The sequence below is a fragment of the Mycobacterium sp. 134 genome (assembly GCF_048282715.1).
GTDB classification, from domain to species: Bacteria; Actinomycetota; Actinomycetes; order Mycobacteriales; family Mycobacteriaceae; genus Mycobacterium; species Mycobacterium septicum.
The window spans coordinates 2,665,057-2,720,430 of the sequence record NZ_JBLVUN010000008.1 but is presented as its reverse complement, the minus strand read 5'-3'; the positions used below and the strand labels follow the sequence as shown (position 1 = coordinate 2,720,430).

General features: G+C 67.0%; 55 protein-coding genes, 1 tRNA gene and 2 pseudogenes (2 of these 58 cut by a window edge). 24 read left to right on the top strand and 34 right to left on the bottom strand.

Annotated elements, in window-relative coordinates:
• The 8 genes from prcA to ectA all read right to left on the bottom strand — a co-directional run.
• Positions 1-538: the 5' portion of a proteasome subunit alpha gene (gene prcA / locus ACNQVK_RS17770; RefSeq protein WP_211154769.1), read on the bottom strand. Its footprint begins 188 nt before the window's first position; 538 of the gene's 726 nt are visible here — the first part of the coding sequence; the start codon lies at positions 536-538; its stop codon lies off the left edge, out of view.
• Positions 539-1,336 carry a proteasome subunit beta gene (gene prcB, locus ACNQVK_RS17765; protein WP_418030546.1) on the bottom strand — a complete coding sequence of 266 codons (798 nt, stop codon included), beginning with the start codon at positions 1,334-1,336 and terminating at the stop codon, positions 539-541. It lies immediately after the preceding gene.
• A 56-nt stretch (positions 1,337-1,392) separates the two neighbouring features.
• The gene (locus ACNQVK_RS17760; protein ID WP_003880265.1) at positions 1,393-1,587 is read right to left on the bottom strand and encodes a ubiquitin-like protein Pup; all 195 of its coding nucleotides are present in this window, start codon (positions 1,585-1,587) and stop codon (positions 1,393-1,395) included.
• A gap of 106 nt (positions 1,588-1,693) precedes the next feature.
• A complete protein-coding gene (gene dop, locus ACNQVK_RS17755) occupies positions 1,694-3,202 on the bottom strand; it encodes a depupylase/deamidase Dop (RefSeq protein WP_418030545.1) in 1,509 nt (502 codons plus the stop codon).
• Positions 3,203-3,211: 9 nt separating this feature from the next.
• The gene (thpD, locus tag ACNQVK_RS17750) at positions 3,212-4,123 is read right to left on the bottom strand and encodes an ectoine hydroxylase (RefSeq protein ID WP_418030544.1); all 912 of its coding nucleotides are present in this window, start codon (positions 4,121-4,123) and stop codon (positions 3,212-3,214) included.
• Entirely contained in the window at positions 4,120-4,512 is a 393-nt protein-coding gene (locus ACNQVK_RS17745) for an ectoine synthase (RefSeq protein ID WP_211154773.1), read from the bottom strand. The genes thpD and ACNQVK_RS17745 overlap by 4 nt, the downstream gene beginning before the upstream one ends.
• Positions 4,513-4,525: 13 nt before the next feature.
• A complete protein-coding gene (gene ectB / locus ACNQVK_RS17740) occupies positions 4,526-5,812 on the bottom strand; it encodes a diaminobutyrate--2-oxoglutarate transaminase (RefSeq protein WP_418030543.1) in 1,287 nt (428 codons plus the stop codon).
• Positions 5,813-5,859: 47 nt separating this feature from the next.
• On the bottom strand, positions 5,860-6,405 hold the full coding sequence (gene ectA, locus ACNQVK_RS17735; protein ID WP_418030542.1) for a diaminobutyrate acetyltransferase: 546 nt from the start codon (positions 6,403-6,405) through the stop codon (positions 5,860-5,862).
• A 515-nt stretch (positions 6,406-6,920) separates the two neighbouring features.
• On the opposite strand from ectA, the gene ACNQVK_RS17730 reads away from it, so the two are divergent.
• Positions 6,921-8,078 carry a hypothetical protein gene (locus tag ACNQVK_RS17730; protein WP_418034200.1) on the top strand — a complete coding sequence of 386 codons (1,158 nt, stop codon included), beginning with the start codon at positions 6,921-6,923 and terminating at the stop codon, positions 8,076-8,078.
• Between the two features lie 93 nt (positions 8,079-8,171).
• On the opposite strand, the pseudogene ACNQVK_RS17725 reads toward ACNQVK_RS17730, so the two are convergent.
• A pseudogene (locus ACNQVK_RS17725) lies at positions 8,172-8,942 on the bottom strand (DMT family transporter); the annotation flags it as partial.
• A gap of 73 nt (positions 8,943-9,015) precedes the next feature.
• Between ACNQVK_RS17725 and ACNQVK_RS17720 the strand changes: the two are divergent.
• Both ACNQVK_RS17720 and ACNQVK_RS17715 read left to right on the top strand, forming a co-directional pair.
• Positions 9,016-9,918, top strand: coding sequence for a LysR family transcriptional regulator (locus ACNQVK_RS17720; RefSeq protein WP_418030541.1), 903 nt, complete (start codon positions 9,016-9,018; stop codon positions 9,916-9,918).
• Between the two features lie 151 nt (positions 9,919-10,069).
• The gene (locus ACNQVK_RS17715; protein ID WP_418030540.1) at positions 10,070-11,218 is read left to right on the top strand and encodes a hypothetical protein; all 1,149 of its coding nucleotides are present in this window, start codon (positions 10,070-10,072) and stop codon (positions 11,216-11,218) included.
• A 4-nt stretch (positions 11,219-11,222) separates the two neighbouring features.
• On the opposite strand, the gene ACNQVK_RS17710 is transcribed toward ACNQVK_RS17715, so the two are convergent.
• Positions 11,223-11,720, bottom strand: coding sequence for an adenosine-specific kinase (locus ACNQVK_RS17710; RefSeq protein WP_418030539.1), 498 nt, complete (start codon positions 11,718-11,720; stop codon positions 11,223-11,225).
• 59 nt (positions 11,721-11,779) lie between these two features.
• Entirely contained in the window at positions 11,780-13,621 is a 1,842-nt protein-coding gene (gene arc / locus ACNQVK_RS17705) for a proteasome ATPase (protein ID WP_418030538.1), read from the bottom strand.
• A gap of 145 nt (positions 13,622-13,766) precedes the next feature.
• On the opposite strand from arc, the gene ACNQVK_RS17700 reads away from it, so the two are divergent.
• Genes ACNQVK_RS17700 through ACNQVK_RS17690 form a run of 3 tightly spaced genes read left to right on the top strand, consistent with a single transcriptional unit; the run spans position 13,767 to position 15,124 of the window.
• Positions 13,767-14,270: a hypothetical protein gene (locus ACNQVK_RS17700; protein ID WP_418030537.1), complete on the top strand. Its 504-nt coding sequence runs from the start codon at positions 13,767-13,769 to the stop codon at positions 14,268-14,270.
• An 8-nt stretch (positions 14,271-14,278) separates the two neighbouring features.
• Entirely contained in the window at positions 14,279-14,824 is a 546-nt protein-coding gene (locus ACNQVK_RS17695) for a hypothetical protein (protein ID WP_409550542.1), read from the top strand.
• 6 nt (positions 14,825-14,830) lie between these two features.
• Positions 14,831-15,124 carry a DUF503 domain-containing protein gene (locus ACNQVK_RS17690; protein WP_418030536.1) on the top strand — a complete coding sequence of 98 codons (294 nt, stop codon included), beginning with the start codon at positions 14,831-14,833 and terminating at the stop codon, positions 15,122-15,124.
• Between the two features lie 4 nt (positions 15,125-15,128).
• Here the strand turns inward: ACNQVK_RS17690 and ACNQVK_RS17685 are convergent, their stop codons facing one another.
• Positions 15,129-16,001, bottom strand: coding sequence for a tRNA (adenine-N1)-methyltransferase (locus ACNQVK_RS17685; protein WP_418030535.1), 873 nt, complete (start codon positions 15,999-16,001; stop codon positions 15,129-15,131).
• A gap of 85 nt (positions 16,002-16,086) precedes the next feature.
• On the opposite strand from ACNQVK_RS17685, the gene ACNQVK_RS17680 reads away from it, so the two are divergent.
• Genes ACNQVK_RS17680 through ACNQVK_RS17670 form a run of 3 tightly spaced genes read left to right on the top strand, consistent with a single transcriptional unit; the run spans position 16,087 to position 18,223 of the window.
• Complete coding sequence (locus tag ACNQVK_RS17680) at positions 16,087-16,914, top strand: PD-(D/E)XK nuclease family protein (RefSeq protein ID WP_418030534.1); 828 nt, start codon at positions 16,087-16,089, stop codon at positions 16,912-16,914.
• The gene (locus tag ACNQVK_RS17675; RefSeq protein WP_418030533.1) at positions 16,911-17,708 is read left to right on the top strand and encodes a thioesterase family protein; all 798 of its coding nucleotides are present in this window, start codon (positions 16,911-16,913) and stop codon (positions 17,706-17,708) included. Before ACNQVK_RS17680 ends, ACNQVK_RS17675 begins: the two co-directional genes overlap by 4 nt.
• Entirely contained in the window at positions 17,705-18,223 is a 519-nt protein-coding gene (locus ACNQVK_RS17670; RefSeq protein ID WP_418030532.1) for a DinB family protein, read from the top strand. Before ACNQVK_RS17675 ends, ACNQVK_RS17670 begins: the two co-directional genes overlap by 4 nt.
• Before the next feature lie 84 nt (positions 18,224-18,307).
• On the opposite strand, the gene ACNQVK_RS17665 is transcribed toward ACNQVK_RS17670, so the two are convergent.
• Positions 18,308-18,556, bottom strand: coding sequence for a DUF3297 family protein (locus ACNQVK_RS17665; protein WP_044523844.1), 249 nt, complete (start codon positions 18,554-18,556; stop codon positions 18,308-18,310).
• 163 nt (positions 18,557-18,719) lie between these two features.
• Here ACNQVK_RS17665 and ACNQVK_RS17660 point away from each other — a divergent pair, with 163 nt between their 5' ends.
• From ACNQVK_RS17660 to ACNQVK_RS17650, 3 genes are read left to right on the top strand one after another with little or no spacing between them, the layout of a single operon-like run.
• Complete coding sequence (locus ACNQVK_RS17660) at positions 18,720-19,037, top strand: ArsR/SmtB family transcription factor (protein WP_418030531.1); 318 nt, start codon at positions 18,720-18,722, stop codon at positions 19,035-19,037.
• On the top strand, positions 19,034-19,549 hold the full coding sequence (locus ACNQVK_RS17655; RefSeq protein ID WP_418030530.1) for an SRPBCC family protein: 516 nt from the start codon (positions 19,034-19,036) through the stop codon (positions 19,547-19,549). The genes ACNQVK_RS17660 and ACNQVK_RS17655 overlap by 4 nt, the downstream gene beginning before the upstream one ends.
• An 11-nt stretch (positions 19,550-19,560) precedes the next feature.
• Positions 19,561-20,193, top strand: coding sequence for a flavodoxin family protein (locus ACNQVK_RS17650; RefSeq protein WP_418030529.1), 633 nt, complete (start codon positions 19,561-19,563; stop codon positions 20,191-20,193).
• Here the strand turns inward: ACNQVK_RS17650 and ACNQVK_RS17645 are convergent.
• The 4 genes from ACNQVK_RS17645 to ACNQVK_RS17630 form a co-directional block, all read right to left on the bottom strand.
• Positions 20,159-21,535: an FAD-containing oxidoreductase gene (locus tag ACNQVK_RS17645; RefSeq protein ID WP_418030528.1), complete on the bottom strand. Its 1,377-nt coding sequence runs from the start codon at positions 21,533-21,535 to the stop codon at positions 20,159-20,161. The genes ACNQVK_RS17650 and ACNQVK_RS17645 overlap by 35 nt on opposite strands.
• Positions 21,536-21,538: 3 nt before the next feature.
• Positions 21,539-22,021 (bottom strand): DUF4126 family protein, encoded by a 483-nt coding sequence (locus ACNQVK_RS17640; protein ID WP_090431131.1) that lies wholly within the window; start codon positions 22,019-22,021, stop codon positions 21,539-21,541.
• 89 nt (positions 22,022-22,110) lie between these two features.
• Entirely contained in the window at positions 22,111-22,965 is an 855-nt protein-coding gene (gene hisG, locus ACNQVK_RS17635; RefSeq protein ID WP_409550771.1) for an ATP phosphoribosyltransferase, read from the bottom strand.
• Positions 22,966-22,980: 15 nt separating this feature from the next.
• Positions 22,981-23,262 (bottom strand): phosphoribosyl-ATP diphosphatase, encoded by a 282-nt coding sequence (locus ACNQVK_RS17630; protein ID WP_066897932.1) that lies wholly within the window; start codon positions 23,260-23,262, stop codon positions 22,981-22,983.
• 37 nt (positions 23,263-23,299) lie between these two features.
• Between ACNQVK_RS17630 and ACNQVK_RS17625 the strand changes: the two genes are divergently transcribed.
• Complete coding sequence (locus tag ACNQVK_RS17625; RefSeq protein ID WP_418030527.1) at positions 23,300-23,779, top strand: hypothetical protein; 480 nt, start codon at positions 23,300-23,302, stop codon at positions 23,777-23,779.
• On the opposite strand, the gene ACNQVK_RS17620 is transcribed toward ACNQVK_RS17625, so the two are convergent.
• Together ACNQVK_RS17620 and ACNQVK_RS17615 are read right to left on the bottom strand one after the other, a co-directional pair.
• The gene (locus ACNQVK_RS17620; protein WP_418030526.1) at positions 23,749-25,368 is read right to left on the bottom strand and encodes a sugar porter family MFS transporter; all 1,620 of its coding nucleotides are present in this window, start codon (positions 25,366-25,368) and stop codon (positions 23,749-23,751) included. The genes ACNQVK_RS17625 and ACNQVK_RS17620 overlap by 31 nt on opposite strands.
• Before the next feature lie 57 nt (positions 25,369-25,425).
• A complete protein-coding gene (locus tag ACNQVK_RS17615) occupies positions 25,426-26,109 on the bottom strand; it encodes an HAD family hydrolase (RefSeq protein ID WP_418034199.1) in 684 nt (227 codons plus the stop codon).
• 45 nt (positions 26,110-26,154) lie between these two features.
• On the opposite strand from ACNQVK_RS17615, the gene ACNQVK_RS17610 reads away from it, so the two are divergent.
• A complete protein-coding gene (locus tag ACNQVK_RS17610) occupies positions 26,155-26,952 on the top strand; it encodes an SDR family oxidoreductase (RefSeq protein ID WP_418030525.1) in 798 nt (265 codons plus the stop codon).
• Positions 26,953-27,009: 57 nt separating this feature from the next.
• On the opposite strand, the gene metH is transcribed toward ACNQVK_RS17610, so the two are convergent.
• Positions 27,010-30,750: a methionine synthase gene (gene metH / locus ACNQVK_RS17605; protein ID WP_418030524.1), complete on the bottom strand. Its 3,741-nt coding sequence runs from the start codon at positions 30,748-30,750 to the stop codon at positions 27,010-27,012.
• Positions 30,751-30,970: 220 nt separating this feature from the next.
• Positions 30,971-31,231, bottom strand: coding sequence for a hypothetical protein (locus ACNQVK_RS17600; RefSeq protein ID WP_418030523.1), 261 nt, complete (start codon positions 31,229-31,231; stop codon positions 30,971-30,973).
• Between the two features lie 23 nt (positions 31,232-31,254).
• Between ACNQVK_RS17600 and ACNQVK_RS17595 the strand changes: the two genes are divergently transcribed.
• A complete protein-coding gene (locus ACNQVK_RS17595) occupies positions 31,255-32,133 on the top strand; it encodes a PAC2 family protein (RefSeq protein WP_044523805.1) in 879 nt (292 codons plus the stop codon).
• Positions 32,134-32,184: 51 nt separating this feature from the next.
• Here the strand turns inward: ACNQVK_RS17595 and ACNQVK_RS17590 are convergent, their stop codons facing one another.
• From ACNQVK_RS17590 to ACNQVK_RS17580, 3 genes are all read right to left on the bottom strand, one after another.
• A complete protein-coding gene (locus ACNQVK_RS17590; protein WP_418030522.1) occupies positions 32,185-33,069 on the bottom strand; it encodes an SDR family oxidoreductase in 885 nt (294 codons plus the stop codon).
• A 38-nt stretch (positions 33,070-33,107) separates the two neighbouring features.
• Entirely contained in the window at positions 33,108-34,346 is a 1,239-nt protein-coding gene (mshC, locus tag ACNQVK_RS17585) for a cysteine--1-D-myo-inosityl 2-amino-2-deoxy-alpha-D-glucopyranoside ligase (protein ID WP_418030521.1), read from the bottom strand.
• A 126-nt stretch (positions 34,347-34,472) separates the two neighbouring features.
• Positions 34,473-35,234 carry a 3'(2'),5'-bisphosphate nucleotidase CysQ gene (locus tag ACNQVK_RS17580; protein ID WP_418030520.1) on the bottom strand — a complete coding sequence of 254 codons (762 nt, stop codon included), beginning with the start codon at positions 35,232-35,234 and terminating at the stop codon, positions 34,473-34,475.
• Between the two features lie 78 nt (positions 35,235-35,312).
• Between ACNQVK_RS17580 and ACNQVK_RS17575 the strand changes: the two genes are divergently transcribed.
• Together ACNQVK_RS17575 and ACNQVK_RS17570 are read left to right on the top strand one after the other, a co-directional pair.
• Positions 35,313-36,344, top strand: a complete 1,032-nt coding sequence (locus ACNQVK_RS17575; protein ID WP_418030519.1) for an alpha/beta fold hydrolase — start codon at positions 35,313-35,315, stop codon at positions 36,342-36,344.
• Positions 36,345-36,402: 58 nt separating this feature from the next.
• A complete protein-coding gene (locus ACNQVK_RS17570) occupies positions 36,403-37,077 on the top strand; it encodes a DUF6891 domain-containing protein (protein WP_418030518.1) in 675 nt (224 codons plus the stop codon).
• 31 nt (positions 37,078-37,108) lie between these two features.
• Here the strand turns inward: ACNQVK_RS17570 and ACNQVK_RS17565 are convergent, their stop codons facing one another.
• The 5 genes from ACNQVK_RS17565 to ACNQVK_RS17545 are packed head-to-tail and all read right to left on the bottom strand — an operon-like array spanning position 37,109 to position 40,460.
• A complete protein-coding gene (locus ACNQVK_RS17565; RefSeq protein ID WP_418030517.1) occupies positions 37,109-37,945 on the bottom strand; it encodes an SCO1664 family protein in 837 nt (278 codons plus the stop codon).
• Positions 37,929-38,516, bottom strand: a complete 588-nt coding sequence (locus ACNQVK_RS17560; protein ID WP_090431153.1) for a DUF3090 domain-containing protein — start codon at positions 38,514-38,516, stop codon at positions 37,929-37,931. The genes ACNQVK_RS17565 and ACNQVK_RS17560 overlap by 17 nt, the downstream gene beginning before the upstream one ends.
• A gap of 35 nt (positions 38,517-38,551) precedes the next feature.
• On the bottom strand, positions 38,552-39,223 hold the full coding sequence (locus ACNQVK_RS17555; RefSeq protein ID WP_418030516.1) for a histidine phosphatase family protein: 672 nt from the start codon (positions 39,221-39,223) through the stop codon (positions 38,552-38,554).
• A gap of 39 nt (positions 39,224-39,262) precedes the next feature.
• The gene (locus ACNQVK_RS17550; protein ID WP_418034198.1) at positions 39,263-40,093 is read right to left on the bottom strand and encodes an undecaprenyl-diphosphate phosphatase; all 831 of its coding nucleotides are present in this window, start codon (positions 40,091-40,093) and stop codon (positions 39,263-39,265) included.
• A gap of 55 nt (positions 40,094-40,148) precedes the next feature.
• Positions 40,149-40,460: a hypothetical protein gene (locus ACNQVK_RS17545; protein WP_418030515.1), complete on the bottom strand. Its 312-nt coding sequence runs from the start codon at positions 40,458-40,460 to the stop codon at positions 40,149-40,151.
• 123 nt (positions 40,461-40,583) lie between these two features.
• Between ACNQVK_RS17545 and ACNQVK_RS17540 the strand changes: the two genes are divergently transcribed.
• Genes ACNQVK_RS17540 through ACNQVK_RS17530 form a run of 3 tightly spaced genes read left to right on the top strand, consistent with a single transcriptional unit; the run spans position 40,584 to position 42,939 of the window.
• On the top strand, positions 40,584-41,612 hold the full coding sequence (locus tag ACNQVK_RS17540; RefSeq protein WP_418030514.1) for a YncE family protein: 1,029 nt from the start codon (positions 40,584-40,586) through the stop codon (positions 41,610-41,612).
• Positions 41,609-41,878 (top strand): DUF5703 family protein, encoded by a 270-nt coding sequence (locus tag ACNQVK_RS17535; protein WP_044523793.1) that lies wholly within the window; start codon positions 41,609-41,611, stop codon positions 41,876-41,878. The genes ACNQVK_RS17540 and ACNQVK_RS17535 overlap by 4 nt, the downstream gene beginning before the upstream one ends.
• Positions 41,878-42,939, top strand: a complete 1,062-nt coding sequence (locus ACNQVK_RS17530) for a quinone-dependent dihydroorotate dehydrogenase (protein WP_418034197.1) — start codon at positions 41,878-41,880, stop codon at positions 42,937-42,939. The genes ACNQVK_RS17535 and ACNQVK_RS17530 overlap by 1 nt, the downstream gene beginning before the upstream one ends.
• Before the next feature lie 105 nt (positions 42,940-43,044).
• Here the strand turns inward: ACNQVK_RS17530 and ACNQVK_RS17525 are convergent, their stop codons facing one another.
• Positions 43,045-43,569 carry a YbhB/YbcL family Raf kinase inhibitor-like protein gene (locus tag ACNQVK_RS17525; RefSeq protein ID WP_409550565.1) on the bottom strand — a complete coding sequence of 175 codons (525 nt, stop codon included), beginning with the start codon at positions 43,567-43,569 and terminating at the stop codon, positions 43,045-43,047.
• Positions 43,570-43,596: 27 nt separating this feature from the next.
• A pseudogene (locus tag ACNQVK_RS17520) lies at positions 43,597-44,936 on the bottom strand (M20/M25/M40 family metallo-hydrolase).
• An 88-nt stretch (positions 44,937-45,024) separates the two neighbouring features.
• Between ACNQVK_RS17520 and ACNQVK_RS17515 the strand changes: the two are divergent.
• A tRNA-Leu gene (locus ACNQVK_RS17515) sits at positions 45,025-45,110 on the top strand.
• Between the two features lie 83 nt (positions 45,111-45,193).
• Here the strand turns inward: ACNQVK_RS17515 and ACNQVK_RS17510 are convergent.
• Together ACNQVK_RS17510 and ACNQVK_RS17505 are read right to left on the bottom strand one after the other, a co-directional pair.
• Positions 45,194-46,540, bottom strand: coding sequence for a serine-threonine protein kinase (locus ACNQVK_RS17510; protein WP_418030513.1), 1,347 nt, complete (start codon positions 46,538-46,540; stop codon positions 45,194-45,196).
• A 15-nt stretch (positions 46,541-46,555) separates the two neighbouring features.
• Positions 46,556-48,394 (bottom strand): S8 family peptidase, encoded by a 1,839-nt coding sequence (locus ACNQVK_RS17505; RefSeq protein WP_418030512.1) that lies wholly within the window; start codon positions 48,392-48,394, stop codon positions 46,556-46,558.
• A gap of 216 nt (positions 48,395-48,610) precedes the next feature.
• On the opposite strand from ACNQVK_RS17505, the gene ACNQVK_RS17500 reads away from it, so the two are divergent.
• From ACNQVK_RS17500 to ACNQVK_RS17490, 3 genes are all read left to right on the top strand, one after another.
• Complete coding sequence (locus ACNQVK_RS17500) at positions 48,611-50,458, top strand: peroxidase family protein (protein WP_418030511.1); 1,848 nt, start codon at positions 48,611-48,613, stop codon at positions 50,456-50,458.
• A 17-nt stretch (positions 50,459-50,475) separates the two neighbouring features.
• On the top strand, positions 50,476-51,606 hold the full coding sequence (locus tag ACNQVK_RS17495; RefSeq protein ID WP_418030510.1) for a catalase family protein: 1,131 nt from the start codon (positions 50,476-50,478) through the stop codon (positions 51,604-51,606).
• Positions 51,607-51,726: 120 nt separating this feature from the next.
• Complete coding sequence (locus ACNQVK_RS17490) at positions 51,727-54,327, top strand: LuxR C-terminal-related transcriptional regulator (RefSeq protein WP_418030509.1); 2,601 nt, start codon at positions 51,727-51,729, stop codon at positions 54,325-54,327.
• 21 nt (positions 54,328-54,348) lie between these two features.
• Here ACNQVK_RS17490 and ACNQVK_RS17485 read toward each other — a convergent pair whose 3' ends face one another.
• Positions 54,349-55,374, bottom strand: partial view of a molybdopterin dinucleotide binding domain-containing protein gene (locus ACNQVK_RS17485; protein WP_418034196.1) — the 3' portion only. The gene runs 1,146 nt beyond the window's last position; 1,026 of the gene's 2,172 nt are visible here — the last part of the coding sequence; its start codon lies off the right edge, out of view; the stop codon is at positions 54,349-54,351.

Here is a 55,374-nt window from a genome sequence, read left to right as displayed (position 1 = left end):
CAGCGGCCAGATCGGCGTTCTCTGCGTACGACTCGTTCAGCGCGGCGATGATCGGTTCGGTGGTGCCGCCCATCACGACGAAGTGCGGCTCGTCGGCGATCGACCCGTCATAGGTGATGCGGTACAGCTCAGGCGACTTCGTCTCGCCGTAGTGCGCCACCTCGGCCACGCACAGCTCGACCTCGTAGGGCTTGGCCTGCTCGGTGAAGATCGTGCCGAGCGTCTGCGCGTACACATTGGCCAGCTGGCGGCCCGTCACGTCGCGGCGGTCGTAGGCATAGCCACGGGTGTCGGCGAACTGGATTCCGCCGCGCCTCAGGTTGTCGAACTCGTTGAACCGGCCCACGGCGGCGAAACCGACGCGGTCGTAGAGCTCGCTGACCTTCTGCAAAGACCGCGAGGGGTTCTCCGCGACGAACAGCACGCCGCTGTCGTATGCCAGTGCGATCACGCTGCGCCCACGGGCGATGCCCTTGCGGGCCAGCTCGGAGCGCTCACGCATCGCCTGTTCAGGCGAGATGAAGTACGGGAAGCTCATTTACCCCTCACCGCCCGTCCGGGTCCGGCGCGCGATGACCTCGCGGGCCAGCTCGGCGATCCGTTCCTCGGTGATCTCGACCGCACCCTCGGCACCGATGGTCACCGCGGTCGGATAGATGCCGCGCACCAGATCGGGTCCGCCGGTGGCGGAGTCGTCGTCGGCCGCGTCGTAGAGCGACTCGATGGCCACCTGCAGTGCCGAATCCGCGTCCACCACATGCGGATAGAGCTTCTTGATCGACGACTTGGCGAAGATCGAGCCAGAGCCCACCGACTGGTAGCCCTCTTCCTCGATGTTCCAACCGCCTGCGGCGTCGAAGGACACGATGCGGCCGGCACTTGTCGGGTCGCTGGCATCAACATCAAAACCCACCAGAAGCGGCAGCGCCACGAAACCCTGCAGTGCCGCACCGAGATTGCCGCGCACCATGATGGCCAGCCGGTTGACCTTCCCGCGGAAGGTCAGGGCGACGCCTTCGAGCTTCTCGTAGTGCTCGAGTTCCACGGCATAGAGGCGGGCGAACTCCACGGCGATGGCCGCGGTGCCCGCGATACCGGTCGCGGTGTAGTCATCGGTGACGTACACCTTCTGCACGTCGCGCCCGGCGATCATGTTGCCCTGCGTGGAACGCCGGTCGCCGGCGATCAGCACACCGCCGGGGTACTTGATCGCGACGATCGTCGTCCCGTGTGGCACCGCGTTGGTCGGGTTGATCGCGCCATCGGCGACACGGTTGACCGGCAACAGTTCGGGGGCCTGACGACGCAACAGTTCAGAGAAGGACGAGAGGTCCATGGCTACAGAGGGGATACCGGAGAAGGGTTGTGGCAGAGACAGGTTTTCGCGCCAGGTCACTGGCCGCCCTTTTGGACGTATGCGCGAACGAAGTCTTCGGCGTTCTCTTCCAGCACGTCGTCGATCTCATCGAGCAGATCGTCGGTCTCCTCGGCCAGCTTCTCGCGACGCTCCTGCCCGGCGGCGGATGCACCCGGGAGGTCGTCGTCCTCACCGCCGCCGCCGCCACGCTTGGTCTGCTCTTGAGCCATCGCTGCCTCCTGCAATTGTCATCGGCCGGGCTAACCGCCCAACCGGTTCTTCCACAGTACCGGTCGGCACCCGGATTGCCCGGGATAGCTCACCGCCGGAGATGGTCTAGTTCGTGAGTTGCTCGACGAGTTCTGCGGCGCTGTCCACAGAGTCCAAGAGGGCTCCGACGTGCGCCTTGCTACCGCGCAGAGGCTCCAGCGTTGGAATCCGGACGAGCGAATCACCGCCGAGATCGAAGATCACCGAGTCCCAGCTCGCCGCGGCGATGTCGGAACCGAAGCGGCGCAGGCATTCGCCGCGGAAGTACGCACGGGTGTCCGTCGGCGGGTTGTCCACCGCGTCGATCACCTGCTGCTCGGTGACCAGGCGCTTCATCGAACCGCGCGCCACCAGCCGGTTGTACAGGCCCTTGTCCAGTCGGACATCGGAGTACTGCAGGTCGACCAGGTGCAGCCGCGGCGCCTGCCAGCCGAGGTTCTCGCGCTGACGGAACCCTTCCAGCAACCGCAGCTTGGCGGGCCAGTCGAGGATCTCGGCGCATTCCATCGGATCGCGTTCGAGCAGGTCCAGCACATTCGCCCAGGTCTCGACCACGTGGGAGGCCCGGGGATCCGGGTCCCTGATGTCGACCAGTTTGGCCACCCGGTCCAGATAGACCCGCTGCATCGCCAGGGCGGTCATCTCACGACCGTCGGCCAGCGCGACCGTGGCCCGCAGCGACGGATCCCGGCTGATCACGTGGACGGCGTGCACCGGCCGGGCCAGCGCCAGATCGGACAGGTCCAGCCCGTACTGCGGGCCCTCCTCGATCAGGTCGAGCACCAGGGAGCTGGTCCCGACCTTGAGGTAGGTCGACGTCTCGGCCAGGTTGGCATCGCCGATGATGACGTGCAGCCGCCGGTACTTGTCGGCATCGGCGTGCGGCTCGTCACGGGTGTTGATGATGCCGCGCTTGAGCGTGGTCTCCAGGCCGACCTCGACCTCGATGTAGTCGGCCCGCTGGGACAGCTGGAAACCGGGATCGTCGCCCGACGGCCCGATGCCGACACGGCCGGAACCGGTCACCACCTGCCGGGACACCAGGAACGGGGTGAACCCCGCGATCACCGCGGAGAACGGGGTCTGGCGGCTCATCAGGTAGTTCTCGTGCGACCCGTAGGAGGCGCCCTTGCCGTCCACGTTGTTCTTGTAGAGCTGCAGCTTGGCCGCCCCGGGCACGCTCGCGACGTGGCGGGCGGCGGCCTCCATCACGCGCTCGCCGGCCTTGTCCCAGATCACCGCGTCCATCGGGTCGGTGCACTCCGGCGCCGAGTACTCCGGGTGGGCATGGTCCACGTAGAGCCGGGCGCCGTTGGTGAGGATCATGTTGGCCGCGCCGACCTCGTCGGCATCGACGATCGGAGCCGGTCCGGACGCCCGGGACAGGTCGAACCCGCGGGCGTCGCGCAGCGGGCTTTCGACCTCGTAGTCCCACCGTGTGCGCTTGCCGCGCTGGATGCCGGCGGCAGCCGCATACGCCAGCACCGCCTGAGTCGAGGTCAGGATCGGATTGGCGGTCGGATCGGACGGCGATGAAATGCCGTATTCGACCTCTGTTCCGATAATCCGTTGCATGTGGCCAGCCTAGGTGACGGCCTGTGCGCCCCGGGCCGCCAGGTATTCGGGTCGTGGCCGAGGGGCGGCGAACGGGTCGGTCAGCGCGTTGTCGACCGAGTTGAAAACCAGGAAGACATTCGACCTCGGCAGCGGTGTGATGTTCGATCCCGAGCCGTGCAGCAGATTCGCGTCGAACCACAGCGCGGTCCCGGGCGGACCGGTGAACTGGTGGATGTCATGGGTGTCGACAGCCTTGGTCAGCGTCGTCTGGTCTGGCACGCCGATGTTCTGCACCACCAGTGAGGTGTCGTGGTTGTCCTCGGGTGTGGGGCCGACGCAGGGATAGAACGTCTGGTGCGATCCGGGGATGACCATGAGCGACCCGTTGTACGGATAGTTCTCGGTCAGGGCGATCGAGCAGGAGACGGCGCGGATCGCCGGCATGCCGTCCTCGGCGTGCCAGGTCTCGAAGTCCGAATGCCAGTAGAACCCGGTCCCGGTGAACCCGGGCATGAGGTTGATCCGGGCCTGGTGGATGTAGACGTCGCCGCCGAGCAATTGCCGAGCGACCGGCAGCACCGTCTCCAGCCGGACCACCTGGGCCACCAGGTCGCTCAACAGATGCGGCTCGAAGATCGACCGGATCGTGCCGCCCGGCTCCCGGATCACCCGCGGGTCGTCCCTGTCCAGATCCGCTGCCACCCGGTCGATTTCGTGCCGCAGCAGCGGAAGCCAATCGTCCGACACCGTCTCGGGCGCCACCAGGTAGCCGTACTCGGAGAAACCGTCCAGATGAGGCTGGCTCAGCGGCCCGTCGGCGACACTGCCCCACACCACAGGCTCGTGGCGCGGTATCGGCTCGATCGCGTGCTCGAGCCGTGTCGGGTAGCGATCCTCGACCGCGGCCGCAACGCCTTCGGCGTCCCGCTGTGCCGTCATGCGACCGACTGCGGCGCCGGGTAAACGCCGTTCTCGTCGTGCACCTCCCGCCCGGTCACGGGCGGATTGAACACGCACAGCATCCGCAACTGCTCATCGCAGGTGACCCGGTGGCGGTCGTTGTTGTTGAGCAGGTACATGGTTCCGTCAGCGAGCGGGTACTGCTGCCCGGTCTCCAGATCCGTCAGCGTGCCGGTGCCCTCGATCACCCAGACCGCCTCGACGTGGTGCTGATAGTGGAACTCGTTGACCGACCCCGACTCGATGGTGGTCTCGTGGAACGAGAACCCGACGCCGTCGCCGGCCAGGATGATGCGCTTGGATCGCCAGCTGGCGTCGGCCACGTCGCGGTCGGTGCCGGTGATCTCGGCTGTGGTGCGAACAATCATGTTTCAAGCCTCCTCAGGCCAGCGCGACGGCCACGGACTCGGCGAGAATGTCGAGTCCTTCGGACAATTCGTTCGGAAGAGTGGTCAGCGGCGGCAGCAGTTTGACCACCTCGTCGGACGGACCACTGGTCTCCATCAACGCACCGCGGTCGAAGGCGGCCCGGCAGACCTGTCCGGCCAGGTCGGCCTCGTCGAACTTGAGGCCCTGGGCCATGCCCCGACCACGGGCGGTCACGCCGTCGTGGGCAGCGGCGATCTCTTCCAGCCGCGCCCGGATCAGCTCACCCTTGACGGTCGTGTCGGAGCTGAATTTATTGTCCGCCCAATATGTCTCGAGCGCCGCCGTGGCGGTGATGAAAGCCGGGTTGTGCCCACGGAAGGTGCCGTTGTGCTCCCCGGGTGTCCACACATCCAGGTCACGGCGGAACAGCGTGAGCGCCATCGGCAGGCCGTAGCCGCTGACCGACTTCGATATCGTGACGATATCGGGCACGATGCCGGCGGCCTCGAAGCTGAAGAACGGTCCGGTACGGCCACAGCCCATCTGGACGTCATCGACGATCAGCAGGATGTCGCGCTTCCGGCACAGCTCCGCCAGGGCCTGCAGCCATTCGATCCGTGCCACGTTGAGACCGCCTTCGCCCTGGACGGTTTCGACGATCACCGCGGCGGGGCGGTTGAGCCCGCTGCCCGAATCGTCGAGCACGCGCTCGAACCACTGGAAGTCCTCGGTGACCCCGCCGAAGTAGTTGTCGTAGGGCATCGGGGTGGCGTGCACCAGCGGGATGCCGGCACCGGCCCGCTTCATCGAGTTGCCGGTGACCGACAGCGCTCCGAGCGTCATGCCGTGGAATGCGTTGGTGAAGCTGATAACCGACTCGCGGCCGGTTACCTTTCTGGCCAACTTGAGTGCGGACTCCACGGAGTTGGCCCCGGTCGGCCCGGGGAACTGCACCTTGTAGTCCAGCCCACGCGGACGCAGGATGAGCCGTTCGAAGCTCTCCAGGAAGCGCTGCTTGGCCACGGTGGCCATGTCGAGAGAGTGCACGATCCCGTCGGAGACAAGGTATTCGAGCAACGGCTCCTTGAGGGCGGCGTTGTTGTGGCCGTAGTTCAGCGCGCCCGCACCGGCGAAGAAGTCGATGTAGGTGCGCCCGGCGGTGTCGGTCACCCAGGAACCTGCGGCGCTGTTCATGACGGTGGGCCAGCTGCGGCAATAGCTGCGGACCTCGGACTCGACCGAACTGAACACGTCGGGGAGGTCAGCTTCGGACAACGGCGCTGTCGTAGCGAGCAGCAAGGGATAATCCTTCCAATCAAATCAAACTGGTTATCAGACAACTGATTTCAGCGAGAAAGCGGTGTGGCGATGGGCCCCATCCGCAGAATCGGCTCGTCTTCGTGAGCCCCGCCGGCGTCGAGGAGATCGCATCCGAAATGCGGGTCCTCGACCAGCGGCACCCCGTGACGGCGCGCGAAGGCGCCGAAGAATGCGCGTGAGGCGGCGTTACCCGGCGAGACCGTGGCTTCCACGGTGACCGGGCGCCCGTCGCGCTGCGTCCGGACCCGGTGCACGAGTGCGTCGAGCATGGTGCTGGCCAGTCCCCCGCCCTGCGCCGACGGCGACACGGCGACCTGCCACACGAACAGGACGTCCGGCCGCGGCGGCGGGTGGTAACCCGTGATGAATCCGTGCAGGTCACCGTCACGCTCGGCCACTATTGACGTGGCAGCAAAATCTGTTGCCAGCAGCAGATAGGCATAGGTGGAATTCAGATCGAGCACCCCGGTGGCTTCCGCCAGATCGCGGATGCCAATCGCATCGGTACCCCGTGGAGGGCGCAGGAATTCTTCCCGGGAATGGCGTCCCGGGACGCTTTCTAAAACACGCATATCGAGTTAAAAGTCACCACCGAACAGTCAGCGATCATCGTCAGTTACAAGTCATCGGTGCCCTCGACGTAAGCACACCGCCTTGCCGGGATCAAGCTCCGAGACCGCGCCAGGACCGGTATTCCGTCTGCGCTCACGGGCGTTGACCTGCAATAACCGCACGAATCGTCAATCTCAGAAAAGTGTTAGCGTCGTTATCGAATCGTTACATTGGTGCAGCGGTACCACCCTCGGCCGATGTCGGCCCTACTCGATGGGCGCGCCCGCCGCAACAGACGAACGCAACACATTTCCGGGATTTCTCCGGATATTCCGGGCCCGAAAAACTCAAATTGAAATTTAATAATCGCCGGTACGGTCCAACTTCGATAACCGGTCGAATATGCTCGGGAGCTTTCTCCTGAATCTCCTGCCCCGCCGATGGCCGCCGCAGCGTCATGCGGGCAACGCCACGGGATCCGCGGCGGCGTGTCGACTACTCCGAAATCGCCGTAGCTGAGCCGGGATCGAGCACAATGACCGCCGTGGCCGACATGCGGCGTGTGCACGACTGGTTCCTCCAGCGCGGGCTTCCGCTGGTACTCACGCGCAGAGTGCGATCGCGCGCGCTCCTCGAACGCTCGGCGCCGATGGTCGCCGCAGCCGGTGGGCTCATCGCGTTGATCATGTTGCTGGCCGAACTCACCGGACCCGCCGTACGCATCGGTACCGCAGTCAAACTCGGCATACTGGCCCTGCTGTTGTTCGCCGCACCGTTCGTGCTGGAACGGCTGCACCGGGCAGACACGACGCGTGGCGAGGCGGGTCGCCGCTCAGCGGCGCTGCTCGTGATGGCCCTGTTCGTCTTCGGCCTGCCGTTCGCCGACAGCGGCTTCTCCGGTATCGCTGCCGCCGAGGCCGCCGCATTCGCGCTCGTCGCATCGCTCGTGGTGTGGCTGACCTACCTGGGTTTCGGCTCGATCGCGTTGTGGGCGTTCCGGTTCGCCTGGCTGCAACTGGGAGCGCTGGGCACCCTGATGAGTCGCGCCCTGCCCCTGTTGATGCTCACGGTGGTGGTGTATTTCACCGGAGAGCTGTGGCAGCTCTCGGCCCGGATGCCCCGGCAGCGGCTGTGGCAGACGATCGGATTCCTGGCCCTGATCGCAATCGCCTTCATGGTCACCACGATTCGTGACGAGGTGCGCGCCCTACGTGAGGATCGCGCAGGCCCCAGCGATCCTGCCGCGCTACTGGCCGGCACCCCGCTGTCGGTGCGGGACGGCCACCATCCGCGTCGCACCCCGTTGTCACGCGCCGAACAGGTCAACGTGGTGGCGGTGATGGTGGTGTCCCAGGCGATCCAGGTGGTGCTGTTCACCACCGGGCTGTTCGCGTTCTTCCTGGCGCTGGGCATCATCGCCATTCCCGACGACGTCATCGTGCTGTGGTCGGCAGAGACGGCCTGCCAGACCGGCGCCCCGCCCTGCGCCGGAACCTGGTTCGGCATCGCGATCCCGATTCCCCAGACCGTGGTGCACATGTCGCTGTTCGTGGCCGTGCTCTCCGGCCTGTACTTCACCGTGAGCACGAGTGTCGATCCGCTGTATCGCGAGCGGTTCTTCGATCCGCTGATCGCCGACGTCGCGGTCAGCCTGGCCGGGCGCGACGCGTACCTGGAGTTGGAGCGACGCTGAGACCGGTGCCGTCAAGACCACACGACCCCAGGTGGTGCCGGCGATCACCAGTGCGGCTCCGGCGATTCCGGCCCCGGTCACGGGATCGCCGGCCACTGCGACACCGATGACGGCGGCCCACAGCGGTTCGGTGCCCACCAGCAGACTGACCCGGGCCGGGCTGGTCGTGCGCAACGCCCGCAACTGCACCAGGAACGCGAACACGGTGCAGGCCACCACCAGGTACCCGATGACGACCCAGTCGGCCACTCCGTAGCCGGCCGTCGTCGCCACCACCGATTGCCCCGACAGCCCGCAGAGGGCGAGCGTCACCACGGCGACGGCGGCCAGCTGAACCAGAGTGGTTCGGGCTGAGTCGATCTCATGCCTCTGCGACATCCGCGCCATGACCGTGACGTGCACGGCACGCAGCAGCGCGGCGATGACGATCACGATGTCCCCCGCGCGCGGGGCTGTCAGGCCGCCGGCCTGGGTCAGCAACGCGCAACCGGCCACTGCGAGCGCCGCCGCGAGATAGAAGCGGTGCGCCACCCGATGGCGCTGGATCATGGGCGTGGCCACGATGGTCAGCGCCATGATCAGGCCCGCGTTGGACGCCGATGTCATGGTCACGCCGTAGGTTTCGGCAACACAGACCGCGGCCAGGAGGATCCCGCCGACCACACCCGAGGCCGCCTCGGCGCGGGTCAATCCCGTCAGCCGCCGGCACAGGACAGCAGCCAGCACGACTGCGGCGAGGGCGAACCGCACCACCAGAAGCGCGAAAACGGCGTCGGGCGCGGCGATCTCCTTGGTGGCCAGATAGCTCGATCCCCACACGACAGCGACGGCGAGCAGGCAGAGGTCGGTGGAACGTTGGGCCATACGGACCAGCGTGTTATCCACCCAATAGTTCAGTCAAGCTAATCTTTTTTCACAATATATGTAGTATTACTTCATGGATGCCGGTCGCCTGCGAATGCTGCGTGAGCTCGCCGACCACGGGACGGTCGCCGCAGTGGCCCAGGTGCTGTCCATGACGCCCTCGGCCGTCTCCCAGCAGTTGAAGATCCTGCAACGCGAGGCCGGGGTGACGTTGATCGAACCCGACGGCAGGCGGGTCCGCCTGACCGACGCCGGGCAGGTGCTGGTCGGGCACGCCGATGCCGTACTGGCGGCATTGGACCGCGCCCGGGCCGAGATGGATGCCTACCGCAGCACCCCCCGCGGGACCGTCAGTGTCTCGTTCTTTCCTTCCGGGGCAGCGATGCTGTTGGCCCCGTTGATCGTCCGGGCGGCCGAACACGGGGTCCAGGTTCTCGGGCGCGACATCGACGTGCCGGCGTCCCGGGCACCGGCCCAGCTCGCCGACTTCGACGTCGTGGTCGCGCACCGCGACGAACGCGACGCATCACCCTGGGGCCCGCGCTTCGAAGCCACCGAACTGTTGCGGGAACCGCTGGACGTCGTCCTGCCGCCGGGACACCATCTCGCCGGTCGCGGTCAGGTCCGGCTGACCGATCTGGCCGACGAACGCTGGATCGGCGTCGAAGGCGGATTGATGGTCGACGACGTACTCAACTCGATCACGATCCTGTCCGGCATCCGGCCGCGAATCACCCAGCGGATCAACGACTTCCGTGTAGTCGAGGAGCTGGTCCACGCAGGCACCGGTATCGCCCTGATGCCCCGCTACGTGAGACTGGCGCGTGAGTTGGTGCGGCTGCCGATCACCGACATCTCGGTGGCCCGGCGGGTCGAGGCGGTCACCCGTGCGGGTGCCACGGCGCGGCCCGCGGTGGCAGTCGTGCTCGATGTGCTGGGTGGTGTTGCCGCGGAGATCAGTTCAGCGCTCACGTGACATCCGCACGCGGTGCGCCCCGACACGCTGCGCCGGCAATAACGCCGGTGCTTGCCGTACCGGTGATTGCTTGGTGCAGTAGTCGTGATGACGAACCTCGTGATGCGCAACGCAACGCCGATCGACGGCACCAGTGTGGCGGCAGGTAACCGTGGCGAGCTCACGATCCCCTGACCGCGTCGAGGCCGAACGCTGGTTCCTGGCCAACGGGCTGCCCGCGGTGCTGCGCCCGGGAGCACTCGTCCGGTCGGTGTGGGCGCGGTCGGCGCCGGCCCTGGCCGCATACGCGTGGATCATGTTGAATTCGGTGCTGGTGGTCGGTCTGACCGGCAAGCACACCATCGCCATCGATGGCACCCCGACGCGCACAGAGTGGTTCGTGCTGGCGGTACTGCTGCTGGTGCTGCCGACAGCCGCCCTCGTCGGGTGGGTGGTCTCCCTCGTCCCGACCAGACGCGCGGCCGATGCGGCGTCGGCGGTGGCCTGCCTGGTGATCGTGGTGAGCGGACTCTACGGCGGCCTGACCGCGCGGGACGGCCTGAACCTGATCATCGAATTGCTGGTCATTGCGGCTGTATTGGTGTGCACCGCAACAGGAATCGGATCGATCCTGGGTTTCGCAGCCCACGTGACGATCTCGAATCTGGCGTCGGTCGGCAGCCTGTTCGTCCGGGCGCTGCCCGTGGTCCTGCTGACGGTGCTGGTGTTCTTCAACACCTACGTCTGGTTGATGGCATCCACCCTGAGCCGGCCCCGTCTCTGGCTGGCGCTGCTCTTCCTCTTCGCGGTCGCGACGGTGTTTCTGGTCTCCAGCACGCTGGAGCGGGTGCGGCCGATTCTGCGGCCGGACGCCAAGCAACCCGAGGACGACGGGCGCCTGGCCGGCACACCGTTCGCCGACATGCCCGACCGGCCGCGGCGGGTACATCTGTCGAAGCCGGAACGGCTCAACGTGGTGTTCGCGCTCGTGTTGTCCCAGATCGTGCAGGTGCTCACCGTCGCGGTGGTGACCGCGCTGATCTTCTTCGTACTGGGACTGATCGTGCTCAGTCCTGAGCTACTGGCCGCCTGGACCCGCAACGGGTCACCCGATGGCCAGCTGCTGGGAATGACGTTCCCGGTACCGCAGGCGCTGATCCAGACCACCATGTTCCTGGCGGCGTTGACGTTCATGTACCTCAGCGCCCGGGCGGTCTCCGACGTCGAGCAGCGGACCCGGTTCCTCGACCCGCTGCTCGACGACCTCCGGCTCACGCTGGTGGCGCGCGACCGCTACCGCACCCATACCGCGGAATCCTGACGCGTCAGAGCTTGTAGCCGATCGCGCGCAACAGATCCCGACGTGCCGCTACGTCGTCGTCGGATTCGACGCCCAGCGGTGGCTCCCCGTCGATCACGCCCGCGATGCCGCGGCCGCGCGGCGTGACGGCGACAACGACGTCGACCGGATTGGCGGTGGCGCAGAAGATCGAGCAGACCTCGGGAACCCCTTTGATCGGGTTGAGGACGTTCACCGGGAACCCCTCGCGCAGGAAGATCACGAAGGTGTGTCCGGCGGCTATCGCCAACGCGTTGCGGACCGCCAATTCGACCAGCTCCGGATCATTGCCACTGCGGCGCACCAGGCGCGGACCGGACGCCTCACAAAAGGCCAGCCCAAAGCGCAACGACGGACTGACCCCGACCATGGCCTCGTGTAGGTCGTCGGCCGTCTTGATGAAGTGCGCCTGCCCGATGACGACGTTGAGGTCGTCCGGCTTGTCGACGGACACCACGTCCCAGGACAGCGCCGGTGTGGTCACAGCATCATGCTGCCACCGGCACCGCCCGGGTGGGGCCGATTACGCCCAGCCGATCCCGACTACAGGTACTGCCCGAGGTTGGACTCGGTGTCGATGGCCCGGCTGGCCGACGAGCTCTTGCCGGTGACGAGCGTGCGGATGTAGACGATCCGCTCACCCTTCTTGCCCGAGATCCGGGCCCAGTCATCGGGATTGGTGGTGTTGGGCAGGTCCTCGTTCTCGGCGAACTCGTCGACGATCGAATCCAGCAGGTGCTGGATACGCAGACCGGGCTGACCGGTCTCCAGCACGGCCTTGATCGCGTTCTTCTTCGCACGGTCGACGACGTTCTGGATCATGGCGCCGGAGTTGAAGTCCTTGAAGTACATGACTTCCTTGTCGCCGTTGGCGTAGGTGACCTCCAGGAACCGGTTGTCGTCGATCTCGGCGTACATCCGGTCCACGACCTTCTCGATCATGGTCTTGATCGTCAGCGCCCGGTCACCGCCGAACTCGGAGAGATCGTCGGCGTGCACCGGCAGGGCCTCGGTCAGGTACTTCGAGAAGATGTCCTGTGCCGACTCGGCGTCGGGCCGCTCGATCTTGATCTTGACGTCCAGGCGGCCGGGCCGCAGGATCGCCGGGTCGATCATGTCCTCGCGGTTGGACGCGCCGATGACGATGACGTTCTCCAGCCCCTCCACGCCGTCGATTTCCGAAAGCAGCTGCGGCACAACGGTTGTCTCGACATCGGAGCTGACGCCGGTGCCACGGGTGCGGAAGATCGAGTCCATCTCGTCGAAGAACACGATCACCGGGGTGCCCTCGGAAGCCTTCTCACGGGCGCGCTGGAAGATCAGCCGGATGTGCCGTTCTGTCTCACCGACGAACTTGTTCAGCAGCTCGGGGCCCTTGATGTTGAGGAAGTAGCTCTTCGCCTCACGGGCGTCGTCGCCACGAACCTCGGCCATCTTCTTGGCCAGCGAGTTCGCAACGGCCTTGGCGATCAGCGTCTTACCGCATCCGGGCGGGCCGTACAGCAGCACACCCTTGGGTGGGCGCAACGAGTACTCGCGATAGAGCTCCTTGTGCAGGAACGGCAGCTCCACGGCGTCGCGGATCTGCTCGATCTGGCGGCCCAGGCCACCGATGTCGTTGTAGCTGACATCGGGCACCTCTTCGAGCACCAGATCCTCGACCTCGGCCTTGGGGATGCGCTCGAAGGCGTACCCGGCCTTCGTGTCGACAAGTAGTGAGTCGCCGGGCCGCAGTTTGCGCGGCCGGTCGTCGTCGAGCGCGGTCTCGGAATCCTCGGGCAGGTCCTCGACGGCGATCAGGGGCTCGGCCAGCCAGACGATGCGCTCCTCGTCGGCGTGCCCGACCACCAGTGCCCGGTGGCCGTCGGCCAGGATTTCGCGCAGCGTGCTGATCTCGCCGACCGCCTCGAAGTGGCCGGCCTCGACCACGGTGAGCGCCTCGTTGAGCCGGACCGTCTGGCCCTGCTTGAGCGACGCGGTCTCGATGTTCGGGGAGCAGGTGAGTCGCATCTTGCGGCCCGAGGTGAACACGTCGACGGTGTCGTCCTCGTGGGTACCCAGCAGCACGCCGTAGCCGCTGGGCGGCTGCCCCAGCCGGTCGACCTCCTCGCGCAGGGCGAGGAGCTGCTGACGCGCTTCTTTGAGGGTGTCCATGAGCTTGGCGTTACGGGACGCGAGCGAGTCGATCCGGGCCTCAAGCTGGTGAACGTCACGTGCACTGCGCAGTCCGCTCTGGGGACCTACCGCATTTTCCAACTGCTCACGCAGAACCGCGGCCTCACGGCGCAGCGATTCCAGCTCGGCGGCATCATCGCTGGACATGGGCTGCGAGTAGCCCGCCGAGAAACTCTCGGCGTGACCCTCCGAACGCTCTGACTCACTCATATTGCGCTCCCTCCCGCACCGCAAGTTGGTGCAGTAACAACTTCAACGCTACCGGCGATTCAGCCATTGTGTGCGCTCTAGGAACTAGACACACCAGCACCACTGTTAGCCTCTAAGTTCAGTTGGTCCGATCGAAAGGACAGTCGTGACCCCGAAAACCCTCGTTACCGGCTTTATCACCGCAGCTGCAGCCGCCGCCGTGGTGGGCGGAGCAGCGGCGGGTGTGACTTCTATTGCATCCAGCGGCATGTCGACCTCGCCGGCCATCCAGCCGGTGGTGTTCGGCGCGCCCCTGCCTGCCACGCCGGCACCGGACCTCGCGTCGCCACTGACGCAGACCCTGCAGGCACTCGCCGGCGGTGGCTCGTTCAGCGGCAAGGCCCTCTACATCCAGGGCGGTATCGGTCGCATCGAGAGCATCGCCGCCGACCGCGCCTACAACAAGGCCGCCGCTGAAGGAAAGTTCCCGCTGACCTTCAACATCGCCAACATCGATGACCAGGGCGGCGTGGTATATGCCGACGTCACGGCCACCTCGGCCACCGGCGGCACCGCCACCCAGAACATCCAGTTCGTCGCGGGCCCGAGCCCGACCGGCTGGCAGATCTCCAAGGGATCGGCCATGGCGTTGCTGTCCAACGTCGGCTGAGTAGGTAGTTGAACCGCATCCGTTTCGCAGTCCTGAGTGCCGCCACGATCGTGGCGGCACTTGGGCTCTGTGGGTGTAGTAGTGGCGAGCATCCGGCCAAGACCTCGCACCCGACGACGAGCGCGCTGACCACCGCCCCGGAAGCACCGCCTTCCGCACCGCTGCCGGCCCCCGAGGCGCTGACCGGCGTGCTGGACCGGCTGGCCGACGTCAGCGTCCCCGGCGCCGACAAGGTGGTCCTGGTCGAACAGGGCACCGCCGATGACGCTGCCGCGCTGGACAAGTTCGGCCGTGCGCTGGCCGACAACGGATTCACCCCGCTGACTTTCGAGGCCAACGATCTGGCCTGGTCGCAAACCGAGCCGGGCAACGTGGTGGCGACCGTCAAGGTCACCGCGGGCGGCGAGAAGTCGGCCCGCGACTTCAGCTTCCCGATGGAATTCACCCCGCACGGCGACGGCTGGCAGCTGACCAGGCACACCGCCGATCTGCTGCTGGTGATGGGCGCGGGCGCCGAAGCGTCCGCGCCGCCCGCCCCGACTCCACCCCGCTGAGACGCCATGTGGATCGGCTGGTTGGAGTTCGACCTGCTGCTCGGTGATGTGCACTCGCTCAAGCAGAAACGCTCCGTGATCCGGCCGGTGATCGCCGAGCTGCACCGCAAGCTCGCGGTCTCGGCGGCCGAATCCGGCACCCAGGATCTGCACCGCCGCGCCGGCATCGGCATCGCCCTGGTCGCCGCCGACCGCGCGCATGTGGTCGACGTACTCGACGCCGCCGAACGGATGGTCGCGGCTCGCCCCGAACTCGAACTGCTCTCCGCCCGGCGGGGCCTGCACCACAGCGACGACTAGGCCATCAGGCGCCCGACTCGGACGCGACGGCGGACTCGACGGCGAGCTGACGCTTCTTGCGCAGCGGGACCGGCGCCACCGCGCCCGGCGCCAATTTGCGCGCGCTGACCAAAAAGGCGGTGTGGCCGCGCATGTTGTGTTCCGGCCGGACCGCCAGCCCCACCACATGCCAACCCCGCTGCATGCTTTCCCAGGCCCGCGGTTCGGTCCAGCACTGCTGCTCGCGAAGCGCCTCGACGACCCGCGACAGCTGGGTGACGGTGGCGACGTAGACCATCAGCACACCACCGGCCACCAGCGCCTTGGAGACAGCGGGCAGCACCTCCCAGGGCGCCAGCATGTCCAGGACCACGCGGTCCATCTCCGGGCCGTCGTAGTCGGCGAGGTCGGCGATCACCAGGTCCCAGTTCTCGGGGCGCTCACCAAAGAACGTGATCACGTTCTTCTCGGCGGTCGGGGCGTGATCGTCACGGATCTCATAGGACGTCACCCGGCCCTCGGGGCCGACCGCCCGCAGCAGCGAGCAGGTCAGCGCGCCGGAGCCGGCACCGGCCTCCAGCACCCGGGCGCCCGGGAAGATGTCACCCTCGTGGACGATCTGCGCGGCGTCCTTGGGATAGATCACCTGCGCCCCGCGGGGCATCGACATCACGTAGTCGACCAGCAGCGGTCGCAACACCAGGAACTGATCACCGTTGGTGGATTTGATCACGCTGCCTTCCGGCAACCCGATCACATTGTCGAAGGCGATGATGCCGCGATGGGTGTGGAACTCGCCGCCAGGGTTGAGCACCATGGTGTAGCGCCGGCCCTTGGCGTCGGTGAGTTGCACCCGGTCGCCAACGGCAAACGGTCCGGTCGGTCTCTTCGCTGCCACGGACGTCCAGCCTGCCAGTACCCGTGCCGGGCCGGGTGCCCGGGGTTCCGCAACTTTGTCGGGGCGCGGTCCTAGGCTTACAGGCGTGAATGATGAACCGGTCCCGACGCCGCGCCGCCCGGCGCTGTCGCCGTCGCGGGCCGGCGATTTCAAGCAGTGCCCGCTGCTCTACCGGTTCCGCGCCATCGACCGGCTCCCCGAGCCCCGGTCCACCGCCCAGCTGCGCGGTTCCCTGGTGCACGCCGCGTTGGAGCAGCTCTACGGCCTGCCTGCGGCCGAGCGGGTGCATGACACGGCGCTGACGCTGGTCGAGCCGGCGTGGGAGCAGGTGGTGGCCGCCGAGCCCGAGCTGGCCGATACCGAATATCCGGCCACGTTGCTCGCCGAGGCCAGGGCGCTGTTGTCGGGGTACTACCGACTCGAGGATCCGACCCGGTTCGATCCCCAGTGCTGCGAGCACCGCCTCGAGGTCGAGCTGACCGACGGCACGCTGTTGCGCGGATTCGTCGACCGGATCGATGTCGCGCCGTCGGGCGAGTTGCGCGTCGTCGACTACAAGACCGGCAAGGCCCCGCCCGAGGCGCGGGCGCAGGCCGAGTTCAAGGCGATGTTCCAGATGAAGTTCTATGCCGTGGCGTTGCTGCGATCGCGCGGGGTGATGCCGTCCCGGCTTCGGCTGTTGTATCTGGCCGATGGTCAGGTGCTCGACTACTCCCCCGAGCATGACGAGCTGCTGCGGTTCGAGCGCACGTTGATGGCGATCTGGAAGGCCATCCAGGCGGCCGGGGCCACTGGTGACTTCCGGCCCAATCCGTCGCGGTTGTGCTCGTGGTGTGCACATCAGAGTTTGTGTCCGGCGTTCGGCGGCACCCCGCCGCCGTATCCCGGATGGCCAGAATCAGGAGCTGCATGATCGGGTGTCACTACCATCGGCTCGGCACCGATGGCGAGTACCAGCTGTTCGAATCCACCGCCGATACCCGGAGCAACTGGGACCCGGCGATTCAGCACGGCTCACCGCCGCTGGCGCTGTTGACCAAGGCGATCGAGGAGTTGGCCGCCGGTACGGGCCTGCGGATCGGGCGGTTGACGCTCGACATCCTTGGCGCGATTCCGGTTGCGCCGGTGCGGGTTCGGGCCTGGGTGGACCGTCCGGGATCACGGATCTCGATGGTCGTCTCCGAGATGGAGGCCGCTCGACCCGACGGCAGTTGGCGCGCGGTGGCGCGGGTCACCGCCTGGCTGCTGGCGCCCAGCGACACCAGCGACGTGGTCACCGATCGCTTCCCGCCATTGGTGGAGGGCGAGGCGGCTGACGTGGCGCACAACTGGGAAGGCGCACCGGGCTATCTGGAAAGCGTGTCGTGGCGCCGGCAGAACGCGACCGACGGTGAGTCTGCGGTGGCCTGGATGAGTCCGTTGACGCCGGTGGTCGACGACGAGGAGACGACGGCCCTTCAGCGCCTGGCGCTGGTGGTGGATTCGGCGAACGGCATCGGCGCGGCGCTCGATCCGGAAAAGTTCGTGTTCATGAACACCGACACCGCGGTGCATCTGCACCGGCTTCCGGAGGGGTCGGACTTCGCGGTGCGGGCCCGTGGTTCGATCGGGCCGGACGGCATCGGCGTGACGACAGCGGAAATCTTTGACCGCCAAGGGTTTATCGGGACTTCGGCCCAGACCCTGCTGGTGATGCGGGTGCCGTGATCATCGAGCTGCGCAGCCAGTTCGACCTGGCCTGGGCGCTGACCGACCTGCACCTGTCGGCGCTTTCCGACGAGGATCACCTGTGGGAACCGGGTGCGTTGGTGTGGACCGTGCACGAGGATCCGTCGGGCCGGTGGTGGCCGGATTGGGCGGACACCGAACCCGATCCGATTCCCGTTCCGACCATCGGCTGGCTGACCTGGCACATGATCTTCTGGTGGACGAGCGCGCTGGCACACATTGACGGCCGGCCGCCGCCACCGCGCTCCGAGATCGACTGGCCCGGCCCGGCGGCCGCGGTGCAGCGGATCAGGGTGCTCAGCGCACGCTGGAGCGGACTGCTGGGCTCCCTGACCGACACCGATCTCCTTGGCCCCGCGACGTTTCCGTGGGGCCCGGATTCCGGCCGGTCTCTGGCCGACATGGTGTTGTGGCTGAACGTCGAGCTGACGAAGAACGCCGCCGAGATCGGCCAACTGCGCATGCTGCGCGCCGCGACCCGATCCCGCGGTTAGTCGTCCTCGCCCTGATCGTCGTCCCAGCCACCGCGCCACCGTTCGACGGCCGCGCCGGAAGTCCAAGCGCGTCCGCTGTTTTGCTCAGCGGAAATACGGTTCAACCGTGCCACTGATCTTGACGACCATGGGATTTCCGCGGCGATCCTTCGCGGTTGGGACTTCGACACGCACCCAACCCTCGGCCACGTCGTATTCGTGAACATTGGTCTTCTCGACGCCGTTGAAGCGAATACCCACGTCGCGGCGGAGCACCTCTTCGCTGTAGAAGGGGCTGCGCGGGTCGATGGAGAGATGATTCGGTGGAACGTCTGCGTTCTGATCCTCGGACATGATGACCTTCGTTGAATGCTGCGCTAGGCGCTCGGATTGATCGTCAAAGAATCTACGCGACCCGGCAGTAGCGGGTTGCGTGTAGGTCTTGGCGGGCCGGAGGCTTCAACCACCCGAGTTATATTTACTTGCGTCTATATAGATGTAGTGCAATACTCGATCCATGGACGTGTTCGAGGCAGTCGCCGAACCCAGCCGACGCGCATTGCTCGACGCCCTCGTCGACGGTGAACGCACTGCGGGCGAGCTGGTGGCCACCCTGCCTGGCTTGACCCAGCCCACCGTGTCCCGGCATCTGCGGGTGTTGCGAGAAGTCGGCCTCGTCGAAGTGCGCCCCGACGCGCAACGCCGCATCTACGCCCTACGTGCCGACGGCCTGCTGCAGATCGACGAGTGGATCGAACGGTACCGCCGCTACTGGACCGATCACCTCGACGCCCTGGAACGTCATCTCAAAGCGACCCACAAGGAGACGAAATGACCAGCCGCGAAGGCAAACTCACCGTCGAGGGCGACCGGGCCGCCCTGAACTTCGAGCGACGCCTGCCCTATCCGGTCGAGGCGGTGTGGGCCGCCATCACCGATCCCGAACAACGCAACCAATGGATGGGTGAAACGACGATAGACGCCCGGGAGGGCGGCACGATCGAGATGGTTCCGCACTCGCCGCCGATCCCCCCGCAGCAGAAGAAGATGACCGGACGGATCCGGGTGTGGGACCCACCACGGGTTTTCGAACACGAGTGGAGCCAGCCCGTCCTGTCCGCCCCCGAATCCGGCGTCGTACGTTACGAACTCACCCCGGACGGCGAGGGCACCCTGCTCCGATTCACGCACCGCGGCCTGACGGTCTCCGACGGTCAGGGATTCCACCCCGGAACCCACGCGTATCTGGATCGGCTCGAGGCGCATCTCGGCGGGCAGCCCTTGCCCGACTGGGCCGAGCGTTATCAGGACGTCGCCCAGAAGCTCGGCACCCAGTGGACCCGATAGAAGGAAACAGCATGCTTCACAACGGAACTGACATCGCCGCACCCACCGTCGCCGTGGTCTACCACTCCGGGTTCGGTCACACGTCGACCCTGGCCGATGCGGTCGCGGCCGGAGCCGGTGACGCGGGAGCCGACGTGACCGTCATGCACGTCGAGGACATGACCGACCAGGACTGGGACGTGCTGGACGGCATCGACGCCATGATCTTCGGCAGCCCTACCTACATGGGCAACGTGTCGGCGGGATTTCAGACCTTTGCCGAGAAGACCGGCCGGCGGTGCATGGACGGCACCTGGCGCGACAAGGTCGCCGCCGGGTTCACGAACTCCGGAGCCAAGAGCGGAGACAAGCTCGCCACGCTGAACTCGTTGGCGATCTTCGCCGCCCAACACCACATGCATTGGGTGAACCTGGGTTTGGGTGCGGGCTGGAACAGCGCGGCAGGCAGCGAGCATGACCTGAACCGGCTCGGGTTCTGGCTGGGCGCCGCGGCCGCCACCGATGTGGACGCCGGGCCCGACCAGGTGCATCCGGCCGATGCCCAGACCTGCCGGCACCTCGGGCACCGGGTCGCGCTGGTGGCGCGTCAGCTCAACATCGGCCGCACGCTCAGTCCAGCGGCTTCAGCTCCTGCAGCATCGTAGGCACCAGCTCGCTGACGGTGGGGTGGATGTGCATGGTCCGCGATATCGCGGTGTAGGGCAGTTTCGCCGTCATGACGTCGAGGATCGAGTGCACCACCTCGTCGCCGCCGACACCGAGGATGGCCGCCCCCAGAATCTCCTCGGTCTCGGCATCCACCACCACCTTCATGAAGCCCTGCGTCTCGCCTTTCTCCACCGCACGGCCGACCCTGGTCATCGGGCGCTTGCCCACCAACGCCTTTCGGCCGGACTTCCGCACCTGATCGACCGTCATCCCGGCCCGGCCCAGCGGCGGATCGATGTAGAGCGCATAGGTGGTGACACGATCGCTCACGCGACGCGGATCATCGTCGAGCAGATTGGCGGCGACGATCTCGAAGTCGTTGTAGGACGTGTGGGTGAAGGCGCCCTTGCCGTTGCAGTCCCCCATCGCCCAGATGTGCTCGGCCGTGGTGCGCAGCTGATCGTCGACCACGACGTAGCCGCGCCCGTCGAGGTCCACGCCGGCGTTCTCCAACCCGAGATCGTCGGTGTTGGGAGCCCGTCCCACCGCGAGCAGCAGGTGCGTTCCGGCGATCGGATCCGCACCGTCGCGCGGCGTCACCTCGAAACCGCTGTCCCGCTTGGCGAACCGGATGCCGGTGGCGTCGAGCACCACGTCGATCCCCTCGGCCCGCAGGACCTCGGCGATGGTGGCCGATACGTCCTCGTCCTCACGCGAGGTCAGCCGTGGCCCCTTCTCGACCACCGTCACCCGGGCTCCGAACCGGCGGTACATCTGTGCGAACTCCAGCGCGATGTAGCTGCCGCCCACGATCACCAGGTGTTCGGGCACGACGTCCAGGTCCAGGATGCCGACGTTGGTCAGGTAGTCGATGCCGTCCAAACCGGGAAACTCCGGAACCACGGCCCGGCCACCGACATTGAGAAAGATCCGGTCTGCGCGCAGTAACTGGCCGTCGACGTCGATGGTGTGCGGGTCGACGAAACGGGCGTGGCCACGGATCAGGGTGGCGCCGTCCATCGCCTCCAGCCAATCCTCCACCCCGTGGCGGTCGGCCAGCATGATCGCATCCTTGCGGGCCTTGACCTTGGCCATATCGATGTCGACTTCGCCTGTGCCGACGCCGAAATCAGCGCCGCGCCGCGCGAGATGGGCGGCATGCGCACTGGCCACCAGGGTTTTGGTGGGGATACACCCGTAGTTGACGCAGGTGCCGCCGACCAGCTTGCGTTCGATCACCGCGACGGTCAGCCCTGCTGCGGTCAACCGGCCCGCCAACGGCGGCCCGGCCTGACCCGCGCCGATGACGATTGCGTCGAAACTTTGCGCGGGCGCCATGAACTAGAGGACGGAAGTCAGGGCTGCGATGGCGAAGCCGCCGAGCACGGCAACCGCGTCCTCGAACAGCGCGACCGGCAGGTCATGGCCATCATTGCGGCTGACCAAGCGCTTCCGCGCCTCGTATCCGCCGAGGGTGCCGATCACCGCGCCCACGAGGGCCGCACCGAGCGCGGTGAACGTGAAGCCCCACGCGGTGCCGATCACCGCACCGGCGAACGCCCCGGTGATCAGACGGGTGATGAACTGCACCGGGGTCTTACGGCTGGGCGTGCGCGGCAGCTGATCGGTAACCAACTCCACCACAGCAAGAATGGTCAACACGGTGACCGTGACCGGGTGAGCCAACCACTGGGCCCAGGTGCCGTCGAGGTTGATCCAGTTCAACGCGGCGGCCCACGCCACCGCGGCCGGTGCGGTGAAGGCTCGCAATCCGGCCACCACACCGATGAACAGAGCCAACAACAGAACCAGAAAATGCGTCACGGCGACCTCCGAGGTCTGAAATTGTCACCCGGACGCTAACACGCAATGCGGCGCGGCACGCGCCGATCAGACAGGGCGGTATCCGCCCGTCAGAAACGGCAGAACCGAATATCCGATGCGAGTATCGCTTTGGCTCCGATCGCGGCGATCTCATCCATGATGGCGTTGACGTCGCGGCGCGGAACCAAGGCCCGCACAGCCACCCAATCCGGATCCGCCAGCGGCGCGATGGTCGGTGACTCCAGCCCCGGCGTCACCGCGGTGGCCTGGTCCAAAACCGCACGCGGGCAGTCGTAATCCAGCATCAGGTACTGCTGGCCGAACACCACGCCCTGCACGCGCGCCGTCAGCTGATCACGCGCGGACGCACTGCTGTCCCCCTCGGCACCGTCGCGCTCGATCAGCACGGCCTCCGACTCGCACAGCGGCGCGCCGAACGCCACCAGGCCGTGCAGTCCCAGGGTGCGACCCGAACCGACCACGTCGGCGATCACGTCGGCCACACCGAGTTGGATCGAGATCTCGACGGCGCCGTCCAGCCGGATCACCGACGCCTCGATCCCCTGCGCCGCAAGGTCCTTGCGAACCAGGTTGGGGAACGACGTGGCGATCCGCTTGCCTGCCAGATCCTTCGGGCTCCACTCCCGGCCGGCCGGAGCGGCGTAACGGAAGGTCGAGCCACCGAAGCCCAGCGACAGGCGCTCCCGCACCGGAGCGTCGGAATCGGCGGCCAGGTCCCGTCCGGTGATGCCCAGGTCGAGTTGACCCGAACCCACATAGATCGCGATGTCCTTGGGCCGCAGAAAGAAGAACTCGACGTTGTTGACCGGATCGACGACCGTCAGATCCTTGGGGTCACGCCGACGCCGGTACCCGGCCTCGGCGAGGATCTCGCCGGCCGCTTCGCTCAGTGAGCCCTTGTTGGGCACCGCGACGCGCAACATCTGATCGGCCACGGCTCACAACTTCCGGTAGACGTCGTCGAGGGTCAGGCCCCGGGAGATCATCAGCACCTGGGTCCAGTACAGCAACTGGCTGACCTCCTCGGCGAGCGACTCGTCGCTCTCGTGCTCGGCGGCCAGCCACACCTCGCCGGCTTCCTCCAGGATCTTCTTGCCGAGCCCATGGACGCCGGCGTCAAGTGCGGCGACCGTGCCGCTACCGGCAGGTCTGGTGCGCGCTTTGTCGCTGAGTTCGGCAAACAGGGCCTCGAAGGTCTTCACAGGCATGAATTGTTTCATGCTCGGTGGGGGTCGATTTGTGGGGTGCAATAGAAGGGTGAGCGAACCTGTCGCCGACGAGCTGCGGACCTACACTGCCCGGGTCACCGCGATCCGCGCGATCCTGTCCAGATACCTGACGGTCGACGGCTTGGTCCAGAACAATCGCCTCGCCAACCCCATCCTCCCGCTCGAATGCCTGTCCGCATCGTGGGGTGCCGACGTGGCGTCGGCCCCGGCGCTCACCGTGGCGATCCACCCGGTGGACGATTTCACCACCGAGGTCGAAGAACTGCGCTACGGCGCCGAGCTCACCCCGGGAACCTATGAGGTGCAACGCACCGAACCTGACGAATTCGCCCTGGTCCAGGTGCCACTGTCCAGCGTCTGGGTGGTCGCCGGGCACTGTGAGGTCTATCTGGCCCACCACGAGATCTCGCCGGAGAAGCTGGTCGAGGCGGCCGTCGAGATCGCCCGCAGCGTCGGCTCAGCGCCGTATACCGACGATTACGAGCCCCCGCCGCTGCCTGCCGGCTGAGCGCTCAACGCGTCGGCGTGCATGTCCTCGAGGTGTTTGCCCTTGGTCTCCTCGACCCACTTCCAGACGAACAGCAACGACAGCAGTGCGCACAGCGCATAGAAGCCGTATGCCACGCCCAGTACGTTGCGCAGTTCCGGGAACGACACGGTGATCAGCCAGTTGGCCACCCACTGACCTGCCGCCGCCAGGCCCAGCGCCGCCGCCCGGATGCGGTTGGGGAACATCTCCCCCAGCAGAACCCACACCACCGGACCCCATGACATGCCGAAGGCCACCACGAACAGGTTGGCCGCGACCAGTGCGATCGGCCCGGCCGCACCGCTCAGCTGCGGCTGGCCATCGACCTGCGGCGCGGTTCCGAAGATCACGGCCATCGTGCCCAGGGTGAGCGCCATGCCGGTGGACCCGATCAGCAGCAGCGGCTTGCGTCCGATCTTGTCGATCAGCGCGATCGCGATGAGCGTGGTGACGATGTTGGTCACCGAGGTGATCACGGTGATGGTGAACGCCTGGCTCTCCTCGAATCCGACTGCCTCCCACAGCACATTCGAGTAGTAGAAGATCACGTTGATGCCGACGAACTGCTGAAATATGGACAGCCCCAACCCAACCCAGACGATGCCGTAAAGCCCACTGACAGCGGCCACCCCGATGCCGAGCGCGAAGAAGACCACCGCCAGGACCCACAGCCCGGCCGAAACCGACGCGACGGCCAGGATGATGAACAACAGCAGCAGCCACCACACGTAACGCCGCACCCACGCCGTGAATCCACCGGCGGACAGGCGCGGCTTGAGCAGGTCCTGCCAGGACGGCGGCTTCTCGGACTTCAGCGAGTCCTCGATCCGGTGAATGGTGATTTCCAGGTTCTTCTCGCCGAGCAACATGGAGAGAACCTTGCGTGCCTCCGGAATACGGAACTTCGCGACCAGATACCGCGGCGACTCCGGGATGGTGTAGGCCAGCAGGCCGTACACCAGGGCCGGAATGGCCATCACCAGGAACATCCACCGCCAGGCCGCCAGCCCCAACCAGAGTTCTTCGCGGGAGCCGCCGGCCAGGTGCGCGAGCAGATAGTCGACCGACAGGGACAGGAAGATTCCCGTCACGATCGCCAACTGTTGCAGTGAGCCAAGGCGCCCTCGGATGCGCGGTGGTGCCGTCTCGGCGATGTAGGTCGGCGCGATGACCGAGGCGACGCCGACCCCGAGACCGCCGATGATGCGGAAGATCACCACAAGCCAGATATGGGTGGCAACCGCGGTACCGATCGCACTGATCAAGAACAGCAACGCCGCGAGCTTCATGACCGACCGCCGGCCGATCCGGTCTGCCAGCTGGCCTGCGGTCAACGCGCCCACCGCGGCCCCCAACAGCGCCGAGGCCACCGCGGAACCCAGAACCACGTTGTTGATCTGGAATTCGTCCTGCAGGGCCGCGACCGCCCCGTTGATCACCGCGCTGTCATAACCGAAAAGCAAACCGCCCAACGCGGCCACCGAAGCGATCCGGACCACCTTGCCGCTGTGCTCGGATTCCTCGTAGTCCAGGTCCGATGCAGGATCGCCGACCGGTCCGTGAGTCATGGGACGCCCTTCCGCAGCAATGCGTGATCAGGCTCACATTGAATCACACGCGCAGGATCAGGCGGTGCGTTCTCCGGCTTGGGAATTCAGTTCGTGATACACCGCGCGAAGGCCGGCCACATCGAGTTGTGTCAGCGAGGAAACGTGCCGGCGCAACGGGCCTCCGGGTACCGCCACGTCGTTGGGTACCACCAGCACGGGGCAGCCCGCGGCCTCGGCCGATTCTGTGCCGGTGACCGAATCCTCGACCGCCAGGCAGGATGTGGTGGAGACACCGAGGAGGTCGGCCGCCCGCAGGTACGGGTCGGGGGCCGGCTTGCCGGTATCGACCTCGTCACCGCACACGGTCACCGAAAAATAGTGGCGGCCAATGCTGTTCAACGCCCGCTCCGCGAGATCCCGGCGGGTGTTGGTCACCAACGCCATCGGAATCCCGGCGGCGGTGAGACCGTCGAGCATCTCCTGGGCACCCGGACGCCACGGCAGACCCTGCTCGAACAGCTCACCGGTGTAGTCGTGCAACCAATCCGCCGAATCCGCCATGGCAGCAGGATCGGGCTCCAGCCCCAGGTCGTCGTACACGATCCGCATCACGGTCTCGGACGAACCACCGACCGTCGATTCCCGTACCTCCGCGCTCAGCACCCCGCCCATCCGCGCGTACAACGCGTGCATGGCGATGTCCCAAAGCTTTTCGGAGTCGACGAGGGTGCCGTCCATGTCCCAGAGCACCGCACGCATGGCAACCATTCTGGCATTGTCCGACCGCGCATATAGCGTGGGAGCATGACGGTATTGGTGACCGGAGCCACAGGAAACATCGGCAGGCGCGTCGTGGATCATCTGATCACGTTGGGCGCCCACGACATCCGCGCGTTGACGACAAACCCGGCGAAGGCGGCGTTGCCCGAATCTGTGACAGCAATCACCGGTTACCTGGGGAAACCAGAGACCTTGCCGGCGGCGTTGGAGGGCGTCGAGCGCGTGTATCTGGCGCCGTTCCCCACCACCATCGGCCCCACGCTCGAGATGTTGGTGCAAGCGGGTGTGCAGTACGTGGTGGCACTGTCGGGCGGCGCGCATTGGTCGGAGCACGCCGAGGCGGTCACCGCATCCGGGCTGGCGCACACCCAGCTCGGGCCCGGCGAGTTCTGCGAGAACTTCGCGATGTGGGCCCCGCAGATCAAGACGGGCACCGTCCGCGACGTCGCCCCCGATTACATCGAGTCCCCGGTGTCGATGGACGATATCGCCCGGGTGGCCGCCCACCTGTTGGCCGCCCCGCAGGATGCCCATCTGAGCGCGATGTACGAACTCACCGGCCCCGTCGCGTTGTCGCGCGCCGATATCGCCCGCCAGATCGGGGTCGGCATCGGTATGCCCGTCGACTCGCAACGGTGCAGCCGCGCGGAGGCCGAAGAGCTGCTACGGCCCGTCATGGGCGACGCCGCGCAGTGGTACCTCGACCTGTTCGACGGCGATCCGGAAGACCAGGCCGCCAATGACAACGTCGAGCGGTTGACGGGTGCCCCTGCTGAATCGGTCGCGCAGTGGGCAGCCCGTAACCGCAGCCTGTTCAGCTAGCCACCGCCGGCTTGAGCCGGAACGGGAACCGCTCCGGCTCAAGCCGTTTCACCTCGGTCAGTCCTCTGGGTTGTAGCCGAGGTTGGGGGCGAGCCAGCGCTCGGCCTCCTGCAGGGTCCAGCCCTTACGCTTCGCGTAGTCGGCCACCTGATCCTGGGCCAACCGGCCGACCACGAAGTACTGCGATTGCGGGTGCGAGAAGTACCAGCCGCTGACGGCGGCACCGGGCCACATCGCCATCGACTCGGTCAGCTCGATGCCGGTCCGCTCCTTGACGTCCATCAGCTCCCAGAGCGTCGCCTTCTCGGTGTGCTCCGGGCAGGCCGGGTAGCCGGGGGCCGGCCGGATTCCGACGTACTTCTCCCCGATCAGCGCCTCGTTGTCCAGCTGCTCGTCAGGCTGGTAGCCCCAGAACTCCTCACGGACCCGTTGGTGCATCCGTTCGGCGAACGCCTCAGCCAGCCGGTCGGCGAGCGACTCCAGCAGGATGGCGCTGTAGTCGTCGAGGGCTGCCTTGAACTCCATGATCTTGTCCTGGCTGCCGAGCCCCGAGGTGACGGCGAAAGCGCCGACGTAGTCGGCGGCTCCAGTTTCTTTGGGCGCGATGTAGTCGCCCAGCGAACGGTTCGGGATGCCGTCCCGGTGCTCACCCTGCTGGCGCAGGTTGTGCAACGTGGTCAGCACCTCGGTCCGGGTCTCGTCGGTGTAGACCTCGATGTCGTCGCCGACCGCGTTCGCCGGGAAGAACCCGATCACCCCGTTGGCCTTGAGCCACTTCTCCTTGATCAGGGTGTCCAGCATCTGCTGGGCATCGTCGTACAGCTTGCGGGCCGCCTCGCCCGAAACCGGGTTGTTGAGGATGTCGGGGAACCTCCCCTTCATCTCCCAGGCATTGAAGAACGGCTGCCAGTCGATGTACTCCCGCAACTCGGCGAGGTCGTAGTCATGAAAATCCCGCACGCCGAGTCCCTGGGCGGGCACCGGCGGCGTGTAGCCGCCCCACTCGATCGGCGTCCGGTTGGCGCGGGCCTTCTCCAGCGTCAGCGTCGGCCGCTCGTTCTTCTGAGCGTGCCGTTCGCGAAGGGCCGCATAATCGGTCGCGGTGGCCTCCAGCAGGGCCGGCCGCTGCCTGTCGTCCAGCAGCGCCGCGGCGACCGGCACCGAGCGGGACGCGTCCTTGACCCAGACCACCGGACCACTGCGCCGCGGCGCGATCTTCACCGCCGTGTGGGCGCGCGAGGTGGTCGCGCCGCCGATCAGCAGCGGGATCTCCAGCCCCTCGCGTTCCATCTCGACCGCGAAATTGGACATCTCGTCCAGCGACGGGGTGATCAGGCCGGACAGCCCGATGATGTCGGCCTTGTGTTCCCGCGCCGCGTCCAGGATCTTCTGCGCCGGCACCATCACCCCGAGGTCGATCACGGTGTAGTTGTTGCACTGCAGGACGACCCCGACGATGTTCTTGCCGATGTCGTGGACGTCGCCCTTCACAGTCGCCATCACGATGATGCCGTTGCTGGTGTCGGCATCACCCGGCTGCTTCTCCGCCTCGATGTACGGCAGCAGGTACGCCACGGCCTTCTTCATCACCCGGGCCGACTTCACCACCTGGGGCAGGAACATCTTGCCCGCGCCGAAGAGGTCACCGACGACGTTCATGCCGTCCATCAGCGGGCCCTCGATCACCTCGATCGGGCGACCACCTGCGGCGGCGATCTCGGCCCGCAATTCCTCGGTGTCGGCATCGACGTCGGCGTCGATGCCCTTGACCAGGGCATGCGTGATCCGCTCGCGAACCGGGAGGCTGCGCCATTCGGCCGCCTTCGGATCCTCGGTCTTCTCTGACTTGTTGAACCGTTCGGCGATCTCCAGGAGCCGTTCGGCCGCATCCTCGCGACGGTTCAGCACGACGTCCTCGATGCGGTCCCGCAGTTCGGGGTCGATCGAGTCGTAGGGCACCAGCGCACCGGCGTTGACGATGCCCATGTCCAGGCCGGCCTTGATGGCATGGAACAGGAACACCGCATGAATCGCCTCACGGACCGGGTTGTTACCCCGGAACGAGAACGACACGTTGGAGATACCACCGGAGATGTGCACTCCCGGCAGGTTCTCCTTGATCCAGGCGCACGCCTCGATGAAGTCGATCCCATACGTCGCGTGCTCCTCGATACCGGTCGCCAGCGCGAAGCAGTTCGGGTCGAAGATGATGTCCTCGGCCGGGAAGCCGACTTCCTCGGTCAGGATCCGGTAGGCGCGCCCGCAGATCTCCTTGCGGCGCTCCAGGTTGTCGGCCTGCCCCTGTTCGTCGAAGGCCATCACGACGACGGCGGCGCCGTACTTGCGGCACAGCCGGGCCTCGCGGACGAACTTCTCCTCGCCCTCCTTCATGGAGATCGAGTTGACGATCGGCTTGCCCTGCACGTTCTTCAGGCCCGCCTCGATGACCTCCCACTTGGAGGAGTCGATCATCACCGGGACACGGCTGATGTCCGGCTCGGCCGCGATCAGTTTGGTGAACCGATCCATCGCGGCGATGCCGTCGATCATGCCCTCGTCCATGTTGATGTCGATGACCTGCGCACCGACCTCAACCTGCTGCAGCGCGACCGACAGCGCGGTGTCGTAGTCCTCGGCCTTGATCAGGTTGCGGAACCGCGCCGAACCGGTGATGTTGGTGCGCTCACCGATGTTGACGAACAGCGAATCCTCGGTGATGTTGAGCGGCTCCAGGCCCGACAGGCGGGTGGCCACCTCGATCTCCGGCAGCTCGCGCGGTGCTTTGCCGTCGACGACCTTGGCGATCTCGGCGATGTGCGCCGGCGCCGTTCCGCAGCAACCTCCGACCAGGTTGACCAGGCCGGCCTCGGCGAACTCGGCGATGTAGCCGGCCTGATGCTCCGGGGACTCGTCGTACTCGCCGAAGGCGTTGGGCAGGCCCGCGTTCGGGTAGCAGGAGATGTAGGTGTCCGCGATCCGGGCCATCTCGGCGATGTAGGGCCTCATCTCCGGCGCGCCCAGAGCGCAGTTGAGGCCCACCGCGAGCGGCTTCGCGTGCCTGATCGCGTTCCAGAACGCCTCGGTGACCTGTCCGGACAGTGTCCGCCCGGACGCGTCGGTGATGGTGCCCGAGATGATCACCGGCCAGCGGCGTCCGCGCTGCTCGAACAGCGTCTCGATGGCGAACACCGCCGCCTTGGAGTTCAGCGAATCGAAGATCGTCTCGACGATGAGGAGGTCGGAACCGCCGTCGACCAGGCCGTTTGCGGCTTCGAGGTAGGCGGCGACCAGCTGGTCGTAGGAGACGTTGCGGGCACCCGGATCGTTGACGTCCGGCGAGATCGACGCGGTCCGCGTCGTCGGGCCCAGCGCCCCTGCGACATAGCGGGGCTTGTCCGGGGTGCTGAACTCGTCGGCGGCCTTGCGGGCCAGGGCGGCCCCGGCGTAGTTCAGCTCGTAGCTCAGGTCGGCCATGTCGTAGTCGGAGAGCGAGACCGCATTCGCGTTGAACGTATTGGTCTCCAGGATGTCCGCACCCGCCTCGAGGTACTCGCGGTGGATCCCCTCGATGATCTGCGGCTGCGTCAGGTTGAGCAGGTCGTTGTTGCCCTGAAGCGCGGTCGGCCACTCCGTGAAGCGGTCGCCACGGTAGCCGGCCTCGTCGGGCCGGTCCCGCTGGATCGCCGTGCCCATCGCGCCGTCGATCACCATGATCCGCCGGCGTAGCGCAGCGGTCAGTTCGTCGGTGCAGTCAGGGCGGATGTTCGGCGTAAAGGTCGTCGACTCACCAACAGTCACGTGCACTCCTTCCGTAACGGAAGGCGTCCTTGACTCTGCCGAGCGTGGCGGATACGGGTAAAAACCCGGAACCGTTGCAACGCCTCTCGACCAGAAGAGTCTACGTCGTCATCCGACGGACGCGCGGACGCCCAACTCGTCGCCACCGACCCGCGTGGCGATTGCGGTGCCCCTGAGTGACAGCTCACCGATTTTGTCAGCAATGTCGTCGGCACCAGGGTTAACCAGATTGCAGCCGAACGTATTTCGCCACGGCCGCGCCGGCGCCGGCCGGGAAATAGTTGCGATGGATCGTTTCGATGACCTCAGGGCAGGTCACGGTGCAGCCGATGACGGCGCCGCCTGCCACGACGAGCGTGTCGAGCACGTCGGTGTCGTAGGCGGATTTGTCAGCGGCAATCACATGAAACAGGGTAGTCGGTCTATCAAACCGGCTGATCGGCGTGGCGGCGACCCGCGCGCACAACGGGCTCATCGGCACTCTCCAAGGCTTACGCTGAACGTGTGACACCGTCGTATCCGAACGCCGGCCGGCCTATGAATCTGCCCGAATTGAAGGACGCCACCATCGTGGCCGCCTTCGAGGGCTGGAATGACGCCGGCGACGCGGCCAGTGACGCGCTGGACCACCTGGATGCGATCTGGGAGGCCCAGCCGATCGTCGAGATCGACGACGAGTCGTACTACGACTATCAGGTGAACCGCCCGGTGATCCGCCAGGTCGACGGCGTCACACGGGAACTGGAATGGCCGTCGATGCGGATCTCGCACTGCCGGCCCCCGGGCAGCAACCGTGACGTGGTGTTGATGCACGGCGTCGAACCCAACATGCGCTGGCGCACGTTCTGCGCCGAGTTGCTGGCCATCGCCGACAAGCTCAACGTGCAGACCGTCGTGATCCTGGGCGCACTGCTGGCCGACACCCCGCACACCCGGCCGGTGCCGGTGTCCGGCTCGGCGTATTCGGCCGAGTCGGCGAAGTTCTTCGGCCTGGAGGAGACCCGATACGAAGGGCCGACCGGGATCGCCGGGGTGTTCCAGGATGCCTGTGTACAGGCCGGAATCCCGGCGGTGACCTTCTGGGCCGCGGTACCGCACTACGTGTCGCAGCCGCCCAGCCCCAAGGCCACCGTCGCTCTGCTCCGCCGGGTCGAGGACGTGCTGGACGTCGAGGTGCCGCTGGCCGACCTGCCCGCCGCCGCCGAGGAGTGGGAGCAGGCCGTCACCGAGATGACCGCCGAGGACGAGGAGATCGCGGAGTACGTCGCCTCGTTGGAACAGCGCGGCGACGCCGAGGTCGACATGCACGAGGTGCTCGGCAAGATCGACGGCGACGCGCTGGCGGCCGAGTTCGAGCGCTACCTGCGTCGCCGAGGCCGGTAGCGGCCGACAGAAGGCACAGAGGCCGCTGAGCGCCCGATCCGGCCGCGACCGCTAAGCCTCCGGCTTCTCCAGTGCCTCGATGCGGGCGCTGGTCGAGCGTCCGAGTGCGGCTGCCTCAGCGTCGAGTTTCGGCAGCAGGGTCGGCGTGAATTTGAGGATGTCGCGCTCCGCCAGCGGCGTCGTGACGAACGGCCGGATCCAGCGGAACACCCCGACCCACTCCGGGCTGTAGATGCGCTTCTTGCGTCCCTCGATGCCCTTGACGAACGCCGCGCCGCAGGCGTCGACGGTGGTGGTCCGGTTCAGCGGCGGTGGCAGCTTGGACAGCATCTCCCGGAACGCCGAGAGGTCCGACTTGGCGTCCTGCACCAGCGGGGTGTCGATCCAGCTCATGTGGGCCGAGCCGACGTCGACGCCGAGGTGGGCCACCTCCAGGCGCAACGTGTTGGCGAAGTACTCGGCGCCCGCCTTGGAGGCGTGGTAGGCGGCCAGCCCGGGAGCCGAGGTGAATGCCGCGAGTGAGGACACCACCAGCACGTACCCGCGACGCTTGACGACCGCCGGCAGAGTGGCGCGCACGGTGTTGAACACCCCGACGATGTTGATGTCGACGACCCGCTTGAACGCCTCGGGATCCACCTGCATGACGGATCCGAAGCTGGCGATGCCCGCGTTGGCCATCACGATGTCGATGCCGCCGAACCGCTCGACGGCGGCATCGGCGGCCTTCTGCATGGCGGCCAGATCGCGCACGTCGGCCAGCGCGGTCAGCACGTGCTCCTCGCCGAGTTCGGCGGCCAGCGCACTCAGCGGCGCCTCGTCGAGGTCGGTGAGCACCAGTTTGGCGCCCCTGCGCCGCAGCCGGCGGGCCACCTCGGCGCCGATGCCGCGGGCACCACCGGTGATGAAGACGACTTTCCCGTTCACAGAACCCATGGCCGAAACGTACCGCACCCGGGCGCGCCCGACGAGGCCTAGAGTTCGACTCCCAGCAGCGCATCCACGGTGTCGGCGACCTGCCGTGGCGCGGCCGGATCATGGCCGCCGTAGGCCAGCGCATCGTCGCACCAACCATCCAGTGCGGCAAGAGCTTTCGGGGTATCGAGATCGTCGGCGAGGTACTGGCGCACCCGGGCCACCAGGTCGGCGGGGTCCGGACCGGCGGGCAGCGCGGTGGCGCTGCGCCAGTGCTTCAGCCGGGCGTTGGCCTCTTCGAGCACCGCATCGCTCCAGAACCGGTCCGACCGGTAGTGGCCCGCGAACAGCCCGAGCCGGACCGCCGACGGGTCGACACCGTCGGCGCGCAGGCGTGAGACCAGCACCAGGTTGCCGCGACTCTTGCTCATCTTGTGCCCGTCCCAGCCGATCATGCCCGCGTGCACGTAGTGGCGGGCGAAACGCCGCTCCCCCGTGACGGATTCGGCATGCGCGGCGGAGAACTCGTGGTGCGGGAAGATCAGATCGCTACCGCCGCCCTGGATGTCCAGACCCGAGCCGATGCGGGTGAGCGCGATGGCCGAGCACTCGACGTGCCAGCCGGGTCGGCCAGCGCCGAAGGGCGAGGGCCAGCTGGGCTCACCGGGACGCTGAGCCCGCCACAACAGGGCGTCGAGTTCGTCGCCCTTGCCGGCACGGTCCGGGTCACCGCCTCGCTCGCCGAACAGCCGCAGCATGGTCTCGCGGTCATAGCCCGACTCGTAGCCGAACTGCGCCGTGGCGTCGGCGCGGTAATACACGTCGGGATATTCGGCGTCGTCGACGACGTAGGCCGCACCGGAGGCCAGCATCTTCTCCACCAGTTCGACCACCTCGGTGATCGCGTCGGTGGCGGCGACGTAGTCGCGCGGCGGCAGCACACGCAGGGCCGTCATGTCGTCCCGGAACAGCTGGGTCTCGCGGTCCCCGAGGTCACGCCAGTCGATGCCGTCACGGTCGGCCCGTTCGAACAACGGATCGTCCACGTCGGTGACGTTCTGCACGTAGTGCACGGTGTGTCCGGCGTCCAGCCACAGCCGGTACACCAGATCGAAGGTCAGGTAGGTCGCGGCATGACCGAGATGCGTGGCGTCATACGGGGTGATGCCACACACGTACATCGTGGCGGTCGGCCCGGGGGTCACCGGCCGTACCTGCCGGTCGGCGCTGTCGTACAACCGCAGCTGCGGACCACGTCCTTCCAGCACCGGAATTGACGGTGCCGACCACGATCGCATGGTCTCGACTCTAAGGTGCTCGCTCAGGACGGCCTCCCGCCGGTCGGTCCCACACAGTTCAGCAAGTCAGACAATGCCGCCGCCGGTTTCATTCCCGCATCCCCGTCGGCTCGCACCGGAGAACGCTCACCGGGCCACCCCGATGGCCTCGAGCAGGATCGGCGCCAGCTCCTTGCGGCACATGACGAAATCCGGCAGGTAGGGGTCGGCACGGTTGTAGCGCAGCTCCGAGCCGTCCAGCCGGGAGGCGTGCAGGCCTGCGGCCATCACCACACCCGCCGGTGCGGCCGAATCCCACTCCCACTGCCCGCCGGCGTGGATGTACGCGTCGACGTCGCCGCGCACCACGGCCATCGCCTTGGCCCCGGCCGAGCCGATCCGCACCATCCGGAAATCGAGCTGCTCACGCATCCGCCACAGCACCGCCGGGGGACGGTTGGAGCTCGCGGTGATCAACAGGGGGCCGGGCCGCCGCGGCGCGGGCGGGGTGACCGTATCGCTGCGGTACACCTCACCCCGGGCGGGCAGGGCCACCACCGCATCCGACAGGCCCCCGTCGGCGCCCACCGAGCGCTGCCACAGGGCGATGTGCACCGCCCAGTCCTCACGGCCGGGCAAGGAGAACTCGTGCGTGCCGTCCACCGGATCGACGATCCAGACCCGGTCGGCCTCGACCCGGGAAAGATCGTCGACCGCCTCCTCGCTGAGCACGGAATCACCGGGGCGGGCCTGGGCCAGGCGATCGAGGATCAGCGCGTTGGATCGCCGGTCCCCCTCGTCGCCGAGGTAGTACGGGTCGTCGAAACCGATCTCCTCGCGCACGGCCAACAACAACTCACCGGCCTCCTTGGCCACTGCGGCAGCCAGGTCGGCGTCGGTCGAGTGCACCCGGTAAGTATCGACGCCACGCAATACCGGTGTCGGATCGGGGCCCGGGTCGTGCCGGCGCACCAGTAACTTGGCAGCGTGAGGAGACCGGTCAAAGTCATCCTGCTGTGCGCCCTGGCGACGATGATCGTGGCGATCGGCTCGGGCGCGGCGTGGGAACAGATCGAACGAAACCGCGCCGCCGCGGAGTTTCCGGCGCCGGGCAGGATGATCGATATCGGCGGCCGCTCCGTTCATCTCGACTGTCGCGGCCATGGCTCGCCGACGGTGGTGCTCGAATCCGGTGCCGACACGAGCGGTTCCGCGCTGTGGTTCCCGGTGCATGAGCAAGTGGCCGCCTTCACCCGGGTGTGTTCGTACGATCGCGCCGGACTCATGTGGAGTGAGCCGGCGGGTGCTGGGCCACGTGACCCTGTCGCGGTTGTCGCCGATCTTCAGCAGGCGCTGCGGACAGCAAACGAATCGTCGCCCTACGTCATGGTCGGGGCATCGCTCGGCGGGCCGCTCACCATGATCTTCACCAAGTACCACGGGAGCGAAGTAGCCGGCCTGGTCTTCGTCGATGCTGCCCACCCCGATCAGACCGGCCGGCTGGCGGCCGCGACCGGACGCCCGGAAGACGGCATCCCCGCGGTGTTCAAAGTTCTGCGGTACCTGGCGTGGACCGGCTTGCCGCGGCTGCTCATTCCCGAGCCGACCGTGCCAGAACTGCCGCCTGATGTCGTGGCCGCGATCGGCGCCTACCAGCCCGTCTCGCTGGCCGCCTCATTCGACGAGGCCGACGCGATGGAGGCCACGCTGCGGGAGGCGGGGACCTTCCGCGACCTGGGCGACCGGCCACTGGCCGTCCTCTCCCGGGGCAAGCCCTGGAGCGCATACAGCGAATCCGAGCGGGCGGGCACCGGCATGACTCGTGACCAGTTCGAGCGAATGCAACAGGCCTGGTGGGACATGCAGGTGGAAGAGGCGGGCTGGTCAACCCGGAGCACGCATCGCAAGCTCGACGATTCCAGCCACGTCATTCAGCTGGAGAGACCCGACGCGGTCGTCGATGCGATCCGCGCAGTGGTGTCGCAGGTACGCGCGCAGAATCCCACCCCGACGCGGTAATCCGCGCCGGCCCCAATTGGTGCACTGGCGGGGTCGGTTGCGGCGCTAGGGTCGGTCCATGCGCAGCCTCGACTGGCAAACCGGTGATCGCGACGAGCTCAGTGCGTTCATCCGCTCTCATCTGGTCGCCGGGTTCTGGGGCTACGACGAGATCCTCGACGTGGCCCATGAATGGATCGACGACTCCGGGGTGGTCGATCCCGACGAGGCAACCGAGCTGGTCACCGACCTGTGGCGGCAGCGGCTGCAAGAGCAGACAGCGTGGGCCGACACCGGCGACTACGGCCGGTTGCAGTACACCTTCGCCCAGCTCGAATCCGAGGGCATCCTGGCGCGGATGTGCTTCTCCTGCTGCACCACCTGCGCGACCCACGACATCGACGACGAGCGCTCCCCCAACCCGAACCCTGATGACTGGTACCGATACCGGGAGTGGGCCTACACGTATTTTCACGAGCAGGACGCGCTGCGGCTGGGCGACACCGAACCGACGCTGTACCTGGGTTTCAGTTCATTTCGGCCCCACCCGGCGTTGCCGGACTCGCTGGTGAACGCGGCCTCGTCCGGCGACGAGGCGGCAGTCGCCGAGATCACCGAGCGCACCGATACCTTGGTCGGCGAACGAATCGTGGTGCTGGCCAACCACTACGGCCTGGACACCTCATGGTCGGGATCACATCGCAGCCGCATCGAACTCGGCGTTTCCCAATGGCGAAAACCCCTGCCGCAGTAGGAGATCCGTTCGAGGTCCTCGGGCGCGCCGGCTAGAAGGCCGGCCACGGGATCGGCCGGTGCCGATCTGGCGTCGGCATCACCGGATTGCTCAGTAGCCCAGCAATTCTGGACCTCAACGCGGCGATCTCGACTTCGGTGATGTGCGCACACAGCTGCTCGGCCAGGTCGCCGAACCCGTCGCGCAGCGCCGCGACATCAGCCAGGGTTTCGTCGTCGACGGGCTTGCCGGCCCAGCCCCACAACACGGTCCGCAGCTTGTCCTCGACATGCAGGCTCACCCCGTGGTCGACGCCGTACACGGCCCCGTCCAGGCCGGCCAGGATGTGCCCACCCTTGCGGTCGGCGTTGTTGATCAGCACGTCGAACGCCGCCATCCGGAACAACCGGGGATCGTCGGCGTGCACCAGCGTCACCTCGTCACCGGCGTAGTCGTAGGCCTGCAGGATCGGCAGGAATCCGGGCGGCAGGTGCCCGGCAGGCAGCAGGTCCACCAGATCGGGGCCGGAATCGGGTTCATCCCCGACCTGGTCGCCGGGCTGATCCACCCACAGCTGCAGCATGCCCGGACCGGCAGGCCCGTCACGAATAATGGTGCGCGGCACGATATTCCAGCCCAATGCGGTCGATACCAGATAGGCGCTCAACTCGCGGCCGGCCAATGTTCCGTCGGGGAAGTCCCATAGCGGCGCCTCGCCCCGGATCGGCTTGTACACGCAATGGACCTGCCGCTCGCCGGAGGTGGCCTCACACAGGAAGGTGGCGTTGCTGGCCGACCGGATCCGGCCGATCACCGTCAGTTCACCGTCGGCCAGGACCTCGCCATCGGTTCTGGGCCGGGCCGGAGTCCCGTCAGGATTCTGTGTCATCTTCGGACCCGGCCACCTCACCGCGGCGATAACCGTTGGTACGCACGCAGATGTGACCGTCGGGGTCCAGCGGCTCGTCGCACAGCGGGCATGGCGGGCGTCCGGCCGAGATCACCCGGTTGGACCGGGTGGCGAACTCCCGGGCCGACTCCGGGGTCAGGAACACCCGCACGGCGTCGGGCCCTTCCTCGGCGTCGTCGAGGACCACCGAGGCGTCGAACTCGCCTTCGGAGACCGCGAGCAGCTCCACCACGACGGTCTGCGCCTCCGAATCCCAGCCCAGTCCCATCGTCCCGACGCGGAACTCGGCGTCGACCGGGGTTACCAGGGGCAGCAGATCATTCACCTCACCGGTGTCCGGCGGGATCGGCGTGCCGAATCGGCGGTTGATCTCGGTCAACAGGGCAGCGATGCGCTCGGCCAGCACTGCGACCTGCTGCTTTTCCAGGATCACCGAGATCACCCGTTTGTCGTGGACAGCCTGCAGGTAAAACGTCCTGTTGCCGGGTTGGCCGACGGTCCCGGCCACAAAACGGTCGGGAGTGCGGAAAACATGAATTGCGCGGGCCATGGCACCTTCCAAAATACCGGTAGCGGTACCGCGGGTCAGTTGGTGGACCCACCCACCACAGCGTCGGTGGCGGGTTTGGCCGCCAGCCCAGCGCTCAACTGCGCACCGGTGTGGTTGATATGCATCACGAATGGGCGGAGGTCGGTGTAGCGGATGACGCTCATCGACGCCGGGTCGGCGGTGATCCGCTGAAACCCGTCCAGATGCACGCCCAGTGCATCGGCCAGCACCGCCTTGATCACGTCTCCGTGTGTACAGGCCACCCACAACACGTCGGCGCCATGTTCGTCGGCCAGTGCGCGGTCACGCTCCCGCACCGCGGCGACCGCGCGGGCCTGGACCTGGGCCAGGCCCTCACCCTCGGGAAACACCGCCGCGCTGGGCTGTTGCTGCACCACGGCCCACAGCGGCTCCTTGACCAGCTCGCCGATGGCACGGCCGGTCCAGCTGCCGTAATCGACCTCGGTGAGCCGGTCGTCGACGATCGGCTGCAGCGCGAGCGCCTCGGCCAACGGCGCCACCGTGCGCACGCAGCGCAGCAGCGGCGAGTGCACGATCGCGGTCACCGGCAGCTCGCCGATGCGCGCGACCAGGCCGGCGGCCTGTTCGGCACCGCGCTCGTCGAGGTCGACGCCCTCGCTGCGGCCGGCCAGCGTATGCGCGGTGTTCGATGTCGATCGGCCGTGCCGGAGCAGGATCACCGTCATTTGTCAGTCCTCATTGCGAGCCCTCTCCTCTGGCCTCGATCATTGCGCGGCAACCACGCCGGTACCCAGTAGCGCCAGCACCACCGCGCCCAGCACCACCCGGTAACCGACGAACCAGTACATGCTGTGCGACACCAGGAATTTCAGGAACCAGGCGATGGCCGCGAAGCCTACGACGAACGCGATCACGGTGGCTACCAGCAGTTGGGCTCCGCTGGCGCTCATCCCCTCCCCGACCGGGTGGAAGGCATCGGGCAGGGAGAAGATGCCCGAGGCGAACACGGCCGGGATCGCCAGCAGGAAACCGAACCGGGCGGCCAGCTCGCGCTCCATGCCCAGGAACAGGCCCGCGCTGATAGTTGCGCCGGAGCGGGAGACCCCGGGTACCAGGGCCAGACACTGGGCCAGGCCGACGATGATGCTGTCGCGCCAGGTCAGCTGCTCGACGCGGCGAGTCTGCCTGCCGTAGTACTCGGCCGCGGCGATCACCGCCGAGAACACGATCAGCGCCGAGGCCACCAGCCACAGATTGCGTGCGCCGGTACGGATTTCGTCCTTGAACAGCAGCCCGAACACACCGATCGGGATGCTGCCGATGATCACCCACCAGCCCAGCCAGTAGTCGGCGGATCGATGCGTCGCGTTGAACAACCCGCTGAACCAGGCCTTGATGATGCGGCCGATATCGCGGGCGAAGTAGACCAGCACCGCGAGTTCGGTCCCCAGCTGGGTGACCGCTGTGAACGAGGCGCCGGCGTCGTCATCGAAGAACACCCGCGAGGTGATCGCGAGGTGCCCCGAGGACGAGACCGGCAGAAACTCGGTGAGCCCCTGGACAATCGACAACACAACCACTTGCAGCCAGGACATGGCACCGACGTCAGTCACGACGACGACCGTACCGTGACGACCTGGCTGCGATGCGTCAGCGACTGGTGCGCGAAACCGGCTGCGCGCCGGCGACCGCGTCACGGACCGTTGCCGACAGACTGCGTTCGTCAGTCAGGTCGATGTCGGTCAGTTTGCGGGTGGCCACGGCCACCACATCGTCCTCGACGGGCACCGGGCCGGACAGCCGGGGACGGTAGACCTCGATCATCAGCTGCTGACGCTCGATATGGAACGAAAAACTCCGGCCGTCGCCAACTTGGCCAAACCCACTGGCGTGTACACCAGTGGAAATATCCTCCATAGCAAACTCTCGGTTACACAGTTCCCGGTCTGCTGCGAGGGTCATGATCGAACCATACCTCCACTTATGCCGCGGTGGTTGCAGACGCGACCAATTCCGGCCGATGGCCATGCCTAGACTGGATTCCTGCACCTCACCGACCATCCGTTCCCGATCGAGAGCCATCCGTTGCGCCCAATTCTCGCAGGTCAGCCAGTTCGCGCCGGCCTCATCGCGCTGGCCCTGCTGCTCACCGCGGGCTGCACGTCCAACCCCGCCGATGCCCCGCCACCCACCATCGAGCCCGCTCAGGCCGCTGTTTCACCCCCAGTCGCGGCTGCCCCGGACGGCGAGATCCGGCAACTGCCCGGGCACGCCGAGACTGCGGTCTTCGACCCAGCAACCGGCACCCTGGCCGTCCTGACACCCGGGTCCGACGGGCTCTCGACCCTCAGCCTGCTGACCGGCAGCCGGCCCGCACGGGAGGTGCACCTGACCCCGGCGGCCACCTCGTTGAGCGTCGACGGCCGCGGTGACATCCTGGCCGCCACGCTCGGCGGATACTTCCGCGTGAGCATCGCCGAGGCCAAGGCCAGCAAAATCGAGGTGGACGGCGCCCAGGGCGTTGAGTTCACCGCGATCGCGCGGCGCGCCGACGGCAACCCGGTGCTGGGCAGCGCCGACGGAGCGGTGTACACAATGGCCGGTGACCACGCCGTGGCCGCCCGGCTCAAGATCTTCGCCCGCGTGGATTCTCTTGTCACACAGGGAAATACCGCCGTGGTTCTGGATCGCGGGCAAACCTCGGTGACGGCCGTCAACCCCAGTGGCACGAAAGCCGCACAGGCCCTGCGGGCCGGCGAAGGCGCCACCACCATGGCTGCCGACACCCGGGGCCGGGTACTGGTCGCCGACACCCGCGGCGGCGAGCTACTGGTGTTCGGTGCGGACCCGTTGATCATGCGCCAGCGCTACCCGGTGCCCGCCGCCCCCTACGGCCTGGCGGGATCCGCCGGGTTGGCCTGGGTGTCGCAGACCGCGGCCAACACCGTGATTGGTTACGATCTCTCCACCGGCATACCGGTGGAAAAGGTGCGTTATCGAACCGTGCAGCAACCGAACTCCCTGGCCTACGACGACAAGACCGACACCCTCTACGTGGTGTCGGGCTCGGGAGCCGGTGTGCAGGTGATCCGCACCGCGTCGGGCCGCCGATGACCACCATCCAGCAGGGCCGCATGCCTCCCGGATGGGACAAGGTCGTCGCCGAGGATCTCTCCGAGGAATACGACTGGATACCGCTGCGGCTACCGCCGGATGTCACCAGGATCAGCGCCTCGATCCGCTTGTCGATCGAGGCCGAGTACCGCGGCTGGGAACTCACCCGGGTGCGGGCCTACACAGATGGGAGCCGACGGGTGCTGTTGCGCCGCAAGAAGTCCGCGTCATCCATGCCCGGCACACCCCAGGCGCCTTCGCTGTGATCTATGCGGCTCTGCGGCGGGCGCTGTTCCTGGTGCCCCCGGAACGAATTCACCTGTGGGTGTTCGCCCTTCTGCGCACCGTCACCGGTCCCGCGGTCCTGCGCCGGGCGCTGGCGCGACGGCTGGCGCCCACCGATCCGGTCCTGGCCAGCACGGTGTTCGGGGTCCGGTTCCCCGGCCCCATGGGCCTGGCTGCCGGTTTCGACAAGGACGGTCGCGGCCTGGAGACCTGGGGCGCGCTGGGCTTCGGATATGCCGAAGTCGGCACTGTCACCGCGCAACCGCAGCCGGGGAATCCCGAGCCCCGGCTGTTCCGGCTGCCCGAGGACCATGCGCTGCTCAACCGGATGGGCTTCAACAACGAGGGCGCGGGGGCGCTGGCGATCCGGCTGGCCCGGCACACCCCTGACGTACCGATCGGGGTCAACATCGGCAAGACCAAGCTGACCCCGCCCGAGGACGCGGTGGCCGACTACGCCGAGAGCACCCGGCTGGTGAGCGCGCTGGCCGCCTACGTCGTCGTCAACGTCAGCTCCCCCAACACTCCAGGTCTACGGGACCTACAGGCCGTGGAATCACTGCGGCCGATCCTGGCCGCGGTCAAGGCCGAGACCGACAAACCCGTGCTGGTCAAGATCGCCCCCGATCTCTCCGACAGTGATATCGACGAAATCGCCGACCTGGCAGTCGAATTGGGGTTGGCCGGGATCGTGGCCACCAATACCACGGTGTCCCGGGAGGGGCTGGCCACACCCGGTGTCGCCGACCTTGGCACCGGCGGGATCTCGGGGCGCCCGGTGGCGCACCGGTCCCTGCAGGTGCTGCGGCAGTTGTACTCCCGCGTGGGCGACAAGCTCGTGCTGATCAGCGCCGGAGGCATCGAAACCGCAGACGACGCGTGGGAGCGGATCACCGCCGGAGCCACCCTGTTGCAGGGCTACACGGGGTTCATCTACAGCGGCGGAACGTGGGCCAAAGAGATCCACGACGGCATCGCCCAGCGGCTGCACGCCGGCGGGTTCGCGTCGCTGAGCGACGCGGTGGGTTCAGCTGCCCGCTGACCTGAGCACACCAACCTCTGCGCGAGCGACCGCGTAGGTACGCAATTTCGCGGCGTGTCGCGTACAGACACGGTCGCTCGCGCGGTGAGGCGGGGTGCTGGGGAGTTACTTCTGCTCGTAGGTGCCGTGGATGACGGCGCGAGCGATGGCCTGACCGAACAGGTTGAAGCCCAGGTAGGCAGGGGTGGCGCCCTCTGGCAGCTCCAGTGACTCCACCGGCAGGGCGTGCACCGCGATGTAGTAGCGATGCGGGCCGTGGCCGGCCGGCGGGGCTGCACCGAGGAAGCGCTTGAGGCTCGCGTCGTTGGTCAGCGTCACGGCCCCACCGGGCAGCTCGCCGCCGTCGCCTGCGCCGGCGGGCAGCTCGGTCACCGTGGCGGGCAGGTCTGCGACCGCCCAGTGCCAGAAGCCCGACGCGGTCGGCGCGTCCGGGTCGTACACCGTGACGGCGAAACTCTTGGTCTCGGCCGGGAATCCCGACCAGCTCAGCTGCGGCGAGGTGTCCGAACCGCCGGCTCCCATGATCCCGCTGACCTGATCGTTGGCCAGCGGCTGCCCGTCGGTGACCGATTCGGAGGTCAAGGTGAACGTCGGCAGCTTCGGCAGGCTGTCGTACGGAGATGTGCTCATGGTTCCCTCTCGTCGTGACTCGTGCGGTCAGCAGTTCCGCAGAAAGTGTTCCAGAACGCCCGCCCCGAACTGCAGCGCGTCCACCGGGACCCGCTCATCGACGCCGTGGAACAGCGCCGCGAAGTCCAGCTCCGGGGGCAGGCGCAGCGGTGCGAACCCGAAGCACCGAATCCCCAAGCGGACAAACGCTTTCGCGTCCGTGCCGCCCGACATCATGTAGGGCACGGTTCGGGCGTCGGGGTCGACGGCCAGGATCGCGGCGTTCATCGCGTCCACCAGATCGCCGTCGAACGTGGTTTCCACGCTGGGCAGGTCGCGCTCCCAGGTGCGCGTGATGTTGGGCCCGAGCAGCGCATCGAGCTCGCGCTCGAAGGCCTCCTTGCGGCCCGGCAGGACGCGGCAGTCGACCATGGCCTCGGCCGTGGCCGGGATGACGTTGGCCTTGTAGCCGGCCTTGAGCATGGTGGGGTTGGCGGTGTCGCGCAGGGTCGCGCCGACGATGCGCGCGATGCCTCCCAGCTTGGCGATGGAGCCTTCCAGATCCGGCGAGTTCGGGTCGAGGTCGTAGCCGGTCTCTTCCGAGACCGCGGTCAGGAACTGCTCTACCGACTCGGTGAGTACCAGCGGGAACTGATGCCTGCCCAGCTTCGCGACGGCGTCGGCGATCTCGGTGACGGCGTTGTCGTCGTGCACCATCGAGCCGTGCCACGGCCCCGCGCCGTCAACCGCATCCAGGACAGGCCCTTCTCGGCAGTCTCGATGAGATACAGGCGCTTCTCGCCGCCGTCCTTCGTAGGTACGGTCAGCGAGAAGCCACCGACCTCGCCGATAGCCTCGGTGACGCCGTCGAACAGGTCGGGGCGATTGTCGACAAGCCACTGGCAGCCGTAGGTGCCGCCGTGCTCCTCGTCGGAGACGAAGGCGAAGACCAGGTCCCTGGGCGGTGTGATGTTGTTGCGCTTGAGGTGACGTGCGACGGCGATCATCATGCCGCACATGTCCTTCATGTCGACCGCGCCGCGACCCCAGACATAGCCGTCCTTGATCGCACCGGAGAACGGGTGAACGCTCCAGTCCGCGGGCTCGGCGGGGACGACATCGAGGTGCCCGTGAATCATCAACGCGCCACGGGACCGGTCGGCGCCGGGCAGCCGGGCGAAGACATTGCCGCGGCCCGGGGCGCCGGCCTCCACGTACTCAGTCGTGTAGCCGACCTCACGGAGCCGGTCGGCGACCCATTCCGCACAGTCCGCCTCAGGCTTGGTGGTCGCCGGATCGCCGGTGTTGGAGGTGTCGAATCGGATGAGCGCGCTGACGAGATCGACCACCTCGTCGGCGCTGGAGGCGGGGGCAGTCACAAGGTCCATTGGTACCACCGATTCGCTCCGGGACGCCGGTTTGGGTCTGGGGCACCCAATCCGTTAGCCTTAAGCGCCCAGCCTGAGTGGCTGGCAGGTCCGAGTGGCGGAATGGCAGACGCGCTAGCTTGAGGTGCTAGTGCCCTATTAACGGGCGTGGGGGTTCAAGTCCCCCCTCGGACACAAAACCAAGGCGAGCGGAAATGAACGTTCACGTTCATTTCCGGGCCGATGGAGTGTGTTGAGCGGTGAAGCCGCGATCACGATCAAGCCGGGTTCAATTTCCCGGCAGCGGCGGCAACCCAGGTCAATTCCTCGTGGAAGATGTCGCTGTGCGCCCCTGAGGGGCTCTTGTCCTCGATCACCACTTCCGACGAATTCAGGTTCAGGATCTGACCGGGCTGGAACGGGTAGCTCGTCCCCTTGGCACCCAGGCTCTGGGTTTGTGACTGGTATGCCCCGTGTGAGCCCATGGCCCGCCAGCGGAACAACGGGTCCTCGGCGGCGGCCGCATCTTCGCCCGCCGCGGCCGAGGCCAGCGGATAGAACGTCCCCAGTGCCCGGTCATGGCTGGAGAAACAGACCGTCAGCGGGCCGTCGATGCGGTTGAGCAGTCCCGTCAGCTCACCTGAGCCCTTCCGGAACGGCAAGCGTTCGGTGAAGCTGAACCGGGAGTACGCGCCCTGCAACAGGGTCACCGCCTTGACCGGTGACGGCTGGACATCGCTCATCCCGGCAAGGGCGTAGGACACCACCCTGGCCCCGAAGCTGTGTCCGACCAGATGGATCCGCAGGTCGGGGAATTCAGCGTGCAACTGATCGATGACGGGGCCCAGCCCCTTGCGCCCCACCACGCCGGCGCGGTTCTTCATCTTCCAGTAGCTGAGCTGGCGCAGTGCCTCCTTGGCGCCGTGCCACAGCCGCCCCACGAAATCGCCCAGGCCGGCCGCTCCCCCGCCTTCGTCGTCGAATTCCACACCGGCCGAGGCCAATTCATCGGCGAAGGTGGTGAACAGCTTCTCCGGATCCTGATCCGCCTCAAGCATCCCGGGCCCGGCGTCCGGGGCGGCAACCTCACCGTCGTTGAAACCGGTCTGGGTGGCGGCGCTGAACTGACGTAGCGCATCGAGCAATTCCGGGACGCGTTCGGTGCTCGGCGGGGCGGCCAGCAGAGCGGCGATGGCGTCCAACTGCTCCTTGCCGTCGGGAAACAACTCCTTGAGCTCGGCGAGCTGGGCCGGGTCGATGGTCGCCGGACCTGCGGGCACCTCCACCACCTCGTCGCCCAGCGCGGCCGCGCCCCCGCCGTCGTGTGCCGCCGGTTCGCCGAAATCCGGGATCGGCTCGTCGCGCCAGAGCTGAGACGGCCACCGCAGCCCGACGAAGCCGACCGTGCGAGCCGGGTCCAGTTGCGGTGCCAATATCTCGAACCACCGGTCGTACAACGACGTCGCAGCCGCCTCGTCGTTGTTCCAACCGTGAGAGAAGATGATCAGATCGGTCAGCCCCGCGGCGCCGATCCGGCTCTTGAGATCGGCCAGCACAGCCGGATCGGGATCGCCCTCGGCATCGAACACCAGGCGCCAGATCCGGTCCGCCACATCGTTGGTCATCGGATTCCTTTCAGGTCAGACGGATTGCAGAGCACGCATGAGATCCAGCAGACCGCTGCCCTGGAATGCCGGGTCCCGATTCAGCGAGGTCGCCGATTCGACGAAGATGCGTTTGATGGCCTCGGGTTCGCTGACGAACTCGCGCTGCACCGACAGGAACGCCGCGATCGCGCCGGACACGTGCGGCGCGGCCATGCTGGTACCGCTTTCCTCGACGTACACGGGCACGTCATCGGCCAGCTCGATCTGGTTGGTGACCTTTTCCCGGCGGCTGCCCGCCGCCGCCGAGGTGATGCGTTCACCGGGCGCGACCAGGTCGGGCTTGCGGCGCCCGTCGCCGGTGGGTCCGCGCGAGGAGAAGTAGGAGACGCCGAAGGTGTGCGGCGAACTCCGGTGTGTCGAACCCACGGTGATCGCGCTCTCGGTATTACCCGGGTCGTTGATCGTCATGTCGGCGGTGAACTTCACCGAGTCCTTGCTGAACGCCGTATTCAGTGACACGTAACCGGAATTGCCCGCGGCCACGACCACCACCACACCCGAGCGCACGGTCTTGTCGACCTCGATACACATCGGGCTCTGCCCGCAGGCATACCACTCTGCGTCGAATTCGTAGCCCAGGCTGAGGTTCACGCCATGTATCCGGGGCACCCGCTCGCTGCCGGCGTTCAGTTTCCGGACGTAGGCCAGGGCCTGCATCACCCGGCTCACCCGGGATGTCTCGTCCCCCGGCCCGAGTACCTTGAGGCTCACCAACTTGGCCTTCGGCGCCATACCCGCCAACCGCGACGGGTCCGCCACCGTGCGCGGCGCGGTGATCGGATCACCGCCGAACTCGGGATCGTTGAGCCGCTTCTCGACCACCACGATGTCCTCGGGCTTACGGTCCACCAAGCCACCGGCGATGATCCCGGCCACGTGCGTGCCGTGTCCGTCGGTGTCGGTCAGCGGGGCGTTGCCTCCGGTGAAGTCGTGGTGCAGATCGGCCACCGACGGATCGCGCAGGTTCTGGTAGGCGTCGAAGTGCGCGTGCTTCTCGTCGATACCGGAATCCACCACAGCCCAGACGATTCCCTCACCGAAGCTGTCGAACGACCGCTGGGCGGCGATGGCTTTGATGGTGGTCGAGGAGGCATCGATCTGCGGGTGCACCTCGAAGTCCGGCCAGATCCGGTAGATCGCGCGCTGCGACCACGCCTGCGGGACGGCATCGGCGGACACGATCGACTTGATCTGGTCGGGTGTGAGATCCCCGGCCATGAACTGATCGGCCAACGGCACCGGGGTGCCCGCCGCACGGACCAGTGTCCACAGTCCCTCCACCCGTTCGATCGCGGCAGCCACCGACGGCTGGAAGGTCAAGTTGAGCTCGATCATGATCGGTATCGGAGTGTCGTTGCTCTCCTCCGCCATCGCGGTGCGCAGCGGCGGTGTGACGACACCGGCGAGGACCGGATCTCGCTTGGGCGGTTCGGTAGTCCCGACCTCCGGGGCCAGGGTGGGCTCGTGCGAAGGAGCCGCACTCCGCACCGCCGGCGGGGGCAGGGCCTCGGTCCGGTCTCGGGCACCCGCGACGGCGTCGCCGCCCGCCTCGGTCAACTGCACCGCGTTGCTCCTGGCCGCCTTCGGGGCGACCAGCTTCCGCCTGCGCAGCGATGCGACGGCATCCCGAACACGGTTGTGCCAGTACGGGTTGTCGTTCTGGTACTGCCGGTCGCGTTCGTCGAACTGCGACGCGAACTTGGCGGCGACGGTCTCGGTCAACAACGTCAGGTCCACGGGTTTCGGTGACTTCTCCAGATCCCCCAACGCAACCAGTACCCGATCTGCCCAGACTTCCCCAGTTGAACTCACCGCGCTCCTCGGCCTGATCCGCCACCCCAGGTTTTCCTGCGTCGATTGATCGTCGCTCAGGCGGGCCGCACGTACACGCGTATTCGACTACTCGAAACGCACACGGATCAGCGACGCCGGATCGAGTAGCCCACTACTCATGTCATTTCCGCCTCCGTGAATAACAATCATGTACCGGGAGGCAGAAACGCATTCCGGCCGGAGGGAAACGAACGAATGGTGACCACGGCGAGACGGGCCCCAGCGTTCATCGCCGCTGCCCGGTCCCGCTCCCGATGGGTGACGGTCACGTTCGCGGCCCGGATCGCCCAGTACGTCGATCAGTCGGTGGGCTGGGCACGGCTTCCCAAGGCCATCGGCCTGGCCGTGCTGATCGGGCTGCGACACCAGCTGCGAACGTCGAATCTGTATGCCGCCGAACCCGCCCCGATGCCGCCAACGGGACCCGTCGACATCGGCAACTACCTGGGCGCCCGAACCCGGGACGGTTCCTACAACGACCTGAGTGACCCCAGGATGGGTGCGGTGGGGTGCCGCTTCGGACGCAACGTCCCACCCGACCACTCGTATCCGGAATCCGCCCAGCGGCTGCTCGATCCCAACCCGCGACTGGTCAGCCGCTCACTGCTGACCCGGGACAGCTTCCAGCCCGCGACGACGCTCAATCTCCTGGCCGCGGCGTGGATTCAGTTCGAGGTGCACGATTGGTTCGCCCACGGCTCGGTCCCCACCCAGCCCTGGGTCGTGCCGCTGCGCGACGACGATCCGTGGCCCGAACGGCCGATGCGGGTCGAGCGCACCCCGCCTGATCCCCACCCCAGCCCGGCGGGGCCGCCCACCTTCGTCACACAGGAATCGCACTGGTGGGACGCCTCCCAGATCTACGGGACCACACCGGCATTCGCCAGCGCCCTGCGCGCACCCGAGCACGGCAAGCTGCGAATCGACGACTCGGGCCTGCCGCCACCCGAGGTCGAGGCGACCGCGGACCTGACCGGCACCGCCGGAAACTTCTGGGTGGGTCTGGCCCTGCTGCACTCACTGTTCATGCGTGAGCACAACGCCATCTGCGACCACCTGGCCCGGGCGTACCCCTACCTGACCAGCCAACAGCTCTACGACAAGGCACGCCTGGTCAATTCCGCATTGATGGCCAAGATCCACACCGTCGACTGGACTCCGGCGATCATCGCCCACCCGACAACGGTGACGGCCATGCGCGTCAACTGGTTCGGGCTGCTCGGCGAGCGCTCGGGCCCCCGGCTCCGGCGAAGCTTCGGGCCCATCAGCCGCAGCCCGCTGCTGTACGGCATCCCCGGCTCACCCACCGCACATCACGGCGTGCCGTACTCGTTGACCGAGGAGTTCGTGGCGGTGTACCGGATGCACCCACTGATTCCCGACGAGTTCACATTCCGCTCGCTGGCCGACGACAGCGTCACCGCACAGCACGAACTACCCGAGCTTTCGGTGCTCAATGTGCGTGCCCGGCTGGCCGAAAGCCCGATGGCCGACCTGTTGTACTCCTTCGGTCGCGCCCATCCCGGGGCGTTGTCGCTGCACAATTTCCCGCGGCACCTGCAGCACATGCATCGCGTCGACGGCACCCTGATGGATCTGGCCACCATCGACCTGATCCGGTGCCGGGAACGGGGCGTACCGCGCTACAACGAGTTCCGGGAGCTGTTCCGGCTCAAGCGGGTCAAGACGTTCGAGGAGCTGACCGGCGAGACCGAGCTGGCCGCCGAGCTGCGCGAGGTCTACGACGACGACGTCGACCTCGTCGACCTGGTGATCGGCCTGTACGCCGAGCCCAAACCGCCCGGATTCGGCTTCAGCGACACCGCATTCCGGGTCTTCATCCTGATGGCCACCCGCCGGCTGGAAAGCGATCGCTTCTTCACCGCCGACTTCCGTGAGGAGACCTACACCGTCGCCGGCATGAAGTGGGTCCGGGACAACGACATGCGCTCGGTGTTGTTGCGCCACTTCCCCGAGCTTGCGCCGGCCCTGGCCGGTGTGACCAACCCGTTCGCCCCGTGGAATGTCGTAGTCCCCCGCTGAACCCGAAAGGCACCCGCATGACCGAAGCCATGGCCCCCGCCGACGTACGTCGGATCGTCGCGAGCCTCGACCCGGTTCGCTACCGCGACGATCTCGAGCAACCCAAGCCCGGCGAGGCCAAGGACATCGAGAAGATCGTCAAGGCACTGCACAAGAACAACGAACGGGCCTACAAGAAGTTCAAACATGGCCTGCGTGACGCGCATGCCAAGAGCCACGCCATCCTGCGCGGCGAGCTCATCGTCAATCCGGACCTACCCGAGGTGCTCTCCCAGGGAATGTTCGCGCAAGCGCGCAGCTACCCGGTGATCGCCCGCATCTCGACCACTTCGGGGGTACTGCGCAGCGACAGGAATCGCGGCGTGCGCGGACTCGGCATCAAGGCCATCGGCGTGCACGGCGAGCGCGCGATGAAGGACCCGGAGGATGCAAGGAACGTCACGCAGGACTTCGTGCTCGTCACCCACGAGGAGTTCCTGTTCGCCGACGCTCACGCGTACCGCAAGCTGGGGATGCTGAGCGCCACCCTGCTGGCCCGGTTGTCCGACCGTGCGTTGTGGGTCGGCAGCGAACTGCTCGGCGGGCTGCAGAAGATCGGCCTCAAGCTACCGGACAATCTGGCCGTGTTCGTCGCACCCAACCGCCCGATCCTGGGCGAGACGTTCTACTCCTCGGCCCCCATTCGGTACGGCGACTACGTGGCCCGCTTCAAGTACGAACCGACCTCGCCCGAACTCAAAGCGCTTGTCGGCCAGAATCTTCCGAAAAATCCCGGACAGGACGAGCACCGTGATCTGATCATGACGTTCTTCGAAAAGCACTCCGCGGAGTACACATTCAGCGTGCAACTGTGTCTCGACAAGGAGAAGATGCCGATCGAGGACGCCACGAGACCCTGGAAGTCATCGCCGTACCTGCCGGTGGCCAAAGTGGTGTACCCCAAGCAGAACCCGTACAGCGCACTGCGCCGCGCCTATGGCGACGACGTGCTGTCCTTCAACTCATGGCGAGGCCTGGAGGCACACCGGCCCCTGGGATCCATCAACCGGCTGAAGCTCAAGGTGTACGAGGCATCGAGCAACTTCCGGCACTCGATGAACCGCATCGCCCGGCACGAGCCCTCCGACATCGCCGAACTTCCGGACTGATCCAGCGAACGGGAAATACTTGCAATGGGAAGAACATTCGCCGCCACCCCCGACAAACACCGCCCCATCGACCCCCTGTTCGGCAGCGATCCGGCCCCGGTGCCCCTAGACTCAGGATTCATGCCTGGTCAGTGGCAGCTTTTGGACCGGCCCGCCGAGCACGAGGCCATTCGGGCCGCCCTCAGCGGGACGGACAGCTGCGGAGTCGTCCTCGTCGGAGCCGCAGGAGTCGGCAAGACCACGTTGGCGCGCACCGTCACCGCGTCGTTGAGCCGCAAGGTGCACTGGACGGCGTGCACCGAATCGTCTCGGAGCATCCCGCTCGGCGCCTTCGCCCACTGGGTGTCGTCGTCGGGATCGCGAGACCCGATCGCCCTCATCGGATCCGCACGCGAATCCCTTGTGGCCGATGGTGACACCATCGTCGGGATCGACGATGCGCATCTGCTGGACCAGTTGTCGGCGACACTGCTGCACCAGATCGCCGTGGAACGCTCCGGCCACGTGGTGGCCACGGTACGCACCGGCGAGCCGGTACCCGACGCCGTCACCTCGCTGTGGAAAGACGGCTACCTGCAGCGCTTCGAACTCAGCCCGTTCACCAAGCAGCAGAGCATCGCCCTCATCGAAACCGTGCTCGGCGGAACCCTGGAAGGGCTCAGCGCCGACGTGATGTGGGAGACCTCGGGCGGCAACCCACTGTTCCTGCGCAACATGGTCGAGGGCGCCGTCGACGCGGGCACCTTGACCAAGGTCAACGGGGTGTGGCAGTTCCGCGGCCCCACCGTCATTCCGTCCGGGCTGGTGGAACTGCTCGACGAGCGGCTGGCGCACGCCGGTGACGATGTACTGCACGCGCTGAAACTGCTGGCACTGTGCGAACCCCTGGACATCGATGCCCTGGCCGAATTGGCCGGGGAGGACGCGGTGGATGCGGCCGAGATGCGCGGCCTGATCCGGATCGTCGCCGACGACGGTCAGATCAACGTTCGTTTCAGCCACCCACTGTTCGGCGAGGCGGTGCGCAGGCGGGTCGGCACCGCGTCGGCCCGCAAGTTGCGGGGCCGGATCGCCAAGATCCTGCACGAACGCAACCTCGACTCGCCCGCCAGCCGAATCAAGTTGGCTGAGTTGGCCATCGAGAGCGACCAGGGCACCGACATCGAACTGCTGATCACGGCCGCCAAGGACGCGGTGTTCCTGTCCAACCTTCCGCTCGGCGAGAAACTGGCCCGTGCGGCCTTCGCCCACGGCGGTGGCCTGAGCGCAGCCGCACTGCTGTCCCGGGCGCTGTTGTGGCAGGGCCACCCGGTCCAGGCCGACGCCATCCTCGAGCAGTTCTCCCCTGCCGACCTCAATGAGATGGAGCTCGTGCAGTGGGGCATTCCCCGGCTGTCCAACCTCTTCTGGTCCATGGGCGATGTGGGGCGCGCGGATCAGGTCCTGGCTCTTCTGCGGGAACGAGTCACCCATCCCATCCTGAAGCTGATCGTCGATGCGACCGGTGCGGGCATGGCCGTTCACCGGAACAAAATCCCCGAGGGCCTGGAGATCGCCGAACGGGTGCTGGCAAACCCTGAGGCGCCCCGGCAGGCCGTGGATTTCGCGGCGTTCGCGGCCGGCCTGTCGATGCCGTTGATCGGTCGCGGCAACGATTTCCTGCCGATCGCATCGCGGTGCCGCACCGAGCGCAAGACCACCGACGGCATGGTCCGGATCATGGTGTTCTACGGCGAGGTGCTGGCTCTGGCCTACACCGGCCGGTTGGATCTGGCCCAGCAGCGGGCCACCGAGTACGCCGAGTTCTCCTCGGCCGGCCAATTCGCCGGCTGGGCCATCGCCAAGATCATGGAAGGCGTGGCGGCCACGCACAGCGGCCGCTTCCGTGACGCCATCCTGGCGATCGAACAGGCCCTGGCGGCACTGAACGCCGAGAGCTCCCTGCCCTGGCAGCTGCCCGGCCGGTTGCTGCTGGCCCGCGCCTACGCCGGGGTGGGCAACCCCGCCGAGGCAGAGCGGGTACTCGAGGACGCCAAGGAGCACTCGGGTGAGTTCATGGCGCTGCACGAACCCCTTCGGATGCTCGCCAAGGCCTGGCTGGCCGCCGCCAAAGGCGGGCACCGGTCGGCCATCGACCAGGCCCGGGCGGCCGCCGATGCGGCCCACTCGTCGGGTCAGTTCGCGGTCGAGGCCGAGGCCCTGCACAGCGCGGCACGCTTCGGCGACCGCAGCGTGACCCGTCGTCTGCAGGACCTGGTCGAGCGGACGGAGGGACCGCTGCCCGCCCTGTACGCCCGGCACGCCGCAGCCGTGGCGGCCGCCGACCCGGTCGAACTGGACAAGGTGGCCACCGCCTTCGAGGAAGCCGGCCTGCTGCTGTCTGCCGCCGACTCGGCCGCCCAGGCGGTGCCGCTGCACGACAAGGCCGGACATCGCCGCAACAGCACCGAATCCGCTGCTCACGCACTGCAATTGGCGTCGAAGTGCGGCGGTGCCGCCACCCCGGCGATTCGATCGGCCGCCCGCCCGCTGCCGGTGACGGCGCGCGAACGCGAGGTAGCCGGGCTGGTTGCGCAGGGGCTGTCGAACCGCGACATCGCCGAACGGCTCACCGTCTCGGTCCGCACCGTGGAGGGTCACATCTATCGGGCCTGCATCAAGCTCGGCGTGGCCGACCGCGATGAACTCGCCAAGATCGTGTGGAACGACTTGGCCCAATGACGCGAGCTCGATAGACCCAGCTCAGTAGACGTCGCGCACGTATCGCTTCTGGGCCACCAGTTCCCGCTTGTAGTCGCGCGCGGCGTCCTCGGACATCCCGCCGTGGGTGCGCAGGATCGTGGTCAGCGTCGTGTCCACGTCCTTGGCCATCCGGGCGGCGTCACCGCAGACGTAGAAGTGGGCGCCGTCGTCCAGCCAGCGCCACACCTCGGCACCGCGGTCGAGCATCTTGTGCTGCACGTACACCCGGTCGGCCTGATCACGGGAGAACGCCAGGTCCAGCCGGCTCAAGAAGCCGTCCTCGACCATGTCCTCCAGATCGTCGCGATAGTAGAAGTTCTCGCTGCGGTGCTGATCCCCGAAGAACAACCAGTTGCGGCCGCCGTGCCCCAGCGCCCGTCGCTCCTGCAGGAATCCCCGGAAGGGCGCCACGCCGGTGCCCGGGCCGACCATGATCATCGGCGTGCCCGCATCCTCGGGCGGCCGGAAATGCGGTGAGCGTTGCAGAAACACCGGCGCGGCAGCGGCCCGGTCTGCCAGGAACGTGGAACACACCCCGCCCCTGGCCGAGCCGCCGGCCCCGCGGTAACGCACCACCGACACCGTCAGCTGGACCTCGTGCGGACTGACCAGCGAGCTCGACGAGATCGAGTAGTTGCGCGGGGTCAATCGGACCAGAACCTCTTGCCACTGTTCGGGTTCGGCGCGCACCGCGAACTCGCTTACGACGTCGAGACCATTGCGGTTGCGCAGCCAATTACTGCGCCGCTCCCCCGAATTACGCAAGATCTTGGCCGCGGACTTGTCGGCGCAGGAGTCCGCGACGAACCGCAGCAGGTCCGGCGTCACCCGGCAGATGTCGTAGGAGGAGATGAGCGCATCGCGCAGCGACTGCTCGACACCGTCGACCTCGATCACCGAGTTCGGGTTGAGCGCGGTGGCCGCAAGCCAGGAGTCGACCACGGCCGGATCGTTGCTGGCATAGACACCAAGCGAATCACCGACCGAATAGCTCACGTCGTACTCGGAGATGTCGAAGCCGAACTG

Excerpts from the sequence above, each read along its gene's own strand:
- ACNQVK_RS17730 (WP_418034200.1), top strand. The coding sequence starts at position 6,921 with ATGACCGCCGTGGCCGACATGCGGCGTGTGCACGACTGGTTCCTCCAG.
- ACNQVK_RS17615 (WP_418034199.1), bottom strand. The coding sequence starts at position 26,109 with ATGCGTGCGGTGCTCTGGGACATGGACGGCACCCTCGTCGACTCCGAA.
- ACNQVK_RS17610 (WP_418030525.1), top strand. The coding sequence starts at position 26,155 with ATGACGGTATTGGTGACCGGAGCCACAGGAAACATCGGCAGGCGCGTC.
- ACNQVK_RS17760 (WP_003880265.1), bottom strand. The coding sequence starts at position 1,587 with ATGGCTCAAGAGCAGACCAAGCGTGGCGGCGGCGGCGGTGAGGACGAC.
- ACNQVK_RS17490 (WP_418030509.1), top strand. The coding sequence starts at position 51,727 with ATGCCTGGTCAGTGGCAGCTTTTGGACCGGCCCGCCGAGCACGAGGCC.
- ACNQVK_RS17675 (WP_418030533.1), top strand. The coding sequence starts at position 16,911 with ATGATCGGGTGTCACTACCATCGGCTCGGCACCGATGGCGAGTACCAG.
- ACNQVK_RS17495 (WP_418030510.1), top strand. The coding sequence starts at position 50,476 with ATGACCGAAGCCATGGCCCCCGCCGACGTACGTCGGATCGTCGCGAGC.
- ACNQVK_RS17665 (WP_044523844.1), bottom strand. The coding sequence starts at position 18,556 with ATGTCCGAGGATCAGAACGCAGACGTTCCACCGAATCATCTCTCCATC.
- ectA (WP_418030542.1), bottom strand. The coding sequence starts at position 6,405 with ATGCGTGTTTTAGAAAGCGTCCCGGGACGCCATTCCCGGGAAGAATTC.
- dop (WP_418030545.1), bottom strand. The coding sequence starts at position 3,202 with ATGCAACGGATTATCGGAACAGAGGTCGAATACGGCATTTCATCGCCG.
- ACNQVK_RS17560 (WP_090431153.1), bottom strand. The coding sequence starts at position 38,516 with ATGGCCCGCGCAATTCATGTTTTCCGCACTCCCGACCGTTTTGTGGCC.
- arc (WP_418030538.1), bottom strand. The coding sequence starts at position 13,621 with ATGAGTGAGTCAGAGCGTTCGGAGGGTCACGCCGAGAGTTTCTCGGCG.
- ACNQVK_RS17570 (WP_418030518.1), top strand. The coding sequence starts at position 36,403 with ATGCGCAGCCTCGACTGGCAAACCGGTGATCGCGACGAGCTCAGTGCG.
- ACNQVK_RS17545 (WP_418030515.1), bottom strand. The coding sequence starts at position 40,460 with ATGACCCTCGCAGCAGACCGGGAACTGTGTAACCGAGAGTTTGCTATG.
- ACNQVK_RS17630 (WP_066897932.1), bottom strand. The coding sequence starts at position 23,262 with ATGAAACAATTCATGCCTGTGAAGACCTTCGAGGCCCTGTTTGCCGAA.
- mshC (WP_418030521.1), bottom strand. The coding sequence starts at position 34,346 with ATGCGATCGTGGTCGGCACCGTCAATTCCGGTGCTGGAAGGACGTGGT.
- ACNQVK_RS17650 (WP_418030529.1), top strand. The coding sequence starts at position 19,561 with ATGCTTCACAACGGAACTGACATCGCCGCACCCACCGTCGCCGTGGTC.
- ACNQVK_RS17590 (WP_418030522.1), bottom strand. The coding sequence starts at position 33,069 with ATGGGTTCTGTGAACGGGAAAGTCGTCTTCATCACCGGTGGTGCCCGC.
- ACNQVK_RS17645 (WP_418030528.1), bottom strand. The coding sequence starts at position 21,535 with ATGGCGCCCGCGCAAAGTTTCGACGCAATCGTCATCGGCGCGGGTCAG.
- ACNQVK_RS17565 (WP_418030517.1), bottom strand. The coding sequence starts at position 37,945 with ATGACACAGAATCCTGACGGGACTCCGGCCCGGCCCAGAACCGATGGC.
- ACNQVK_RS17745 (WP_211154773.1), bottom strand. The coding sequence starts at position 4,512 with ATGATTGTTCGCACCACAGCCGAGATCACCGGCACCGACCGCGACGTG.
- ACNQVK_RS17655 (WP_418030530.1), top strand. The coding sequence starts at position 19,034 with ATGACCAGCCGCGAAGGCAAACTCACCGTCGAGGGCGACCGGGCCGCC.
- ACNQVK_RS17525 (WP_409550565.1), bottom strand. The coding sequence starts at position 43,569 with ATGAGCACATCTCCGTACGACAGCCTGCCGAAGCTGCCGACGTTCACC.
- prcB (WP_418030546.1), bottom strand. The coding sequence starts at position 1,336 with ATGGACCTCTCGTCCTTCTCTGAACTGTTGCGTCGTCAGGCCCCCGAA.
- ACNQVK_RS17620 (WP_418030526.1), bottom strand. The coding sequence starts at position 25,368 with ATGACTCACGGACCGGTCGGCGATCCTGCATCGGACCTGGACTACGAG.
- hisG (WP_409550771.1), bottom strand. The coding sequence starts at position 22,965 with ATGTTGCGCGTCGCGGTGCCCAACAAGGGCTCACTGAGCGAAGCGGCC.
- ACNQVK_RS17690 (WP_418030536.1), top strand. The coding sequence starts at position 14,831 with ATGTGGATCGGCTGGTTGGAGTTCGACCTGCTGCTCGGTGATGTGCAC.
- ACNQVK_RS17510 (WP_418030513.1), bottom strand. The coding sequence starts at position 46,540 with ATGACCAACGATGTGGCGGACCGGATCTGGCGCCTGGTGTTCGATGCC.
- thpD (WP_418030544.1), bottom strand. The coding sequence starts at position 4,123 with ATGACGGCACAGCGGGACGCCGAAGGCGTTGCGGCCGCGGTCGAGGAT.
- ACNQVK_RS17550 (WP_418034198.1), bottom strand. The coding sequence starts at position 40,093 with ATGTCCTGGCTGCAAGTGGTTGTGTTGTCGATTGTCCAGGGGCTCACC.
- ACNQVK_RS17660 (WP_418030531.1), top strand. The coding sequence starts at position 18,720 with ATGGACGTGTTCGAGGCAGTCGCCGAACCCAGCCGACGCGCATTGCTC.
- ACNQVK_RS17535 (WP_044523793.1), top strand. The coding sequence starts at position 41,609 with ATGACCACCATCCAGCAGGGCCGCATGCCTCCCGGATGGGACAAGGTC.
- ACNQVK_RS17555 (WP_418030516.1), bottom strand. The coding sequence starts at position 39,223 with ATGACGGTGATCCTGCTCCGGCACGGCCGATCGACATCGAACACCGCG.
- ACNQVK_RS17500 (WP_418030511.1), top strand. The coding sequence starts at position 48,611 with ATGGTGACCACGGCGAGACGGGCCCCAGCGTTCATCGCCGCTGCCCGG.
- ACNQVK_RS17720 (WP_418030541.1), top strand. The coding sequence starts at position 9,016 with ATGGATGCCGGTCGCCTGCGAATGCTGCGTGAGCTCGCCGACCACGGG.